This window comes from Streptomyces sp. NPDC004667, assembly GCF_040609475.1.
In the GTDB taxonomy this organism is placed as follows: domain Bacteria; phylum Actinomycetota; class Actinomycetes; order Streptomycetales; family Streptomycetaceae; genus Streptomyces.
In genome coordinates this window covers 1-57,671 of the sequence record NZ_JBEXKC010000049.1, presented here as the reverse complement: position 1 = coordinate 57,671, position 57,671 = coordinate 1, and the positions used below count along the sequence as shown (strand labels likewise).

Here is a 57,671-nt window from a genome sequence, read left to right as displayed (position 1 = left end):
TGATGGAGGGTCGGTCGGACTGACTGCGGGATTCGTGGTTCGTCGTCATGGCTCGACGGTCCCGTGTGCGGACCGATCGCGAAACCCCTGTGGATAACTCGATTGAACCTTCAATATCCACAGGTCGAGGGCGTCATTGGCGCGATGTCAGAACCATCGGGTTGCATGGGGGTATGAACGCAGACCTGAGGTCCTCCGCAGATTCCGTACTCGCCCGCCTCGTGGGCGACCCCACGGGCACCGCACGGCTGCGCGAGGACCAGTGGCGGGCGATCGAGGCCCTCGTCGCGCACAAGCGGCGGGCCCTGGTCGTCCAGCGCACGGGGTGGGGCAAATCCGCCGTGTACTTCGTGGCCACCTCCCTGCTGCGGGCGGGCGGCGCCGGACCGACCGTCATCGTCTCCCCACTGCTCGCGCTGATGCGCAACCAGGTCGAAGCCGCCGCCCGGGCCGGGATCCGCGCCCGCACCATCAACTCCGCCAATCCGGAGGAGTGGGAGGGCATCCAGGCCGAGGTCGCGGCGGGCGAGGTCGACGTCCTGCTCGTCAGCCCCGAACGCCTCAACAACCCCGACTTCCGCGACCAGGTGCTCCCCAAGCTCGCCGCCGCCACCGGCCTTCTGGTGGTCGACGAGGCCCACTGCATCTCCGACTGGGGGCACGACTTCCGCCCCGACTACCGCCGGCTGCGCACCATGCTGGCCGATCTCCCGCCGGGTGTCCCGGTCCTCGCCACGACCGCCACCGCCAACGCCCGGGTGACGGCGGACGTCGCCGAACAGCTCGGCACCGGAGCCGGTACGGACGCCCTCGTACTGCGCGGCCCGCTGGACCGCGAGAGCCTGAGCCTGGCCGTGCTGACCCTCCCCGACGCCGCTCACCGGCTCGCCTGGCTCGCCGACCACCTCACCGACCTGCCGGGCTCCGGAATCATCTACACGCTGACGGTGGCCGCCGCCGAGGAGGTCACCGCCTACCTCCGCCACCGGGGCCACACCGTCTCCTCGTACACCGGAAAGACCGAGAACGCCGACCGCGAGCAGGCGGAGAACGACCTCCAGGCCAACCGCGTCAAGGCCCTCGTGGCCACCTCCGCCCTCGGGATGGGCTTCGACAAGCCCGACCTCGGCTTCGTCGTGCACCTGGGATCCCCCTCCTCCCCCATCGCCTACTACCAGCAGGTCGGCCGTGCGGGCCGCGGCGTGGAGCACGCCGAGGTGCTCCTGCTGCCCGGCCGCGAGGACGAGGCGATCTGGCAGTACTTCGCCTCGGTCGCCTTCCCGCCGGAGGAGCAGGTCCGCCGCACCCTGGACGTCCTGGCCCAGGCGGGCCGCCCCCTCTCCCTGCCCGCCCTGGAACCGCTCGTCGACCTGCGCCGCACCCGCCTGGAGACGATGCTGAAGGTCCTGGACGTCGACGGCGCCGTCCACCGCGTCAAGGGCGGCTGGACCTCCACCGGTGAGCCGTGGGTGTACGACGCCGAGCGCTACGCCTGGGTCGCCCGGCAGAGGTCCGCCGAGCAGCAGGCGATGCGGGACTACGCCGCCTCCACCGACTGCCGCATGGAGTTCCTGCGCCGCCAGCTGGACGACGAGGAGGCCGCACCCTGCGGCCGCTGCGACAACTGCGCGGGCGCCCGCTTCACCCCGGACGTCTCCGGCACCGCCCTGGACACCGCCCGCGGCGAACTGAGCCGCCCGGGAGTGGAACTGGAGCCCCGCAAGATGTGGCCGACCGGACTCGCCGCGGTCGGCGTCGACCTCAAGGGCCGGATCCCGGCCGGGGAACAGGCCTCGACCGGCCGGGCCCTGGGCAGACTGTCCGACATCGGCTGGGGCAACCGACTGCGCCCGATGCTGGCCGCGCAGACGCCCGACCAGCCGGTTCCGGACGATGTCGCCCAGGCTGTGGTCGCCGTACTCGCCGACTGGGCACGGGGCCCGGGGGGTTGGGCCTCCGGTGCGGCGGACGCCCCCGCCCGGCCCGTGGGCGTGGTCGCGCTGCCCTCGCGGAGCCGTCCCCTGCTGGTCGGCTCGCTCGCCGCCCGGATCGCCGAGGTCGGACGGATCCCGCTGCTCGGAGCCCTGGAGTACACCGATCAGGCACCGGAGTTCGGGCTGCCGTCCTCGAACAGCGCCCAGCGGGTCCGGGGACTCCACCAGGCCTTGACCGTCCCACAGGCCCTGACGGCCAGCCTGTCCGAGGCATCGGGTCCGGTGTTCCTCGTCGACGACCGGGCGGAGAGCGGATGGACCCTCGCGGTGGCCGCCCGGCTGCTCCGCCGGGCGGGCGCGAAGGGGGTGTTTCCGCTGGTGCTCGCGCTCCAGCCGTAGCCGAATGAGTCATCTCCGGCGCGGCGGGGCAAGGATATGAACGGCATACCGGCGAATTCCGGTCTGCTGCTTCAAATGCTCATTGCCCCGCCCTCGCGCACCACGCGAGAATCGGAGTGCTCCCGCTCGGCTCGACGGCACTCTCCAGGGCCGCGCCGCGGCGCGCCCACAGCCCAGCCGTGCCCGCTCGCGGGCGTGTACCCGAAGGGAGGACCGTGACCTTCGGATTCGCCCCGCCCTCGACCACGTCCCTGGCAACTGCGACCGGCGGCGCCAGCCGTCACGGCCGACTGCTCGAACCCGCCGAGTGGACGGCGGCCGGGATCCCCCTGCTCAGCAATCCGCGCGAGCTGGTCAGCGGACTGCACTCCCGGCACGGCCCCTCGCCCTCCACCGCCGTCATCGCGGTCCTCGGTCCCGAGGACCGGTTGGTGGCGAGCGCCTCCTTCGTGCAGCGGTCCGGCTCCGCGGACGGCTGGGAGTACCGCAACGCCCTGTTGTCCCGGCTGCGCCGGGTCATCCCGCACGACCTGCGGCGGCGGACCCCGGCAAGGACGGCGGTGCTGATGTACTGCCGCGACGGCGACGAGCGGTGGACCGAGGAGGACGGCGCCTGGATGTGGGGCCTGCGGGACGCCTGCACCCTGCACGGACTGCGCTGTGGCGCCTACATCACGCTGACCCGAGGGGGCTGGCAGGTGCTGGGCGAGGGCCGCGGCGGGCGAAGCCCCGGTTCGGACACCAGACCCGGGTACCTCGGATCGCTGGCGGCCGAGACGGCACCGCTGACCCTCAGCACCGCCGGCGGGGCGGCCGAGCCACTGCGCCGCACCGCCGCCCGCTGACCGCAGGACCGGTCCCGGCAACCCGGCCGGTCCCGGCAGCGCAGGCGGTCCCGGCGACACGCCTGGTCCCGGCGACACGGCCGGTCCCGGCGTAGGAACATCCGGACGCCGGGACCCTCATGACGTCCCGCCACACCGGGCGGGCAGGCCGGACGGCCGTACCCCCGCAAGGGCGTACGGCTGGTCAGGCCCAGGACTTCAGCGGGGCCGGCACCCGGCCCGCCCCGCCCCCGCCCGCATGGGGTGCTGGGCGTCAGACGCCCGCACCCAGCACGGAGTTGATCTGCTGCGCGTCGCCGCACACGATCAGCAGGGCCCCGGCGCGCGTCAGCGCGACCGGCAGCGCGGCGGCGACGGCACCGGCCGGTCCGCCGTTGGCCGCGAAGACCACGACGGGACGGCCCGCGGCGCGCTGCACCTGCGCCGCGTCCGCGTAGAAGATGTCGTCCTTGGCGTCGTGCTGGGCCCAGTAGGAGGCCTCGCCGAAGGACAGCTCGTGCGCGGCCCACGGGTGCGGGTCGCCGGTGGTGATCACCAGGATGTCGCCGGGCGCGCGCCCGGTGTCGAGCAGCAGGTCCACGGCCTCCTCGGCCGCGTCCAGCGCACCCTCGGCGGAGGCCGGGATCAGCTGGACCTGGGGCACGGCCGCCGAGACGGACGGCGCGGTGGGGGCTGCGGGAACGGGTCCGGGGGTGGCCTGTGCCGCGCGCTGCGCGGGCGGGGCGGGCCGGACGGGACCGGGGCGCCCGGGCCGGGGTACGGCTGCGGGACGCGGACCAGGTACGGGGCGGGGGGTCTGCGCGGTGCGGCTCGCGGCCGGCGTGACGCGGGGACCCTGGGCACTCTCGTGAATCTGAGGCTCCTCGATGGCGGGGGTGAGAGGCATGAGTTGATATCTATCAAACACCGGTACGAAACGTACCGGTGGGTGGCACGTGGGTGCGATCAGAAATCGAAGCCGAGTTGGCCTCCGTTTTCCAGCTCCATCGATTCCTCGCTCCGGCGCACCTTCTTCAAGTGGCGCCACTGGGGCAGCGCGTCGAGGTACGACCACGAGAGCCGGTGGTACACGGTGGGCCCCCGCACCTCAAGTGCGGCCCGGTGCACGGGCGAGGGATAGCCGGCGTTGGCGGCGAAGGCGAAGTCCTCTATTCCGTCGCCCCGTTCGCCCAGTTCGGCCATCATCCGGTCGCGCCGGACCTTGGCGATCACCGAGGCCGCGGCAACGGCGACGCAGGACTGATCGCCCTTGATCACCGTACGAACCCGCCAGGGCGGGCCGAGATAGTCGTGCTTGCCGTCGAGGATCACCGCGTCGGGCCGGACCGGCAGGGCCTCCAGCGCGCGCACCGCCGCCAACCGCAGGGCTGCGGTCATCCCCAGTTCGTCGATCTCCTCCGGGGAGGCGTGCCCCAGGGCATGTGCGGTGACCCAGTCCTCCAGGACGTCGAGCAGCGCGTCGCGTCGCTTGGGGGTGAGCAGTTTGGAGTCGGTGAGCCCCGCGGGCGGCCGGCGCAGACCGGTGATCGCCGCGCAGACGGTGACGGGACCGGCCCAGGCCCCTCGTCCGACCTCGTCGACCCCGGCGATGACCTTGGCGCCGGTGGTTGCACGGAGGGAGCGCTCGACGGTGTGGGTGGGTGCTTCGTACGGCATGGCGCCAGCAAGGGTACGCCGCCTCGGGCCGCCTGCACACCCCGGCCTGCGGCAAGCCGCACCGGACCGGACCGGTGGGACCGGACGCGCGCCCCCGGCGAGCCCGCGCGCACGCCCTTCGCGGGCCCGAGCCGGAGCTCAGCCCCGGAGCATCGGCACCATCAGCCCGTCGATCATCTCCGCGATTTCCGCGTCCGGCCATTCGCTCCCGCACAGCTTGGTCCGGTACATCAGCATCGCCGGAATCACATCGGTGATCAGCGGACTCGTGGCATCCGGACGGACGTCTCCCCGCTTGATTCCGCGGTCCACCAGCTCACGGATCAGCCGGTGCGCCGGCTCGTGCAGCCCGTCCCAGATGACCGCACGGAACCGGTCGGCATGGGCGTGGTCGCATTCGTGAAGCATCGCGCGAAGGGCCTCGCCGGCCGGCGAACGCATGACGTCCCGCATCCGCACACACAGCCGGTACAGGTCTTCGCGCACCGATCCGTGGTCCGCGATCCGTCCCAGCTCGGGCAGGCCCTCCCGCAACGCGTCGGCGACGAGGTCCGCCTTGGAGGACCAGCGCCGATAGAGCGCCGCCTTGCCGGTGCGCGCCCCGGCCGCGACGCCCTCCATGGTGAGGGAGGCCCAGCCGGCCGCGCCGAGCTGCTCCAGCGCCGCGTCGAGGATCGCCCGTTCGAGCTCCGGCCCCCGCCTGCGCCCCGGCGCCACGCCCTGCGGCCGACCCGAACCCGTCATGCTCCATACCTCCGACCGACCCGCGCGACTCGCACGGATTTCCCACCCTAGTGAACGCTTGCGTTCCCTACTGTGCGACTCCTACCGTGGACCCGCAGTGAACGAATGCGTTCACTATTTCACTTCGGGGGGATCCACAGTGACAAGCACCCGACTCGACGCTCCGCGGATACCGGGGGCCGCCCGACGGCCCGGGCGTCCGGGCGTGGCACTCGCCGTCATCGCGGCCTGCCAGCTCATGGTCGTCCTCGACGCGACGATCGTGAACATCGCGCTCCCGCACATCCAGACCGCCCTCTCCTTCTCCACCACCGACCTCTCCTGGGTGATCAGCGCCTACACGCTGGCCTTCGGCGGCCTGCTGCTGCTCGGCGGCCGCGCGGGCGACATCCTGGGCCGCCGCCGCGTCTTCATGACCGGGATCCTGCTCTTCACCCTCGCGTCCCTGCTCGGCGGATTCGCCCAGGAGCCCTGGCAGCTGCTGGCCGCCCGCGCCCTCCAGGGCGTGGGCGGCGCCATCGCCTCGCCGACGGCGCTCGCCCTGATCACCACCACCTTCGCCGAGGGCCCCGACCGCAACCGCGCCTTCGGCGTCTTCGCCGCCGTCTCCGCGGGCGGCGGCGCCGTCGGCCTGCTGGCCGGCGGCATGCTCACGGAATGGCTCGACTGGCGGTGGGTCCTCTTCGTCAACGTGCCGATCGGCGTGCTGATCGCCGTGCTCGCGCCGCTCTTCATCAACGAGTCCGAGCGCCACCCCGGCCGCTTCGACGCCGCCGGCGCCCTCACCTCCACCGGAGGCATGACGGCACTCGTCTACGGGTTCATCCGCGCTTCCGAGGAAGGCTGGCGCGACTCCCTGACCATCGGTTCCTTCATCGCCGCCGTCGTGATGCTCGGCGCCTTCGTGGTGATCGAGTCGCGGGCCGCGGAACCGATCATCCCGCTCCGGATGTTCGCCGACCGCAACCGGGCCGGCACCTACGCGATCATGCTCGGGCTGGCCGCCGCCATGTTCGGCATGTTCTTCTTCATCGTCCAGTTCGTACAGAACGTGCTGGACTTCTCACCGATCCGGTCCGGCGTCGGCTTCCTGCCCGTGACCGCCGCCATCATCATCGCCGCCGGCCTCTCCCAGCGCTTCCTGCCGCGCTTCGGACCCAAGCCCTTCATGGTCGCCGGGTCCGCGCTCACCGGAACCGGCCTGGCCTGGCTCAGCTTCATCCGGACCGACAGCTCGTACGTGTCCGGGGTGCTCGGCCCGATGCTGCTCTTCGGCTTCGGCATGGGCCTCAACTTCGTGACCCTCACCCTCACCGCCGTCTCCGGGGTGGCGCCGAAGGAGGCGGGTGCGGCCTCCGGGCTGCTCAATGCAAGCCAGCAGGTGGGCGGTTCGCTCGGCCTGTCCATCCTGGTCACCGTCTTCGGCACGGCCGGCCGCGAGGAGGCCGAGAAGCAGGTGCCGGCCTTCATGGCGCAGGCCGATCCGGCGCAGCTGGCCGCGTTCAAGGAGACCGGGCGGCTGCCCGACCCCTGGGGGGACTTCGTCCTCGCCCAGGGCATCTCCACCGCCTTCGCCGCCGCCGTGGCCATGGCGGGTCTGGCGCTGGCCACCGCGCTGCTGGTGATCCGGGTCCGCAAGAGCGACCTGGAAGCCCTCAACGGGGCCGCCGCCGAAGCCGGTCCGGCCGCCTGAGCGCGAAGGACCGTACGTACGAAGGCCCGGGCCGCCGGATCGGACCGTCGGCCCGGACCGTCGGCTCAGACCGCCGACCCGGGCAGCCACTCCGGGAGGGGCTCGGTGCGGGCCAGCCAGGCCTGCGGCAGCACCGCCTCGCCGCGCGCACCGAGCACCCCGCCGACGATCGCGCAGGTGGTGTCCACGTCCCCGCCCACCTGCGCGGTGGTCCAGAACGCCCTCTCGTAGTCGTCGAGCGACCGCGCCGCCGACCACAGCGCGAACGGCACCGTGTCGTGGGCGCTGGTGCGCCGCCCGCAGCCGAGGACCGCGGCCACGGTGGTCGCGTCGCCGTAGTCCAGCATGTCCCGGGCCCGGCGCACGCCCGCTCCCACGGCGCTGCGCGGCACCAGCGCGATGACCCCGTCCAGCAGCGCCTCGGGGGTCGGCGGGCCGGCCGGCGAGGCCGCCAGCGCGGCCGCGGCGGCCACGGCCATCGCCCCGCACACCGCCTCACGGTGCTGGTGGGTGGTGTAGGCGGAGATCTCCGCCTGGTGGGTGGCCTGCTCGGGGTCGTCCGCGTACCAGGCGCCCAGGGGCGCGATCCGCATGGCGGCGCCATTGCCCCAGGAACCCTGGCCGTTGAACAGCTCGGCCGCCAGCGTGCGCCAGTCCTCACCCTCCCGGACGAGGCGCAGCATCCGGTTGACGGCGGGACCGTAGCCGCGGTCGAAGTCGTGGTGGTCGGCGAACGAGGCCGCCAGCGCGTCCTGGTCGATGCGTCCGTGCGCGGCGAGCACGGCCACCACCGAGCAGGCCATCTCGGTGTCGTCGGTCCACTGCCACGGCTCGCTGCCGGGCGGCAGCTCGCGCCGCTTCAGCAGCGGGTAGTTCACGGGGACGAAGTACTGGGAGCCCAGGGCGTCCCCCAGGGCCAGCCCTCGGAGGCTGGACGTGGCGCGTGCGAAGCGCGTCTCGGGAGTGGAGTCAGCGGTCATCCCTCGCCACTTTAGCCGTCCAGGTCGTAAGGCTCGGGTGTGGTCCACCGCTCAAATGGGCGGTCCATCCGGTACCGGCCGTCCGGCCCCAGCATCAGTACCCGGAATTCGCCGTTCCCAGGGTTGGAGAGGGCTTCGAACTCGGCGACCGACCAGTGGAACCAGCGCATGCAGAAGAGCCGCATCGTCAGCCCGTGCGTCACCAGCAGCACGTTCTCCGGGTGGTCGGCCGCCTCGAAGCTGCGGTAGAGGCTTTCCAGGAAGGAGCCGACGCGGTCGTAGACGTCCGCGCCCGACTCCCCCTGGGCGAACCGGTAGAAGAAGTGCCCGTACGCGTCCCGGTAGGCCTTCTGGAGCCGTACGTCGTCCCGGTCCTGCCAGTTGCCCCAGTCCTGCTCGCGCAGCCGGGGCTCCTCTCGCATGCGTACCCGGGCGGGGTCCAGCCGCAGTTCGCGGAAGGTCTGCAGGGTCCGGCGGTACGGGGAGACGTACGCGCTGATGTGCTCGTCCCCGAAGAGCTCGCGCAGCCGGATCCCTGCCGCGCCGGCCTGCTCGCGGCCGGACGGGGTGAGCCGCAGGGCGTGGTCGGGTTCCCGCTCGTACACCGTGTCGTCGACGTTCCCCTCCGATTCCCCGTGGCGGACAAGGACGATGCGCCGTGGTCGTACCATTCCACGACCCTATTCGGCCGCCGACCGGGGCACGTCACGGGCACGCCGGTCGGGGCGCCACTCGTCGTACGGTCATACCGTCCAGGCGGGTTCGAGGTCGACGACGTCCCCGGTGAGCGCCTCGACGTCGGCTTCGGTCTGGGCGCGCAGCGAGAGCCGCTCCACCCGTTCCTGCCGGTACTTGCCGTGCTCGGCCGCGGCGAGCCACATCGACAGGACGAGGAACTCCCGGCCGGGCGCCTCCCCGAAGAGGCCTCGGATCATTCCGGGGGAGCCCGCCATGGCCGGATTCCACACCTTCTCCTGCATGCGGGCGAAGTGCTCGTCACGGCCCTCCCGCACCCGGGTGTGAGCGACCCGGACCACGTCGGCGTCGCTGAAGCGCGGCTCGAAGCCGGTCTTCACGTCGAAGCGGTGGTCGAAGAGCGTGACCCGCGCGTCGGTGAAGGTGCCGTTCTGGGAGGCCGCGAGCCTGTCGTGCGAGCGGGCCATGAACGAGTCGTAGAAGGATCGGCTCTCCCAGAACGCGAAGACGTGCGCGACCCCCTGCCGGCCCCTGCTCCAGCCGCCGCCCTGCCCCCGGAATCCCGGTTCGCCGGGCAGCCCCGCCCATTTGCGCTGCCCACGCTCGAACCCGCGTCGGTCCGTCACCGTGCAGCGAATCCACTTGACCAGCACCGCGCCATCGTACGGGCCTGGCGGGGCCGGGGTCAGTCCCCGGAGCGGTGGATCCGCACCAGTTCCGCCGCATCCCGCTCGGACAGCCGAATGCCGAACTCCCGCTCCAGCAGTGGGAGCAGCTCCTCCGTGGCCACGGACACGCGCTCGGTCCGGCCGTCGGGGTACAGCCGGGTCAGCTCCCGGCCCACGAGCGCGACACGGACGTCCTCGCCGGGGTACTGGACGATGGTCTGCCCCAGGAAGGCGGAGCGGGGGTGCGATGAGCTGTAGTGGTTGAGCAGGACGTAGTCGACGGGGTGGTAGCGCTGCGGGGAGAAGGCGTACAGGTCGCGCCAGACGTCCCCGCGCAGGGCCCGCAGCACGAGGACGCCCTCCTCCTCGGCGTGGACGGCGTACGTCCACGCCCCCTGGCGCACCTCTGCGCCGGGGCGTGCGAGCGGGACGGGCTCACGCGGGCCCACGTAGCCGAATCCGGCGTCGCAGAGCCACGGTTCGCCCTCGACGGTGACGACCAGGACCGCATGGGTCACGGGCAGCAGGGAGTCACCCCGGGTACGGTTGCGGGCGCCGCGCCCGGAGACCTCGAAGCCGATCCGTTCCAGGGCGGCGGCCAGCAGCGTGTTCTGCTCGTAGCAGTATCCGCCGCGGCGGGCGTGCACGAGCTTGTCCTCGATGGCCTTGACCTCCAGCGCGACGGGGCGGCCGAGCAGGACGTCCAGGCTCTCGAAGGGAATGGCGGCGGTGTGGGCACGGTGTACCGCGTACAACGTCTCCAGGTCCGGCCGGAGTTCCCGGAGCCGCGCCCCGCTCCCGTCCCCGTCGCCGGCTCGGTCTCCGCCGAGGTCTCCGCCTCGATCTCCGCCTCGGTCCGCAGCACCGTCTCCCGCGCCGATCCCGATGCGCGCCAGGTACGCGTCCAGGTCCAGCTCGTCACCGTTCCACATGGCTCTCCCACTCCCCCACCGTGAAGTCCAGGTCCAGGGTCCGGGATCGCCCGGCCCCGCACAATGATCGCGGCGTCCGCCACGCGGACCGGCGGGCTCAGCCCGAGGCCCAGCCCGGGATCGTCGGCAGCACCTGCTCGGCGACCCGCAGCAACGCGGCCTCGTCCGGGACCATGTCGTCCTGGCGCCAGATGACCAACTCGTAGGAGCCACCGCCGTCCTTGGCGTCCCGGGCGACCAGCAGGTGGCGGGCGATCCCGCCGGGCCCCCCGCTGCCGCCGCCGGCGCCGCCGAGGTTGATCCGGAGGGCGATGGTGTGGTCGGAGTACAGGACGGCCGGACGCCCGAGGACCGTCTGTTCCCGCGCGGTGTCCCCCAGCAGCCCGGCCATGCCTGCGACGGGGAGCCGGTCGTACGAGGCGGTGACCTTCACCGAGTGGCTCTTGAGCGTGACGGTCGCCTGGGAGGAGGCGGTCCGGTCGCCGCCGGCACGGGCCGTCCGGTCCCCGCTGCCCGAGGCGGTCTCCGCGCGCTCCCCGGGCGTTCCCAGGAGCACCGGGAGATCAGGCCTGTTCAGCGCCTCGCACAGGCGCGCCCCGGAGACGTACTCCGCCGGCAGGTCCTCCCCCGAGTGCGAGCACGCGGCGGGCCCCCGGTCGGCCGGCTGCCCGCCGCTCTCCCCCAGCACCCATGCCGCGCCGCCGAGGCCGCCGACCAACACCACCGCCGCGACGGCCTGGGCCGCCGCGTTCATGCCCCGGCCCGGTCCGGCCGCTGTGCCGCCCATGTCCCCACCCCTCCCCGTGCGCGTCCGATGCGCGCCGGGGGAGACTAACCGGTGATCGTTTCGACGGGAAACGAAATCCGCACCGGCCCCCACCCACCTGACCTGCGCCTCCAGGCGGCGCGGCCGGAGTCACCCCCTCCGCGGCCAGGCGTACCCGAGCTGCCGGGCGAACTCGACTGATCCGCCGCACACTTCGGCGCTCGGCCTCGGATCACCGGCCGTGAGCCGCAGGGCGAGTCCCTCCGCCTGCGCGGCGGGGTCTTCTCCGGAGAGGGCGAGCACCATCCGGAATTGCAGCCAGGGTCGGTCCTCCCTGATGGCCGAGGTGCTCGGATGGAAGAAGAAGAGGTTGATCCGGTCGGGTTCCCACAGCCAGGCGGACACGCTGCCGAGTTCGCAGTCCCATGTCGAAAGCCAGTCGGTGCGCGCTGCCAGGTGCCGCGTCAACAGGCGGGCGACCGTGCGCGCGGGCCACTCCCAGCTGTGGTCCGCGGCGGCCCGCTCGACCTCCGCCCGGTACTCCCCCGCGTCGAAGCGGAACTCGGGCAGGTCGACCTCGTCGTCATCGGGATTGCGCCACCCGCCCCAGATCACCTCGTCGCCGTCACGCCGAACGGTCACGTAGAGGGCGCCGCAACACCCTTCGGTGCACTGTGCCTCGGCCAGCCGCACCTCGCGCGGCTCGACGGCGTCGGCCGTGAGGGGTCCGTCCGGCGGCAGGAGGTACTTGGGGTCCTGGCCCGGCCCTTCCGTGAACGCCTCCGCCAGGATGTCCACGCCGTCGACCACCGGCCGTACCTCCACCAGGGCACCGGGCTCGGGAGCATCCGGCACGACGATCCGGAGGATGAGGCGGTTCTTCTCGTCGGTCATCGGACGATTCTCGGAGCCGCGGCACGGGAACGCCAAGCATTTCCCAGGACGGCGCCCGTCGGCCCGCCGGCTGCGGGGGCGCCCGTCCCCCGCGCACCCACAACGCCGGAGAGGGTGCCGGCCCATGGCCGGCACCCTCTCTCAAGCGCGGATCAACGCCCTCCGCGACAGCTGCTCACTGTCGCCCCGGACGCGGTTCCGCTCCGTTTCAGCTGCAACCGCTGGTGGACCCGCAGCCCTCGCAGATGTAGCAGGAGCCGGCGCGCTGCATCTTCGTACCGCAGGAGAAGCAGAGCGGGGCGTCGGCGGAGACGCCGAGCTGCATCTCGACCAGTTCGGCGTTGGAGTGCGCCGTCTTCGGGGCCGGGACGGAAACGATCTCGACCGGCTTCGGGGCGGAGGCCGCCGGGACCGCCGCGAGCGGCGCCGACTGGGCGAGGGCCTCGGTGTCGAGCTCCTCGTCCTCCAGCGGCTCGTAGGAGCCGGTGTCGAGGTGGCGCTGGCGCTCCTCTGCGGAGTGGATGCCGAGGGCCGAGCGGGTCTCGAACGGCAGGAAGTCGAGCGCCACGCGACGGAAGATGTAGTCGACGATCGACTGCGCCATCCGCACGTCCGGGTCGTCCGTCATACCGGCCGGCTCGAAGCGCATGTTGGTGAACTTCGCGACGTACGTCTCCAGCGGGACGCCGTACTGCAGACCGACGGACACGGCGATGGAGAAGGCGTCCATCATGCCCGCGAGGGTCGAACCCTGCTTGGACATCTTGAGGAAGACCTCGCCCAGACCGTCGTCCGGGTAGGAGTTCGCCGTCATGTAACCCTCGGCGCCACCGACCGTGAAGGAGGTGGTGATCCCCGGGCGGCCCTTGGGGAGGCGCTTGCGGACCGGGCGGTACTCGATGACCTTCTCGACCGCCGCGCGGATGGTCTCCTCGGCCTTCTCGGTGACCTCGGCCTTCTCCTCCTCCTTCTTCTTGGCGGAGAGGGGCTGGCCGACCTTGCAGTTGTCGCGGTAGATCGCGAGCGCCTTGACGCCCATCTTCCACGCCTCGAAGTAGATCTCCTCGATCTCCTCGACGGTCGCCGTCTCCGGCATGTTGACCGTCTTGGAGATCGCGCCGGAGATCCAGGGCTGGATCGCGGCCATCATGCGGACGTGGCCCATCGCGGAGATGGAACGCTCGCCCATGGCGCAGTCGAAGACCTCGTAGTGCTCGGTCTTCAGGCCCGGGGCGTCGACGACCACGCCGTGCTCGGCGATGTGCGCGACGATCGCCTCGATCTGCTCCTCCTGGTAGCCCAGGCGGCGCAGGGCCTGCGGGACGGTGCCGTTGACGATCTGCATCGAGCCGCCGCCGACGAGCTTCTTGAACTTGACCAGGGCCAGGTCCGGCTCGACACCGGTGGTGTCACAGGACATCGCGAGACCGATGGTGCCGGTCGGCGCGAGGACGGAGGCCTGGGCGTTGCGGAAGCCGTTCTTCTCGCCGAGGCGCAGGACGTCCTGCCAGGCCTCGGTGGCCGCGGCCCAGATCACGTTGTCGAGGTCGTCGGTGCGCGGCGCGACGGCGTTGGCGTCGGCGTGCTGCTTCATGACGCGCTTGTGCGAGTCGGCGTTGCGGGCGTAACCGTCGTACGGGCCGACGATGGCGGCCAGCTCGGCGGAGCGCTTGTACGCGGTGCCGGTCATCAGCGAGGTGATCGAGGCGGCGAGGGTGCGGCCGCCGTCGGAGTCGTACGCGTGGCCGGTCGCCATCAGGAGGGCGCCGAGGTTGGCGTAGCCGATGCCCAGCTGGCGGAAGGCGCGGGTGTTCTCGCCGATCTTCTGCGTCGGGAAGTCCGCGAAGCAGATGGAGATGTCCATCGCGGTGATGACCAGCTCGACGACCTTGGCGAAGCGCTCGGCGTCGAAGGTCTGGTTGCCCTTGCCGTCGTCGTCGAGGAACTTCATCAGGTTGAGCGAGGCGAGGTTGCAGGACGTGTTGTCCAGGTGCATGTACTCGCTGCACGGGTTGGACGCGGTGATGCGGCCGGACTCGGGGCAGGTGTGCCAGTTGTTGATCACACCGTCGTACTGGATGCCCGGGTCGGCGCAGGCCCACGCGGCCTCGGCGAGCTTGCGGAAGAGGGCCTTGGCGTCGACCTTCTCGATGACCTCGCCGGTCATGCGGGCCCGGAGGCCGAACTCGGTGCCGTTCTCGACGGCCGTCATGAACTCGTCGTTCACGCGGACGGAGTTGTTGGCGTTCTGGTACTGGACGGACGTGATGTCGTCGCCGCCCAGGTCCATGTCGAAGCCCGCGTCGCGCAGGGCGCGGATCTTCTCCTCTTCCTTCACCTTGGTCTCGATGAAGGCCTCGACGTCCGGGTGGTCCACGTCCAGGACGACCATCTTGGCCGCGCGGCGGGTGGCGCCACCCGACTTGATCGTTCCGGCGGACGCGTCGGCGCCGCGCATGAAGGAGACCGGACCGGAGGCGTTGCCGCCGGAGGAGAGGAGCTCCTTGGAGGAACGGATGCGGGAGAGGTTCAGGCCGGCGCCGGAGCCGCCCTTGAAGATCATGCCCTCTTCCTTGTACCAGTCGAGGATCGACTCCATGGAGTCGTCGACGGCCAGGATGAAGCAGGCGGACACCTGCTGCGGCTGGGGCGTGCCGACGTTGAACCACACCGGCGAGTTGAAGCTGAAGATCTGGTGCAGGAGGGCGTAGGTCAGCTCGTGCTCGAAGATCTCCACGTCGGCCGGGGACGCGAAGTAGTCGTTGTCCTCGCCGGCCTTCGTGTACGTCTTCACGATCCGGTCGATGAGCTGCTTCAGGCCGGTCTCGCGCTGCGGGGTGCCGACCGCGCCGCGGAAGTACTTGCTGGTGACGATGTTGACCGCGTTCACCGACCAGAAGTCGGGGAACTCGACGCCACGCTGCTCGAAGTTGACCGAGCCGTCGCGCCAGTTGGTCATGACGACGTCACGGCGCTCCCAGCTCACCTCGTCGTACGGGTGCACGCCGGGGGTGGTGTGGATGCGCTCGATCCGAAGGCCGCTCTTGGCAGTCTTGGTCCCCTTGGCGCGGGAACCTCGTGCCGAGCCGCTCGCCGTCTCTGTCATGCCGCTTCCTCCCATATGCGGGCAAAAACGCCCTAAAGTGCCAACGATATTCCGCGGCACGGTGCTGTGTGTCTTGTTCTGCGAATGTCGCCCTGCCGAGGCAGGCCGGACCGCGCCGGGGCGCGGCCCCGCCGGTCAGTCGGCGGCGGAGGCGGGCACGGGGACGACCGGAACGGTCCCTCCGGGCTCGCACTCATGGGGGTGAGGCCGCGGCTCGCGCAGTTCCGCGATGGCGGTCTCGAAGTCTTCAAGGGTGTCGAACGCTTTGTAGACGGACGCGAAGCGCAGGTACGCGACCAGGTCGAGCTCCTGCAACGGGCCGAGTATGGCCAGACCCACGTCGTGGGTGGTCAGCTCGGCACTGCCGGTGGCGCGCACCGCCTCTTCGACCCGCTGGCCGAGCTTGGCGAGGGCGTCCTCGGTGACCGGCCGCCCCTGGCACGCCTTGCGGACGCCAGAGATGACCTTGGTGCGACTGAAGGGTTCGGTCACTCCGCTGCGCTTGATCACCATCAGGGAGGCCGTCTCCACCGTCGTGAAGCGACGGGAGCAGTCGGGGCACTGACGGCGCCGACGGATCGACGTCCCGTCGTCCGTGGTGCGGCTGTCGACGACGCGACTGTCAGGGTGCCTGCAGAAGGGGCAGTGCATGGTTCCCTCACCCTTCGTTTTGGCACGGCTGAATCACCTCACTGCGCCCCTGAACGGCAGGGACCAGGCGCTGCCGGGGGCTCGTGAAGCAGCCACAAGCATATGCGATGTCGGAACCCTCGGCGGACCGAGGACCACAACTTCTGGGCGGCGCCGCTCATCCAACCACTAGATCTTGGGTTGTGGCGGATTTGCGCCGCTCCGCGTGTCGCGGTGTCCGGTGACCGGAGAAGGGGCCTCCCACTGCCACACTGGACGCGGGCCCGAGAGGTGGCGGTCCGACCGGGAAGGGTACCGTAAGCAGCAGGTGCGGAGCCGAACCCGCGTTCGGGAAACCGGCCGGCGGGACACCCTCGCGACCGACCTCCGGGCCGACCGTCCATACACCCACCGATCTAGCCCAGGTGGGGGATCCGCGATTTTTCACTCGAACGTGTGTTTGGCGCAACCTTTCGAAAGCTACTACCGTTGTCCAGCTAGGGAGAACATTTCGAGAGGGGCCGACGTGACCACCACCGCAGACAGTGCCACCATCACTGCCCAGAACCGCTCCCAGAGCCGACTCGAGCCGGTGCATGCCATGAACGACGCAAGCCTGAACCCGGAAGCGGAGCCCGTACGCCCCGCACGCTCGCTGCCAGGGCGACCTCCAGGCATCCGCGCCGACAGCTCCGGGCTCACCGACCGGCAGCGGAGGGTCATCGAGGTCATCCGGGACTCCGTGCAGCGGCGCGGCTACCCGCCGTCGATGCGCGAGATCGGCCAGGCCGTGGGCCTCTCCAGCACCTCCTCCGTGGCACACCAGCTGATGGCCCTGGAGCGGAAGGGCTTCCTGCGCCGCGACCCGCACCGTCCCCGCGCCTACGAGGTGCGCGGCTCGGACCAGCCGAGCTCGCAGCCCACCGACACCACCGGCAAGCCCGCCGCCTCTTACGTTCCCCTGGTCGGCCGGATCGCGGCCGGCGGCCCGATCCTCGCCGAGGAGTCGGTCGAGGACGTCTTCCCGCTGCCCCGCCAGCTCGTCGGAGACGGCGAACTGTTCGTCCTCAAGGTCGTCGGCGACTCGATGATCGAAGCCGCCATCTGTGACGGCGACTGGGTCACCGTCCGCCGCCAGCCGGTCGCGGAGAACGGCGACATCGTCGCGGCGATGCTCGACGGCGAGGCCACCGTCAAGCGCTTCCGGCGCGAAGACGGCCACGTCTGGCTGCTCCCGCACAACGCCGCCTACCAGCCGATCCCCGGCGACGAGGCCACCATCCTCGGCAAGGTCGTCGCGGTACTGCGCCGGGTCTGAGACCCCGCCGCCCCCTCAGCCAGCTCCGGGACCCACTGCGCCGGTCCCGGAGCTGTTCCATGCCCAGGTGCCGGTACGCCCGGCGCCGGATCGGGGACCGGGGCGGGCAGCTCGCCCGCCGACGGCCTCATCGCTTCCGTGGCTGATTCCCTGGCGAGGCTTCCCGGCGTCGGCTACTTCCCGTCTGCCTTCGCGGTCGCGTCGATCGCGGCCAGCGAGCGGCGGACCTGGTTGCGGTCCGTCGTGTACCAGAAGTCCGGCAGGGTGGCCCTCAGGAAGCTCCCGTAGCGGGCGGTGGCCAGCCGCGGGTCAAGCACCGCGACGACCCCCCGGTCCCCGGAGGCCCGTACGAGCCGACCCGCTCCCTGTGCCATGAGCAGGGCGGCATGGGTGGCCGCGACCGCCATGAAGCCATTGCCCCCGTGCTCCTCCACCGATTTCTGGCGGGCGCTCATCAACGGGTCGTCGGGACGCGGGAACGGGATCCGGTCCATGATCACGAGCTGGCAGCTGGGTCCCGGGACGTCCACGCCCTGCCAGAGCGACAGCGTTCCGAACAGGCAGGTCTTCGGGTCGGCGGCGAAGGACTTGATGAGCTCGCCCAGCGTCTCCTCGCCCTGGAGCAGGATCGGGTTCTCCAGCCGGCCGCGCAGTTCCTCGGCGGCCGCCTTGGCACCGCGCATGGAGGAGAAGAGACCGAGGGTGCGACCGCCGGCCGCCTCGATGAGTTCCGCCAGCTCGTCCATCATGTCGCCGCGGGTGCCTTCGCGGCCCGGGGTGGCGAGGTGCTTGGCGACGTAGAGGATGCCCTGCTTGGGGTAGTCGAACGGCGATCCGACGTCCAGGCCCCGCCACACGGGCACGTCGTCCCCCTCGACGCCCTCCGGGGAGAGGCCCAGCGAGGCCGCGACTCCGTTGAAGTCGCCGCCCAGCTTCAGGGTGGCGGAGGTGAGGACCACCGAGCGGTCCTCAAACAGCTTCTCGCGCAGCAGCCCGGACACCGAGAGCGGTGCGACCCGGAGGGTGGCGCCGAAGCGGTCGTGGCGCTCGTACCAGACGACGTCGTACTCGGAGCCGTTCATGATCCGCTCCGCCACGGCGTGGACGTTCTCGACCGCGGCCAGTGCCTGCTTGCGGACGGCGTCCTCGTCGTGGACGGACTTGTCGCGGGTGGCGCCGATCGCGGAGATCACGCTGCGGGCGGAGTCCCGCAGGGACATCAGCGCGTAGCCGAGGTCCTCGGGGATCTCCTCCAGGCGGCCCGGGAGCGCCAGCTCCATGACCCGTTCGAAGGTCTCGGAGGCGGTCTGGAGGGAGTCCGCCGTTTTCTCTTCGACCAGCTTGGCGGCACGCTTCACGGCCCGGTTGACCTGGCCGGGGGTGAGTTCGCCGGTGGCCACCCCCGTCACGCGGGAGACCAGCTCGTGGGCCTCGTCCACGATCAGCACCTCGTGCTGCGGCAGGACGGGGGCACCCTCGATGGCGTCGATCGCGAGCAGCGCGTGGTTGGTGACGACCACGTCGGCCAGCTTGGCCCGCTCCCGGGCCGCCTCCGCGAAGCATTCGGCGCCGTACGCGCACTTCGTGGCGCCCAGGCACTCCCGGGAGGAGACGGAGATCTGGCTCCAGGCCTTGTCCGAGACGCCGGGCGTGAGGTCGTCGCGGTCGCCGGTCTCGGTCTCGTCCGCCCAGTCGCGCAGGCGCAGCAGGTCCTGGCCGAGCTTGCTGCTGGGGGTGGCCGCCTCGAACTGGTCGAAGAGGCCCTCCTCCTCGTCCTGTGGCGCCCCCTCGTGCAGGCGGTGCAGGCACAGGTAGTTCGACCGGCCCTTGAGCATGGCGAACTGCGGTCGCCGGCGCAGCTGCGGGTGGAGGGCCTCCACGGTGCGCGGCAGGTCGCGCTCGACGAGCTGGCGCTGCAGGGCCAGCGTCGCGGTGGCCACGACCACGCGCTCCCCGTGGGCGAGGGCCGGCACCAGGTAGCCGAGGGACTTTCCGGTGCCGGTGCCGGCCTGGATCAGCCGGTGGGAGTTGTCGTCGATCGCTTCGGCGACGGCTTCGGCCATGGCCACCTGGCCGGGCCGCTCCGTGCCGCCGACGGCGGAGACGGCGGCGTGCAGCAGGTCGGGGAGGGAGGGCTTCGTCATAGCAGTGCCAACCCTACGGGGCGCCACCGACAGTGGACGCATCGATCATCACTCACGGGTGGTGCAGGGGGTTGGCGACGGTGCCGTGCGTGACGGCGTGCGGACGGTCGGGGCGGTCGCGGTAGCCGTCTTCGTGCAGTCGGTTCCGGTTGAGGCAGAGCCGGTCGATCCGCTCGGTGAGCAGGTCGAACAGCTCGTAGCGGTCCTTGAGCTCCGGGAAGCGGGCCTGGTGGCGCAGGGTCTCCGCCCGTACGAGGGACCAGAACTCGCTCTCCGGAAGGCCGAGCCGGTCCTCGCAGAGGGCGGAGAGGTAGCGGAAGACCCCGACGAACAGTCCCGAGTGGATGAACTGGGTGAGGTAGCCGGGGGGCTCGGTGAGGAGGGCCGCCCTGACCTCGTCGGGCATGGAGGCGTGCTCCGGCAGCGGCTCGCTGCTGATGTTGATGTCGTCGACGAAGTCCTTGACTGCGAGGCGGACCGGTACGTCCTGCTCGTCGAAGATCACGATGGTGTTCTCGCCGTGCGGGGAGAACACGGTGCCGTAGCGGTAGAGGAAGTGCAGGAGCGGGGGCAGCAGGGCGGCTAAGAGGTGTTGCAGCCAGGCGGTGGGCGTGAGTCCGGACCGGGCGACGAGTTCGGCGGTGAAGGCGCGGCCGCGGGGATCGACGTGGAGGAGCGAGGCGAGGGTACGGGCGCGTTCGCCGGGGGCGAGGTGGCCGGTCAGGGGTTCGCGCCAGATCGCTCCGAGGAGTTCCTTGTACTGGTAGGGCACCTCGGGGAGCCGGTCGTAGACGGGGTGGCGGACGGTGACGGAGGCGACCTCGCCGAGCAGGACGACCCCGCACTCGCGGCTCAGGAAGGGGTCGGCGTCGCGGAGGGAGTGGATCCAGGCGGTGACGGCGGGTGCGGCGAGGGTGAGGTCGCTGGGCAGACCGCGCCAGACCATGGTGTTGAAGACGGACAGCGGCAGTTTCACGCTGTGGCGTTCGGGGCGGGTGAGGTTCAGGAACGTACGGATGGACTGCTGCGGGAGCCGTGTGTCGAGGTCGGCGGGGAGCGGGACCAGTGCGCCCGAGGCGAGGGCGGGGGCGAAGAGCGGGAGCACGATCTCGTCCCACTGCCAGGGGTGGACCGGGAGGTAGAGGTAGCCGCGGGGGTCGAGGCCCCGGTCGCGGAGGGCCTGGTCGAAGGCGGCGCGGGTGACGGGGTCCAGTTCGGCCGAGTACAGGCGTGCGGGGTCTTCGAGGCCGGCGGTGCCGCGGTACTCGGCGAGGGAGGTGTGGGCCGCCAGCCACGGCAGGCGCTGGCGGTTGCGGGCCTCGGGCGCCCAGGCCGCCGCGTCGGCGGCGGACCATCCGACGCGGCCCTTGTTCAGGACGAGCCAGGGGTGGCCGGTCTGGTGGCCTTCGAGGTCGGCGTAGTCCAGATCGGCGAGGACGTCGGCGGTGAGCGCGTGGTGGTCGAGGCGCACGTCGGCGGCGAGGGTGGCGCTGAGCTCGTGGACGAGGTGACCGAGGGTGGGGCCGTCGAGGCGCAGGAGGGTGCGGGCCCGGACGAGGAAGTCGTACGGGTCCCCGTAGGCGACCGGGGGCTGCGTGGAGGGGGGTGCCGGGGCGAGGGTGATGGTGTCCGGGGTGACGTGCCAGCTTCCGTAGGCGCGGCGGCGGGCGCGGAAGCCGAGGGTGCTTCCGTCGTCCAGGGCCAGCGCCCAGGCGTCCCCGGTGGCGGCCTGGGCGGGGGCGGGGCTGGGGACGGGGACGGGGCTGACGATCTCCTCGTACGCGAACTCGCCGATCATCTTGGCGAGCAGGCGGCGGGCGGCGAAGTCCCAGGTCGGGCGGTTGAGCTCCGGCGGCGTGCAGGGATGTTGCGGCGACGGGGGCAGGACGGGCCCGGCGGAGTCGGGGGCTGCGGGGAAATTCGGCACGGGACTCCTCGGGATCGGGAACTTTGCTGCGTGACGCAGAGTTTTCGAAGGGAGAGGCGTTGGACCAACCGGACGCGGCGCGGTGATCGGGGAAGGAGCGGTGGAGAAGGACGGTCGAAGGAAAACGTCGCGGGAGGGCGGTCAGAGGAGATTGCGCAGTGACCGCTCCCGGATCATCAGGGCGGCGCGCTTCTCAGGGAGCTGGATTTCCGCGGAGAAGCGGAAACCGGCGGTCAGGAAGGCTGATACGGAGGGGGTGTTGCGGATGTCCGGTTCGGCGATGACGCGTGCGCAGCGGGGCCGGTGGTCGAAGACGAGGCCCGCCACGGCGCGCAGCAGTGTGGCGCCCAGACCACGGCCTCGGTGGGCACGGTCCCCGATGAGCAGGTGGATACCGGTGTCGTGGGGGCGCGCCCGGTAGTGGTGGGAGAGGGGGTCGAGATCGGCTCGGTAGATCTCCCAGTAGCTCATCGGCGTGCCGTCCAGGAGGCCGAGGCAGGGGATGCTGAGGCCGTCAGCGTCGAGCTGCGCCCGCAAGTGGGCGGATGTGACGGCGGCGGGCCCGTCGAGCTCCCAGTAGGCGGCCACTTCGGGGTCGTTCATCCAGCCGGTCAGGAGCTCCAGGTCGCGGTCCGGCCGGACGGGTTCGAGACGGAAGTCCCCGGCCGGGGTGGCTGCGGTGTCCCAGCCGGCGGGTGAGTCGAGGAGGTCCGCCTCGGCGAGCAGGGGCAGCAGTCGGGCGGTGAGTCGGCGTTCGGTGGGCCGGAGTTCGGTGGGCCGGTACAGGCCGGGGCCGGTGGTGGATGCGGTGCCGGAGTGGGCGGTCGTGTCGGTGGAGGGCATCGGGGCTCTTCTCCGTGTCGGTGGAAGCGCGTCAGTCGTGGAGGGGGTTGGCGATGGTGACGTAGACGGACTGCGTTTCGACGGGGCCCACGAGCTCGTCGAGGCCGCCCAGGCGGGTGAGCAGGTTCGCCTTGCAGCGGAGGGTGGGTGAGTCCAGCAGCTGTGCGGGGAGCGGACCGAGGCCCGCGGCCTTGCCGAGGAAGCGGCGGAAGGCGGCGAGGAGTACGCGCTCGTCGGCCAGCCCCTGGGATCCGAAGGCGCCGATGAGGCCGAAAACGTTGTTGATGCCGAGGTAGTAGGCGAAGCGTTCGTCGGTGACGGCGTCGCGGACGAAGGTGTCACTGGCCCTGCCGATGCCGGGGAGTCGTCGTTCCAGTTCGGCGCGTCGGGAGTCCCGGAAGTAGTAGCCCTGGTTGTCGCGGAAGCGGCCGCCGACGGGCCAGCCGGCCCGGTCGAGGAGGACGAGGGTGTTCTGCTGATGCGCTTCGAGGGCGATGCCGGCGAGCGCGTCGAACGCGAGGACCGGCAGGACGACGTGGTCGAGGTAGCGCAGGAACCACTCGGCGGCCACGGCGGAGGTGGAGCGCCCGGTGGAAAGGGAGAGCCGCGAGACGGTGTCGGCGAGCCGGGAGCGCATCGTGGTCCGGCCGGGCCACGGGCGGAGGGCGGTGAGTGCGGCGACGCAGACGGCGTCGTCGTCGGAGCGGAAGGGGTTGTGGCGCAGCAGGGCGTCGAGTCCGGGGACGGGTGTGCCGTCCGGGGAGTCGACGGCGACCCAGGCGGGGTCGCGGACGATGTCGAAGCCGGGGTGGGCCGCCTGCCACTGCTCGGCGAGGCCGGTGCGTAGCAGTCGGTGCACTTCGACACCGCGGTGGAGTTCCTTGCGGAGGTTCTCGCGGCGGGAGTTGGTGATGCGCAGGCCCAGGGAGAGCTTGAGCATCGCGGGGGCGCCGGGGCGGTGGACCGTGCGGACGGAGGAGGTGGGGTACCAGGGGGCGCCGTGGGGGCCCAGGTCGGTGAGGAGTCCTGCGTCGCGCAGGGCGGTGACGGCGGGGCGCTGGAGGAGGTCGCGGGCCTGCCAGGGGTGCAGGGGGAGGGCGGTGGCGCCGGCGGGCGCCGGGAGTCCCGGGGCGAGCCGGGCGAGGAGCTGGGCGGCGGAGACCGGGCGGCCCCGTTCGGTCCAGGCGGAGTCGGTGGCGAGGACGGTGGGTGCGACCGCGATCCAGTGCAGGGGGAAGGAGCCGTGCAGTTCGGGTGAGTAGTGGCGTGCTTCGGTTTCGGAGAGTCCTTCGCGGCTCTTCGGGTCCGGCTGGAGGGGGTGACCGAGGAGGAGGGACTGTTCCGCGCTGAGGAAGCGGTCCCCTGCGATGGGGGCGGGAGCCTCGGGACGTTGGCGCCGGTCGGCGATGAACTCGGCGGTGCGGCGCACCGAGTCGGCGACCCGGCCGACGAGGTCGGCCCCTCCGCGGCCCGTGCCCTCGCGGGCGATGAGGGCGGCCAGGGTGACGGCGTCGACGGCGGGGGCGTGGGCGGGGGCGCCTTCGAGGCGGGCGGGTGCGAAGCGGTGGCAGCCTGCCGGGGACCAGTGGCGGACGGGGACGAGCAGGGCGGCGCCGGATGCGGGGAGGGGGATGCGGAGCAGGGTTCCGGCGGGCCCGTCGGGGCGGCCGATGCCGCTCTCGCGGACCCAGCACCGCAGCAGGTTCTCCACCGTGGCGGCCTCGGCCGCGACGGCCGGGTCGGGGTGGTCGAGCAGGTCGGGCAGCACGGCCGGTTCCGGGCCTACGGGTCCCGTACCGCCGGGTCGGGGGCGCGGGGTGCCGTCCTTCTGCCGGGGCACCGTGCCCACCGGGGAGATCCCGGCGGGCTGCCGGACCGGGCCCGGCTGTCGGGCAGGGCCGGCCGCCTCCGGTGTGGGCTCCTCCGGCAGGTCCGGGTCGAGGCCCGGACCGGCCGCGAGGACCGGGCGCTGCGCCGGGTCCTCCGGAAGCGCGGGGTCCTCCGGCTCGTGCTGCGCCGGAGCATGACCCGGGGCATCGGCATCCGGGCCCACCCCGAGCACCGGGCCTGCGTGGGCGGCCGGGTCCGGGGTGGCCGTCTGGGGGCGGTGGGGAAGTTCGGAGTCCCTGGTGTGTGCCGGGGTGGAGTCCGGACCGGTCGAAGCGATCGGGGGCCTGGAGACAGGCTGGGCTGACGCGACGCGGCCGGGGAGGGCGGATCCCGGGGCTGATCCAGCCGCCGACCCGATCGGGGGACGGGGGGCCTCCCGATCCGCCGGCTGGTCCGCCGACGGGTCCGCGGAAGCACGGCCGGCTACTGCGGGCTCCGGTCCGGCGGCATCGGGCAGGAAGCGGGGGGCTCCATACTCCCCGCGAGCACCGGCAGTCGGGACGAACGCCGGGGACGAGCAGGGACCCGGACCGACGTCGGCGGGCCCGAGGCCGGGAACTTCGCGGCCCGTCGGCACCCCGGCGGGAGAGGTGGCCGCCGGGGACGGGGCAGGGCCGAGCCCCTGATCCGCGGGAGCGGCTTGGGCCGTCGCCTGCCACTCCGGGGCACGGCCCGGAAGCTCCGGGTCCAAGGGGGACCCGGGTACGGGGCCTACAGGGGCGGTCAGGGCATGGGGGGCCGACCGGTCCACCGGGGTCCGGCCGGGAGGCGCGGGCTCCCCGGCTGGGTGGTGCTGCGGACCGGCGGCTGCGGCCGGGGGAAGGGGTGCCGTCTGGTCTGTGAGGGCGTCGACGGGAGGTACGGGCTCCGGCGGTGAACAGCGCTGCGGACCGGCAAGAGCGGCCGGGGGAAGGAGTGCCGTCTGATCCATCGGGGCGTGGACGGGAGGTGCGGGCTCCAGGGGGGCGTGGCGGTCCGGACCGATGGCAGTAGGCAGGGGGCGGGGAGCCGTCTGCGTTGAGGCAGGGCCGTGAGGTGTGGGGTCCAGGGCCGGCGTGGGCTTCGAGGTGCGGACCCGGATCGTGGGCTCCGGGGGTGGACCGGCCACCGGATCGGCGGGGGTGGTGACGGGTTGGAAGGACGCCCGGCCCGTCGGAGCGGGGGCCGGCGGGGAGGAGGGCGCGGCTGTCCGCTCCGTCATGGCGGGGGCCGACGGAGAGGACGACGTGGCCGTCCGGTCCGAGGGGGCGAGGGTCGAGGCGGAGGCCTCGGTGGGCATCCGGTCCGACAGGGCCGCGGCCGACAGGGAGACCTCGGGGGACGTCCCGACCGACAAAGCGGCGGCCGACAGGGAGGACGACGTGGCCGTCCGGTCCGACGGGGAGGCGGCCGACAGAGAGGCCTCGGGGGGCGTCCGGTCCGACGGGGCCGCGGCTGACGGGGAGACCTCGGGGGACGTCCGGTCCGACAGGGCGGCGGCCGAACAGGAGGCCTCAATGGCCCTCCGGTCTGACGGGGAGGGGGCAGAAGGGGAGACCTCGGGGGGCATCCGGTCCGACAGGGCCGCGGCCGACAGGGAAACCTCGGTGGGCATCCGGTCCGACAGGGCCGCGGCCGACAGGGAGGCCTCGGGGGACGTCCCGACCGGCAAGGCGGGGGCCGACGGGGAGGGTGGCGGGGCCGTCCGGTCCGTCGGGGCGGGGGGTGAGGGGGAGGCCTCGGGGGTTGGCCGGTTGGTTGGGGGGTGGGGGGTGGGGTCGGGCATCGGGGGTCCTTGGGGTGCGGGTCAGAGGGGTCGGCGGGCCGCGGCGGGGAGGGCGTCGGCCAGTCGGTCCAGGACCGCGGTGGCCTGCTCGTCGGTCAGGGTCAGCGGGGGCAACAGGCGTACGACGCTGGAATCCCGGCCTCCGAGTTCGACGATCAGTCCGCGGTCCAGGCACTCCTGGCGGACGGCGGCGGCGAGGGCGGGGGCCGTGGCTCCGGTGTCGGGGTCGACGAGTTCGAGGCCGATCATCAGGCCGCGACCGCGGACGTCCCCGACACAGGGCAGGTCGGCGGCCAGCCCGCGCAGGGCCGTGAGCATCCGCCCGCCGAGGACGGCGGCGCGCTCGGCGAGTCCGTTGTGGCGGACGTAGGCGAGCGTGGCGGTGCCCGCCGCCATGGCGAGCTGGTTCCCGCGGAATGTTCCGGCGTGGGCTCCGGGCGTCCAGACGTCCAGTTCCGCGCGGTAGACGATCACGGCGAGCGGCAGGCTGCCCCCGATCGCCTTGGAGAGCACCATCACGTCGGGCACCACGCCCGCGTGGTCGACGCCCCAGAAGGCGCCGGTGCGGCCGACGCCGGTCTGCACCTCGTCGGCGATCAGCGGGATGCCCCGGACGGAGGTGATCTCCCGCATCCTGCGCAGCCATGCGTCCGGGGCCGGGTGGACGCCGCCTTCGCCCTGGACGGGCTCCACGATCATGCCGGCGGGCAGGGGCACCCCGCTCTTGGGGTCGTCCAGCAGGCTCTCCGTCCAACGGGCGCCGATCCGGGCGCCCTCGGGGCCGCCGACCCCGAACGGGCAGCGGTGGTCCTGCGGGTACGGGAGCCGGGTCACCCGTACGTCGGTGGCGCCGCCCGAGGCGTCCATGGCCCCGGAGGTCATGCCGTGGTAGGCCCCGGTGAAGGCCAGCAGCCCGGTGCGGCCGGTGGCGGCGCGGACCAGCTTCAGCGCGGCCTCGACGGCGTCCGTGCCGGCCGGGCCGCAGAACTGGACGCGGGCGTCGGCGGCCAGTTCCGCGGGGAGGTTCGCGAACAGCTCGGTGGTGAAGGCGTCCTTGACCGGGGTCGCCACGTCGAGCACGTGCAGCGGGGCCCCGGAGTCGAGGACCCCGCGGATGGCTTCGAGGACGACGGGGTGGTTGTGCCCGAGGGCGAGGGTCCCCGCGCCGGAGAGGCAGTCGAGGTAGCGCCGCCCGTCGGCCCCCTCGATCGTCAGCCCCCGGGCTCGTACGGGGACGATGGGCAGCGAACGGGCGTAGGTCCGGGCGGCGGACTCCCGCAGCGCCTGCCTGCGCAGGATGCCCTCGGCAGCGGCGGGCCAGCGGCCCCCCTGTGCCGGAACCAGCGGCGGTTCCGGCGGCGGGACAGGGGTCTCCGGCGGGGTCTGCGCCGCGGCTGCGGTCGGCTCGGTCAAGGCCACGACTGTCGGTCCTCCCGCACGGGTTGCTCTTCCGGATTGCGTCTCGAACATGAACGCTGCTGTCCCATCCCCCGTACGTACCAACGACGGTGACGGCGGCGGATCACGGGTCGGCGGAAGATCCTTGGCCGTCGGCACGACGGAAGAGGACGACGGGAGAGGACGACGGAAAGGGGTACGCGGGGACGTACGGGGCATCCGGGCGTGATGTCCGGACGGGGCCCGGAGACAGGAACCACCGACCCGGGAGGCGCCGTCCTCCCTCACGGCGGCATAGTGGGGTGCTGCGATCCACCCGGACGACACCGCCTCAACACCTCGAAACACCAGGGGGACTTACGACATGCGACCGAACCGACCGGTCACCGCGATCCTGTGCGTGGCAGCGCTGGCGCTGACCACCGCGGCGTGCGGGTCCGGCGACGGCGGGGCTGGCGGCGACGCCAAGCCGACCGTGGCCGCGCCCCTGCCCTCCGGCGCCACCGACGGGATCAAGATTCCGCAGGAACTCAAGGACAGGCTCAAGCAGCACGGGTTCGACATGGAGAAGTGGAAGGGGGGCGCGTGGAAGAACTGGAAGAAGGAGGACTGGCTCCGCGAGGCGGGCGACTACGTCAACCCGATCATCGACGGCCTGTGGGACCCCGACCGCATGCGTGACGCCGAGCAGCCGCAGACCCCGGCAGTCGACCCGGACGCGGGCAAGGACCAGGGCGTCACCGACCCGACGCCGGCCGCCGTGGCGGCGAAGCCGGCCTCGGCGCCGTACCACGCGAGCGTTCCCGCGTCCGGCAAGGTCTTCTTCGACGGCCCCGAGGGCTCGATGGTCTGCTCGGCGACCGTGGTGAAGGACCCGGCCCACCCGGGCAAGTCCAACATGGTCTGGACTGCGGGCCATTGCGTCCACGCGGGCAAGGCCGGCGGCTGGTACCGCAACATCGCCTTCGTCCCCTCGTACAACAACGCGGGTCAGCCCGCGGCGGCGCTCAAGGGCGCGCCGCGCGAGAAGGTGGCCCCGTACGGCGTGTGGTGGAGCGACTGGGCGCAGACGTCGGACCAGTGGATCGCGACCGGCGGTCCGACGGGGGGCGCGGGTGCCCCGTACGACTTCGCGGTGCTGCACGTGACCCCGGAGAAGGGCGGCGGCAAGTCGCTGGAGGAGACGGTCGGCTCGGCGCTCCCGGTGGAGTTCAACGCCCCGGCCGTGCCGAAGGTCGCGAGCATCACGGCTACGGGCTATCCGGCGGCGGCGCCCTTCGACGGGCAGAAGGCGTTCCAGTGCGCGGACAAGCCGGGCCGGCTGGCGCTGACGCAGGCGGACCCGGTGATGTACCGGATCGGCTGCACGATGACCGGTGGTTCCTCCGGTGGCGGCTGGGTCGCGGCGGGCGCCGACGGCAAGCCGGCGCTGGTGTCGAACACCTCGATCGGCCCCGCCAAGGCGGGCTGGCTGGCCGGGCCCAGGCTGGGCCCCGAGGCCAAGGGGATCTACGAGGCGGTCAGCGGCAAGTTCAAGTGAGCCGCGGGACATGACACGACCGAGGGCCCCTCGCCTGTGCGAGGGGCCCTCGGTCATGTGGTGCGGTGGGTGCCGCGTCCGCTGTGCGGTTACTGCTTGGCGGGCACGTACGGTGCCAGGTCCGCCGCGAGTTCCTGGTGGACCCGGGCCTTGAGCAGGGTGCCCTCCGGGGTGTGCTCCTCGGAGATGACCTCGCCCTCGGCGTGCGCCCGGGCGATCAGCGCGCCGCGGGTGTAGGGCACCAGCGCCTCCACCTCGACCTCGGGCCGGGGCAGCTCGGCGTCGATGAGCGCGAGGAGTTCCTCGATGCCCATACCGGTGCGCGCCGAGACGGCGATGGAGTGCCGTTCGATGCGCAGCAGGCGCTGCAGGACCAGCGGGTCCGCGGCGTCCGCCTTGTTGATGACCACGATCTCGGGCACGTTGACCGCGCCGACCTCGCGGATCACCTCGCGCACGGCCGCCAGCTGCTCCTCCGGTGCCGGGTGCGAGCCGTCCACGATGTGCAGGATGAGGTCGGAGTCGCCGACCTCCTCCATCGTGGAGCGGAACGCCTCGACGAGGTGGTGGGGCAGGTGCCGGACGAAGCCCACCGTGTCGGCCAGGGTGTAGACCCGGCCGGAGGGGGTTTCCGCGCGGCGCACGGTCGGGTCGAGGGTGGCGAACAGTGCGTTCTCCACCAGGACGCCCGCGCCGGTGAGGCGGTTGAGCAGGGAGGACTTGCCGGCGTTGGTGTAACCGGCGATGGCGACCGAGGGCACCTTGTTGCGGCGCCGTTCCTGCCGCTTGATGTCGCGGCCGGTCTTCATCTCCGCGATCTCCCGGCGCATCTTCGCCATCTTCTCGCGGATGCGGCGCCGGTCGGTCTCGATCTTGGTTTCACCGGGGCCTCGGGTGGCCATGCCGCCACCGCCGCCGCCACCCATCTGCCGGGACAGCGACTGGCCCCAGCCGCGCAGGCGCGGCAGCATGTACTGCATCTGCGCGAGCGCGACCTGCGCCTTGCCCTCTCGGGACTTGGCGTGCTGGGCGAAGATGTCGAGGATGAGCGCGGTCCGGTCGACGACCTTGACCTTGACGACGTCTTCGAGCGCGATGAGCTGGCCGGGGCTGAGCTCACCGTCGCAGACGACGGTGTCGGCGCCGCTCTCCAGCACGATGTCGCGCAGTTCGCGGGCCTTGCCGGAGCCGATGAAGGTGGCCGGGTCGGGCTTGTCGCGACGCTGCATCACACCGTCGAGGACGAGGGCGCCCGCGGTCTCGGCGAGGGCGGCGAGCTCCGCGAGGGAGTTCTCGGCGTCCTGCACGGTCCCGGAGGTCCAGACACCTACGAGGACCACGCGCTCCAGGCGGAGCTGTCGGTACTCGACCTCGGTGACGTCTTCGAGTTCGGTGGAGAGACCGGCGACGCGGCGCAGGGCCGCGCGCTCGGAGCGGTCGAGCTGGTCGCCGTCCCGCTCTCCGTCGATTTCGTGGCTCCAGGCGACGTCCTCTTCCATCAGGGCATCGGCCCGAAGGCTCTCGGTGAAGCTCTGCGAGTCCCGCACGTTCTGCGCGTCCCGCGGGTCCTGGGAAGGGGAAGAAGAGGAGGTCATTGGATCCTTACGTCGATTCGATTGCGTCCGCGCCGACCGCGGTCACGACCAGGTCAGGGCCAAAGGTACCGCTGCGCGTGACCAAACGCTGTCACGTCCAACGTGTGACCGCGTCCGGTGATTCCCCGGTCGGCCTCGTCGATGGTGACATGCCCGTTCCTGGCCCGTCATACCGTTTTTCCGGCGGCCGGATGCGCCGGGGCCGTCTTCGGGTCAGCCTTCGGGCTCGGCTTCGGGGCCGCGGGGCCGCTCCACTCCGGGTGGCCCGGCATCGGCGGCGTCGTCTGCCCGTAGAGCCACGGCTCCAGGAAGGGCCCCAGGTCGCGTCCCGCCTCACGGGAGGCCAGGCGTACGAAGTCGTCCGTGCCGGCGGTCCCGTCCTTGTGCTCCGCCACCCAGTTCCGTTCGACCCGGTCGAAGGCCTCGGTGCCGATCTCCTGCCGCAGGGCGTAGAGGATCAGCGCGGCCCCGTCGTAGACCACCGGCCGGAACAGCCCGATCTTCTCCCCCGGGGCCGCCGCCTTCGGGGCCGCCGGGGGGCCGCCCGCGGCCCGCCACTGGTCGGAGCGCTGGTAGGCCTCGCGCATGCGCCGTTCCAGGGAGTACTTGCCGAGGCCGTCCGCGTAGAGGGCCTCGTACCAGGTCGCGTGTCCCTCGTTGAGCCACAGGTCGGACCAGGTCCGCGGGGTCACGCTGTCGCCGAACCACTGGTGGGCGAGCTCGTGGACCATGACGGACTCCACGTACCACTCGGGGTAGCCCTCCCCCGCGAAGAGGCCGTGTTCGAAGAGGGAGAGGGTCTGCGTCTCCAGCTCGAAGCCGGTCTTGGCCCGCGCGATGAGCACGCCGTAGTTCTCGAAGGGGTAGCGGCCGACCCGCTCCTCCATCCACTCGATCTGCCCCGGGGTCTTGCCCAGCCAGGGCTCCAGCCGTTCCCGGTCGGCGGCGGGCACGACGTCGCGCAGCGGGAGTCCGTGCGGCCCCGTGCGGTGGACCACGGCGGACCGGCCGACCGAGACCTGGGCCAGCTCGGTGGCCATGGGGTGCAGGGTCTTGTACGTCCACACCGCCGCGCCCCCCGCGCGGGCGGAGGGGAGGCTGCTCGGGACCCCGTTGGCGACGACCGTCGTCCCGGCGGGGGCGGTGATCCGGAAGGTGAAGTACGCCTTGTCCGCGGGGTGGTCGTTGCAGGGGAAGACGCGGTGGGCGGCGTCGGCCTGGTTGGCCATGGCCAGGCCGTCTTCGGTGGGCACCCAGCCGCCGTCGGCGCGGCCGCGCGGGTCGCTGGTGTGCCGGACGACGAGGTGCAGCGGCGTCCCGGCGGCCACGGCGTGCGCGGGGGTCAGCACGAGGTCCTCCCCGACGCTGTCGATGCCCGCCGGTTCCCCGTTGACCTCGGCGGAAGCCACCGTTCCGTTGGTGAAGTCCAGGTTGATCCGCTCCAGCGGCTCCAGGGCGCGGGCCTCGATGACGGTGACCGCGTCGAGGGGGGTCAGGTTGTCCTTGTACGTGAGGGAGAGGTCGTACGAGAGGACGTCGTACCCCGGGTTGCCGAGCTCCGGGAACAGCCGGTCGCCGATGCCCAGGGGCTTCGGCGGGGGCAGCACGGCGGCGACGAGGGTCAGGGAGGCCGCCGCGAGGAGGGCGGCGCGCAGGCGCGGGGAGGTGAGCTGCATCCACCACCGCTTACCAGCGCCCGTCGCGCGTCCGCGAGCGACGCGCGACGGGGGCACCCGAACGTGTGGCGCCCGCCGTTGGCCGACCCGCTCGCTCCCCCGGCGTACGCCCCCTCACGCCGCACCGCACCGGATCCGAGGATCCGGGCCCCGCCCTTCCCCCCGGAAGTCTCAGGCCCGGCTGACGTCGTAGACGCCGGGCACGTCCCGCATGGCGCGCATCAGGGCGGGCAGACCCGTCGCGTCGGGCAGTTGCAGCGTGTAGGAGTGGTGGACCCGCTGCTCGACCGGCGGCTCGACGGTGGCCGAGATCACCTCGACCCCCTGACGGGCGATGGCCTCGGTCAGATCGGCCAGCAGGTGCGGGCGGCCGAACGATTCAGCGAGCAGGGTGACGCGGCAGTCGGCGGTGGCCCGCCAGTGCACGGCGACCGAGGTGCGGCCCACGGAACGCATCTGCTCCACGGCCGGACAGTGGATCCGGTGCACGGTGACGGCCCCGCCCCGGACGACGAACCCGGCGACCGCGTCGGGCGGCACCGGAGTGCAGCAGCCGGCGAGCCGTACGTGGGCGTCGGGGAGGTCGGCGACGGCGTTGCCCCCTCCGCCCCGCAGCCCGGTCACGGACAGCGGCGCCCGGGGGGCCGCGGCGGCGGGTCCGGCGCCGTCGGGATGGGCCGCGAGCCAGCTGCTGATGGCGATGCGGGCGGCGGGGGTCCGGGCGTGCTCCAGCCAGTCGGCGGCCGGCCCGGAGGAGGCGTCGTGGGCGAGGAGCAGCTGCACGGTGTCCCCGTCGGAGAGCGGGGAGGACAGGGAGGTGAGGCGCCCGTTGACCCGGGCGCCGATACAGCCGTGGGCCGCCTCGCCGTACTGGGCGTAGGCGGCGTCGATACAGCTGGCCCCTGCGGGCAGGCTGATCGCGGCGGTGGCGTCCCCGTCCTCGCGGAACACGGTGATCTCGCGGTCCTGGGCCAGCTCCGCGCGCAGCACGCTCCAGAAGGTGTCCGGGTCGGGCGCGGACTGCTGCCAGTCGAGGAGCCGGGAGAGCCAGCCGGGGCGGGTGGGGTCGACGCGCTCCTCGTCGCTGTCGGCGGCTTCCGCCCGGGTGCCGGTGGTGTACGGGTTGCCGAGGGCGACGACGCCCGCCTCCGCGACCCGGTGCATCTGGCGGGTGCGGACGATGACCTCGGCGACGTACCCCTCGGGGACGGCGACTGCGGTGTGCAGGGACTGGTAGAGGTTGAACTTCGGGGCGGCGATGAAGTCCTTGAACTCGGAGACGACCGGGGTGAAGCAGGTGTGCAGTTCGCCGAGGACCCCGTAGCAGTCGGCGTTCTCGGCGACGAGGACGAGGATGCGGCCGAAGTCGGAGCCGCGCAGTTCGCCCCGGGTGCGGGAGATGCGGTGGACGGAGACGAAGTGCCGTGGCCGTACCTGTACCTCGGCGGCGATGCCGGCGTCGCGCAGGACGGCGCGCACGGAGTCGGCGATGGCGGGGAGCGGGTCGGCGTCACCGGCGTGGGCGGCGATGAGCGCGCGGGTGTGCTCGTACTCCTCGGGGTGGAGGATGGCGAAGACGAGGTCTTCCAGCTCGGTCTTGAGGGCCTGGACGCCGAGCCGTTCGGCGAGGGGGATCAGGACGTCGCGGGTGACCTTGGCGATGCGGGCCTGCTTCTCGGGGCGCATCACTCCGAGGGTGCGCATGTTGTGCAGCCGGTCGGCGAGTTTGATGGACATCACGCGGACGTCGTTGCCGGTGGCGACGAGCATCTTGCGGAAGGTCTCGGGTTCGGCGGCGGCGCCGTAGTCGATCTTCTCGACCTTGGTGACCCCGTCGACGATGAAGCAGACCTCGTCGCCGAACTCCGCGCGGACCTGATCGAGGGTCACGTCCGTGTCCTCGACGGTGTCGTGGAGCAGAGAGGCCGTCAGGGTGGTGGTCTCGGCGCCGAGTTCGGCGAGGATGAGCGTGACGGCGAGCGGATGTGTGATGTACGGCTCACCGCTTTTGCGCATCTGGCCGCGGTGCGAGGTCTCCGCGAGGAGGTAGGCCCGCCGCAGAATGGACAGATCGGCGTCCGGATGGTGGGCGCGGTGCGCTTCTGCTACGTGTCCGATGGCGTCCGGGAGCCGGTCCCGGGACGCGGGCCCGAGCAGGGCGGCTCGTCCCAGGCGGCGCAGATCCAGCCGGGTCCGGCCACGTCTGCGCAGCTCAGGACGCATTTCGGCATGTGCTTCGGGGTTCGTGGCCTCTGCACTCATGGGCACCTCCGACGGCTTCGACCGGCGGTGGCGGGCATGGGGTGAGCCCTCAGGGCCGGTGCCTGATGTTACCGACCCCACCACGTGGCGCAGTCCACCTCTCGCTCAGCGTGAAACGGATCACCCATGAGAGGGAATCTTCAGGCGAAAGCCGTTTCGCTGAGCCAGGCCGCCTCGAACTCCCCCGAGGCCACGATGACGGCCGGTCCGGTCATGTCGATCCGCCCGTCGGGATGTTCGGTGATGGCGAGCGTGCCACCGGGCAGGTCGACGGTGTACGTGACCGGTTCGCCGGTGACGGCGGGGTCGACGCCGTCGCGGCGGATGGCGGCCACGGCGACGGCGCAGGCGCCGGTGCCGCAGGAGCGGGTCTCGCCGGAGCCGCGCTCGTGGACCCGCATGGCGACGTGCCGGGGGCCGCGGTCGACGACGAACTCGACGTTGACCCCGGTGGGGTAGGCGGAGGCGGGGCTGAACGGCGGCGGGCTGTACAGGTTTCCGGCCTGGTCGAGGCTTTCAACGAACGCCACCGCGTGCGGGTTCCCCATGTTCACGTTCCGCGCGGGCCAGGTGTGCTCGCCGACGGAGACGGTGACCTCCCCCTCGGGGAGTTCGGCGCGGCCCATGGAGACGGTGACGTCGCCGGTCTTGTCGAGGTGGACCTGCTTGACGCCGCCCCGGGTGGCCACGGCGAGGTCGCCGGGCTCGACGTGGCCGGCGTGGTGGAGGTAGCGGGCGAAGACGCGCACGCCGTTGCCGCACATCTCGGCGACGGAGCCGTCGCTGTTGCGGTAGTCCATGAACCACTCGGCCCGGTCGGCCAGGTGGGCCGCGTCGGGGTGGGCGGCGGAGCGCACCACGTGGAGCACACCGTCGGCCCCGATGCCGGCGCGCCGGTCGCACAGGGCGGCGACGGCGCCGGCGGGCAGCTCGATGGCGTTGTCCGGGTCCGGGACGATCACGAAGTCGTTCTCGGTCCCGTGGCCCTTGAGGAAGGAGAGGGTGGTGTGCGTCACCCGCCCATGGTACCGAGCGCCCCCGGGCCCTGCCGGAGCAGGTCAGCGGGGTGTCAGCGACGCGGTGACACCCACGCCGGCGCCACGGCGCTAGCGGAGCCGCGCCACCCGGTACACCGCGAGCGCCACGACGGCCAGCGCGACCAGCGCGTAGAGCGCGGCCATCCGCCAGTCGGGGCGGCGGCCGCTGCCGCGCGGCGGGAGCCCCGGCCAGGTGTAGCCGACGCGGCGCGCGGCCATCATCCCCCAGCCGCCGGCGCAGGAGCTGATGAGGAAGCCGAGCATGGCGACGACGGCGCCGCCGTCCCCGAACTCGAAGGCGAGGGGGAAGGCGAACATCAGCGAGCCCGCGGCGGCCAGCATCACGATCGGGGCGATCTGCCAGATCCGCAGCCGGCGCTGTGGGCGCAGCTCGACCTCGACGGCGGGGCCGGAGGCGTCCTCGCTGCCCGGTTCGGGCGCGTCGGGGCCGTCCGGGGTCAGCCGCGCGGGATCCGCGGGCAGACCCAGGCCGTCGGGAGCGTCCACGGACTCCGGGGCTCCGGAGCCGACGGAAAGGCCGGTTCCGCCCGGCCCCGCGGGGCCGCCGGGGGCTCCGTGAAGCATCGGGTCCGCTTCCTGTCTGGTGTCGTCCCGCCCGGTGTCACGAGGGCCGGCCTCCATAGCCACGCGCCCTCCCCACTTCGGACTTCGTACGCCGCTGTTCAGAAGTTTGATGATGGCACGGTCCCGGGCCCCGGACGGGCGCACGGGGCTTCCCGATGCCATCACGTGATCAGGCTGTAACCGCTCGTTCGACCAACGACTGCGCGAGTCCGACGAGTTCCCCCCGGTCCGCGGCGGCACCGCTGAGCCAGTGCACGCGGGGATCGCGGCGGAACCACGAGTCCTGGCGGCGCGCGAAGCGCTTGGTGGCCCGGACGGTCTCGGTCCTTGCCTCCTCCTCGGTGCACTCCCCCGCGAGGGCGGCCAGGACCTGCTGGTAGCCGAGGGCGCGCGAGGCGGTGATCCCGTCGCGCAGGCCCCGGGCCTCCAAGGCCCGGACCTCGTCGACCAGTCCGGCCTCCCACATCCGGTCCACGCGCAGCGCGATCCGCTCGTCGAGCTCCGGCCTGGCCACGTCGACGCCGATCTGGACGGTGTCGTAGACGGACTCGTGGCCGGGCAGGTTGGCGGTGAAGGGCTTGCCCGTGATCTCGATCACCTCCAGGGCCCGGACGATCCTGCGGGTGTTGCCGGGCAGGATCGCGGCGGCCGCCGCCGGGTCGACGGCGGCGAGGCGCGCGTGCAGGGCGCCGGGGCCGCGCAGCGTGGCCTCCTCCTCCAGCCGGGCCCGTACCCCGGGGTCGGTGCCGGGGAACTCCATGGCGTCGAGCGCGCCGCGGACGTAGAGGCCGGACCCGCCGACGAGGACCGGGGTGCGGCCCTCGGCGAGCAGTTTGTCGATCTCGGCGCGGGCGAGGCGCTGGTACTCGGCGACGCTGGCGGTCTCGGTGACGTCCCAGACGTCGAGGAGGTGGTGCGGGACCCCTCCGCGCTCCTCGATCGTCAGCTTGGCGGTGCCGATGTCCATCCCGCGGTACAGCTGCATGGAGTCGGCGTTGACGACCTCGCCGTCGAAGTGTCGGGCCAGGGCGACGCCCAGATCGGACTTTCCGGCCGCGGTGGGACCGACGACGGCGATGACCCGCGGGGCGGGGGCTGCATTCCTCACCGGGACAGTCTCGCAAACCGAACGGCATGTACCCGATCGGGTTACGTGACGGGGCGTGGCGGGGGTCGTTGCCCTGAAGAGGTTCGGGCCGGGCGTACGCCCGGCGGAGGCCGGGCCGGACCACGCGGAACTTCACCCGCACGAGTAGCGTTATGGGAGTAGACATGGGCGTTTTCAGTCGGTTTCGTCGACGCAAGGACGAGACTTCGGCCGATTCCGCAGCGGCCGAGGCCGTGACGGAACCAGCGGAACCCGAGGCCGAGGTGGCCGAGGAGGCCAAGGCCGAACCTTCCGCGACGGAGGCTCCGGCGGCGGAAGCCGTGGAGATTCCGAAGCAGCAGTCGGTGGAGGCTGCCGCGGACAGCGAGGCCGGCGAGGGCGCCCGCACGTAGCCACGCCACTGGAAGGTGACCCATGGGCCTGCTGGACAATCTGAAGGCCAAGCTCGCTCCGGCCAAGGACAAGGTCGGCGATCTCGCGCAGCAGCACGGGGGGAAGATCGGCGAGGGGCTGGACAAGGTCGCGAAGACCGTGGACTCCAAGACCCACGGCAAGTACAGCGACCGGATCACGACCGGCACGGAGAAGGCGAAGGACGCCCTGGGCAAGATCGCGCACAAGGACGCCCCCGGCGGGCCGACGCCGCCGGCCGCTTCCTGACGCACGGTACGGAAAGGGGCGCGGGACCGGGAGAGCACCGGTCCCGCGCCCCTTCGTCGTGCCGGGTCGATCGTGCCGGGGCCCGCCTCAGGACCAGGTGGCCACGAAGTAGCCGACGCCGTAGGGGGCGTCCTCGTACAGCAGCCGGCCGTCGAGACCGGCGTCCTCGGCCGCGCCCGCGAGGACCTGCCAGGGGGCGCGTCCGGCGGCCTGCAGTTCGGCGGCGAGGGTGGGGTCGAGGGCGGCCAGGGCCGCGGTGTCGGCGGCGCCGAGGGCGCGGCCGGCGGCGGCGTCGAAGGCGGCGGCGCGTTCGTCGAGGTATCCGGGGGCCTTCAGGGTCCGGCAGGCGCTGCCGTCGCCCATGACGAGCAGCGCCACGCGTGCGTCGCGCGCGGCGAGTTCCCGGCCGGTGCGCAGGCACTCCTCGGGCGCGGCGGGGGCGGCCACGCCGAGGCCCTCCACCGGGGCGTCGCCCCAGCCTGCACGGCCCAGCAGCCACGCGCCGACGGCCAGCGAAGCGGGCAGCGACCGCGGCCCCTCCTCGCCCGCGCCGAGGCGGACGTCGGCGTCGACCCCGAAGCCGTGGAAGCCGCCGCGGGAGCCCTGGGGGTAGGGCCCGGCGTGGTCGGCGTCGGCGGTGCCGACCACGACCAGCAGGTCGGGCCGGGAGGCGGCGAGCACGGCGAGCGCGTCGGAGCAGGCGGTACGGGCGTCGCGCAGTTCGGCGGCGGCGCCCGCGGCGACCTCCGGCACGAGGAGCGGCGGTGCGGGGCAGACGGCGGCGGCTACGAGCATGATCCGCAGCCTAGGGGTTCCCCCGCCGATCGGGCCAGACCGGCCCGGGGCCGGACCGAACCGGGGACCGGACCGAACCGGGGACCGGACCGAACCGGGGACCGGACCGGACCGGGCGCCAGACCGGACCGGGCGCCAGACCGGACCGGGCGCCAGACCGGACCGGGCGCCGGACCGGACCGAGCCGGTCGGAGCCCGGCCGTCGGAGGCCCGGCCCGGACGGCCCCGGCGGGACTCAGTCGATCGCGCAGCCCGACGTGGCGACCGGCAGCGGCGCCGGGACGCCGAGGGTCGGGATGCCGAGCATGACCCCGGCGGGCTGCGCCGGGGCGGCGTTGCGCTTCTCCCAGGCGTCGCCGGCGCGGGTGCGGCGCACCTCGCGGGTCGGGCCCTCGGCGAGGAGGTGGTGCGGGGCGGCGTAGGTGATCTCGACGGTCACCACGTCGCCGGGGCGCACGTCCTCCTCCGGCTTGGTGAAGTGCACCAGGCGGTTGTCGGGGGCGCGGCCGGAGAGGCGGGCGGTGGCGCCGTCCTTGCGGCCCTCGCCCTCGGCGACCATGACCTCCAGGGTGCGGCCGACCTGCTTCTTGTTCTCGTCCCAGGAGATCTCCTCCTGGAGGGCGACCAGGCGCATGTAGCGGTCCTGGACGACCTCCTTGGGGATCTGGCCCTCCATGTCGGCGGCCGGGGTGCCGGGGCGCTTGGAGTACTGGAAGGTGAAGGCGTTCGCGAAGCGGGCCTCGCGCACGGCGTGCATGGTCTGCTGGAAGTCCTCCTCCGTCTCGCCGGGGAAGCCCACGATGATGTCGGTGGAGATCGCGGCGTGCGGGATCGCGGCGCGGACCTTCTCGATGATCCCTAGGAAACGCTCCTGCCGGTAGGACCGACGCATCGCCTTGAGGATCGGGTCGGAGCCGGACTGCATCGGCATGTGGAGCTGCGGCATCACGTTCGGGGTCTCCGCCATGGCGGCGATCACGTCGTCGGTGAAGTCGCGCGGGTGCGGGGAGGTGAAGCGGACCCGCTCCAGGCCCTCGATCTGCCCGCAGGCGCGCAGCAGCTTGCTGAAGGCCTCGCGGTCGCCGAGGTCGCTGCCGTACGCGTTGACGTTCTGGCCGAGCAGGGTGATCTCGGAGACGCCCTCGGCGACCAGCGCCTCGACCTCGGCGAGGATGTCGCCGGGACGGCGGTCCTCCTCCTTGCCGCGCAGCGCCGGGACGATGCAGAAGGTGCAGGTGTTGTTGCAGCCGACGGAGATCGAGACCCAGGCGGCGTACGCGGACTCGCGGCGGGTCGGGAGCGTGGAGGGGAAGGCCTCCAGCGACTCGGCGATCTCGACCTGGGCCTCCTCCTGGACGCGGGCGCGCTCCAGCAGGACGGGCAGCTTGCCGATGTTGTGCGTTCCGAAGACCACGTCGACCCAGGGGGCGCGCTTGGTGATCGTTTCGCGGTCCTTCTGGGCGAGGCAGCCGCCGACGGCGATCTGCATGCCGGGGCGCTTCGTCTTCATCGGGGCGAGGCGGCCGAGGTTGCCGTAGAGCTTGTTGTCGGCGTTCTCGCGGACGGCGCAGGTGTTGAAGACGACGACGTCGGCGTCGCCGTCGCAGCCCTCGGGCGCGCGGACGTAACCCGCGTCCTCCAGCAGACCGGAGAGTCGCTCGGAGTCGTGCACGTTCATCTGGCACCCGTAGGTGCGCACCTCGTAAGTTCCCTTGGGGTCCACTGCCGGGCTCCGGTCGCTGCTGCTGGTCATGCAACAAGGGTAGGCGGTACCCGGCAGCCCTCCGGCCCCCCGCTCAGCCTGCCCGCCGGGAGGCGGCGGCCGAAGAGTACGAGCAGCAGGTCCTGGGCCCGGCCGTGGACGGGGTCGCCGCTGCCGTGGGACCAGTCGAGGTCGTCGGCGCACAGCCGGATGCCGGTCAGGTCAGCGCCGAAGAAGCGCAGGCCGCGGGGGGTGACGGCGTCCAGCAGGAGGCGCAGCCGGTCCTCGGGGACACGGCGCGGGTGGCCGAGGGCGACGGTGATGTCGAGGCCGTGGACGACGTCGTGCGCGAGGCCCCCGGTGGGACCGCCGGCCGGGGGCTTCCAGGGGTGGTGGGCGTGCTCGCGGAGCAGGGCGGCGAGTTCGCCCGTCGTGAAGGCGGACGCGTCGCGGCGGGCGGTGCGGCCGGTCATCCGGTGGAGGCTGCCGCGCGCCTTGAGGAGTTCGACGGCGAAGCCGGGCAGGGAGGTGCGGAAGCCGAGCGACATGTGGGCGGCGACCTCGCGGACGCTCCAGCCCGCGCACAGGGACGGGGCGTCCCACTGCGCGGGGGTGAGGGTGTCCAGTACGTCGGCCAGTTCGAGGCGTTCGGCGGCGGTGGCGCGGGCGACGACGGCGGCGGCCGGGGCGGTGGCGGGGCTCATGGGTCCAGGGTCGGCGGGAGGGCCGCCATAAGTCCAAGAGCGGGTCCTTCTGCGATCTAGAGTCTGTCGTTATGGAACTTTCTCAGCTGCGGTACTTCGTCGCGGTGGTGGAGGAGGGCGGGTTCACCCGGGCGGGGGCGCGGCTGCACGTGTCCCAGCCGGGGGTGAGCGCGCAGGTCGCGCAGCTGGAGCGGGAGCTCGGCCAGCGGCTGCTCGACCGGTCCGGCCGGCGGGTCACGCCGACGGAGGCGGGCGAGGCGGTACTCGGCTACGCGCGGGCCGCGCTGGCGGCGGTGGAGGGGATCCGGCGGACGGCCGATGCCTTCTCCGGGCTGCTGCGGGGGCGGGTGGCGCTCGGGCTGATCCCGGGGGCGGCGGGCGTATCGGTGGGGGCGTTCGACGTGGTCGCCCTGCTCGGGGACTTCCACGACGCGCACCCCCAGGTGGAGATCTCCCTGGCCGAGGACACCTCCGAGCGGATGCTGGCGGCTCTGCGGGGCGGGACGCTGGACCTGGCGGTGGTCGGGCTGGGCGGGGAGCCGCCGCCCGGGATCTCCTGGCAGCTGCTGCTCGACGAACCCCTGGTGGCGGCGGTACGGGCCGACGATCCCCTGGTCCGCTCGGCGGTGGACGGCGGGATCCCGCTGGGGGCGCTGCGCGGGCGCGCGCTGATCGGCCTGCCGCGCGGCACGGGGCTGCGGGCGGTGCTGGAGCGGGCCTGCGCGGCGGCCGGGTTCGCGCCCCGGGTCGACTTCGAGGCGGCCGCTCCGGCGGTGCTGGCCCGGCTCGCCGCGCGGGGCCTGGGGGTGGCGGTGATCCCGGCCGGCGCGGAGTCGGGCGCCGGTCCGGGGCTGTGCGCGCTGCGGATCACCGACCCGGAACTGAGCGGGCGGGTGGCCCTGGCCTGGCGCACCGACGGCCCGTCGGGCCCGGCGGCCCGCAGGCTCCTGACGCTCCTGCGGGGTGCCCTGCCGGCCGCCGACCGTCCGGGCACGGACCGTCCGGGGCCCGTGCGCCACGCGGGTCCCCGCTGATCCCGAGCGCTGCCGGTGCCGGGCGGCGGGGTCGGGGGGCGGACCGTGGTGGGGAGGCGGAGCCGGGCGGGTCTCGGGCGGACGGGGGCTCGGGAGGGGGCGGAGCGGGCGCCCCGTGACAGGACGCCGGGCGGGTGGCAGGATCGCCCGCATGTTCCGCGTACCTCCCCGTATCTCCCGGCGCCGCGCCCTCCAGGGCCTGGTCGCCGTGGTCGGTGTGCTCGCGGCGCTGCTCTGGTGGCTGAACCCCTTCGGGCAGCCGGAGCTGAAGGGGGACCTGACCTTCAGCACGGGCGTCCGTACGGGCGTCTACCACCGCTACGGCCAGTTGCTGGAGCAGGCGCTCGCGAGCGACCTGCCCGGCGTCAAGGTCCGGCTGGAGACCAGTGAGGGATCGCAGCAGAACCTCCAGCGGGTGGCCGACGGGAAGGCCGACTTCACGGTGGCGACGGCGGACGCGGTGTCCAAGTACCGGCTGGACGGCAAGCCGGGCGCGTCGCGGCTGCGCGGGGTCGCCCGGCTCTACGACGACTACGTGCAGCTGGTGGTGCCCGCCGGCTCCCCCGTGCAGTCGGCCCGCGACCTGCGCGGCAAGCGGGTCGCGGTGGGCCAGGACGGTTCGGGGGTCCGGCTGATATCGGAGCGCCTGCTGACGGCGGCGAAGCTGGATCCGGCGAAGGACATCACGCCGGTCTCGATCGGCATCGACACCATGCCGGCGGAGTTGGAAGCGGGCCGGATCGACGCCTTCTTCTGGTCGGGGGGCTTGCCGACGAACGCGGTGCGCGAGCTGTCGGAGCGTTTCGACATCCGGCTCGTGCAGCTGGGCGACCTGGTGGAGCGGCTCCAGGCCAGCGGGAGCCCCGCACGGTACTACCGTCCCGCCGTGATGCCGCAGGACGCGTACGCGCGGGCGCGCAACACCTCGTCGGTGGCCACCCTGGCGGTGCCGAACCTGCTGGTGACCCGCGAGGACACCAGTGAGGCGCTGACGGAGCAGTTCACCCGCACGGTGATCCTCAGCCGCGACCGGATCGGGCACGAGGTGCACGCGGCGCAGCTGGTGGACCTGCGGACGGCGATCTACACGGACCCGCTGGACCTGCACGAGGGGGCCCGGCGGTACTACCGCTCGGTCAAGCCGTAGCGGCACCGCCGCCGGGCAGCAGCATCATCGCGGCGGCGGCCGCCCCGATCAGCCCGGCGTGGGTGCCCAGTGCGGCCGGGACGACCCGCAGGTCCCGGACGAAGGACAGGGTCGCGTACGAGGCCAGGTGGCGCCGGACCGGTGCGAAGAGGGTGTCCCCGCTGGTGGCGACCCCGCCCCCGATGACGGCGATGTCGGTCTCGACCAGGGTCGCGGTGGCGGCGATCGCGGCCGCCAGGGCGCGGCCGGCCCGGTCGAAGGCGGCCAGGGCCACCGGGTCGCCGGCTTCGGCGGACGCGGCCACGCCGGCCGCCGTCGGGTCGGGGCCGGTCCAGCCCTGCTCCCGGGCCCAGCGGGCGATGGCCGTGCCCGAGGCCAGGGATTCGACGCAGCCGCGGCCTCCGCAGACGCACGGCTCCCCGTCGAAGGCCACGCTGATGTGGCCGATGTGACCGGCGTTGCCGGTGGGGCCAGTGTGGAGCTGGTTGTTCAGGATCAGGCCGCCGCCGACACCGGTGGAGACCACCATGCACAGGGCGTTGGCGTGGCCCCGGGCCGCGCCGAGCCAGTGTTCCGCGGCCGTCATCGCCACGCCGTCGCCCGCCAGGACGACCGGGATCCGGGCGCCGCGCGCCCGCAGTTCGGCGGCGACCCGGTCCTGTACGGGGAACCCGCGCCAGGCACCGATGTTGACCGGGCTCACCGTGCCCCGGGAGGTGTCCACCGGGCCCGCGCTGCCGATGCCGCAGCGTACGGCCTGCCCCCACATCGGGGCTCCGGACAGGTCCGCGACGACCTCGCCGACGGCCGCCATGACCGCTTCGGCGTCGCCGGCGCGCGGGGTCGGACGGCGGGTGGCGGCGGTCATGGTGCCGTCGGGGTGGACCAGGGCCCCGGCGATCTTCGTGCCGCCGATGTCGATCGCCACGGTCGGTCCGGTGGCCGCGGCGAGGGTGCGGGGCGCGGGGACGGCTGAGGTGGGGCTGGTCACGGTGGGCGCTCCTGAGAAGGGTCGGATTTCAGTATGCGGCCGGGGGCGGGGACGTACTCTCGCGGGGTTCGAGCCGGGGCAGCTCGCTCTCCCGGGCCCGGGGCGGACCACCGGCCAGGACGGCCAGGAGTTCCTCGGCTGCGAGCCGGCCGAATCCGGCGGTGTCGCGGACCAGGGCGGTCAGCCGGGGGTGGGTGACCCGGCACAGGGCGGAGTCGTCCCAGGCCACGATCGAGAGCCGGCCGGGGACGGGGATGCCGAGCTCGGCGGCGACTGCGCTGCCCGCCACCGCCATCACGTCGTTGTCGTAGACGAGTGCGGTGGGCGGCTCCGGCTCGGCGAGGACCCGGCGGGTGGCGGCGGCGCCCTCGGTGTCGGAGTAGTCGGTGGGCACGGAACGCACCTGCCCCGCCGGGAGTCCGAGACGTTCGGCCTCGGCGCGCAGCGCGGCGATGCGGCGGGCGGTGTGGGCCAGGCCGGGCAGGCCCGCGATGTGGACGATGCGGCGGTGGCCGAGCCCGTGGAGGTGGTGCAGGACCTCGGTCATGGCGCGGGTGTCGTCGGCCCAGACGCGGGACACGGACGACCCTTCCCCTCTCCCGCCGTCACCTTCACCGCCGTCGCCGCCGATCAGGACCGCGGGCAGGCCGAGTCCGGCGAGGAGTTCCGGGCGCGGGTCGCTCGTACGCGGGTCCACGACGAGGACCCCGTCCACGCGGCGTTCGGCCCACCAGCGGCGGTGGACGGCGCATTCGGCGTCGATGTCCTCGACCACCTGGAAGAGCAGCGCGATCCGTTCGGCGGAGAGCACCTCCTGGATGCCGGAGACCAGTTGGAGGAAGAAGGACTCGACGCCGAGGGTGTGGGCGGGACGGGCCAGGACCAGGCCGACGGCTCCGGAGCGCTCGCCGGACAGGGCGCGGGCCGCGCTGTTGGGCTGCCAGCCGAGCTCCTCCGCGACCCGGCGGACCCGGGCGCGGGTCTGCTCGGACACCCCGGGGCGGCCGTTGAGCGCGAAGGAGACGGCGCTCTCGGACACACCGGCCCGGCGGGCGATGTCCTTGATGGTGGGTCTGCGGGCCATGCCTGCCTCATCCCTCGGTGACGTGGACTGCGATGGGCGGACCGTACGCGATCCTGCCCTGACAGGCCGCTTTCACCGCCAGCCAGTACCTCCCGGGGGCGGTGGTGAGGGGCGGGGCGATCTCGAACGAGGGCTCGGCGGGACGGTCCGGCCGCACGCGCACGGGCTGCGCGGCGGGCCCGGCGAGCCGCCAGGTGCCGTACGGGGAGGCGAGGTACGCGGTGCCGGTGAGGACGCTGCGGATCCCGGTGCTGCCGACCCGGACCCGTACGCGGACCCGCGCGCCCGGGGCCACGGTGACCGCGGGCCCGATGCCCCGGACCCAGAGCCGGGCGGGAACCGGGCCGCCGGGGACGGTGACGGTGAGGGCGTCCTCGAACTCCCCCTCCGGGGTGGTGGCGAGGACCCGGACCAGGTGCTCCCCCGGTGCCGCGCCGGGGTCGGGCCGCACGGTGAGGGGGATCCGGGCGTGGCCGCCCGGCGGGAGCTCCAGGGCGCGGCGGGTCCAGGCGGGCCGCCAGCCTTCGGGGGCTCGGACCTCCAGGGTGACGGAGCCGGCGGCGGCCGCGTGCGCGGCCACGGTGACGGCGGCGTCGGCGGGGGTTCCCCGGCAGGTCACCGTCCAGGGGGCGTCGCCGAGCGGGGCCGTTCCGGTGTTGTGGAGCCAGTAGCGGCTGAACACGGGCTGGATCGGCTCGCGTTCGCCCGAGCGCACGGGCATGCCGGAGCGGGTGGGGAGCAGCAGGGTGGTCGTGGCGGCGCCGTCGACGCGGCCTCCGAAGGGGCCCGTCGGCCGGTCCAGGAGGTCGGCCTCGACGGCCTCGACGGCGCCGCCCGCCGGCTCCGCCGACCGGGCCGTGACCGGGTAGGCCGGTCGGCCGTGGGTCTCGCGCAGCCTGACGGCGAGGTCCGCGCCGCCCTCGGCCCTCTTCACCGCCTCGACGAGGATCCGGTCGGCCGGTTCCACGGCGAGGAGGGACCGGGCGGGCGGACGCGGGCCGGGGCCGGGGGCGCCCGTCACGGCGGTCAGCGGCTTGTTGAACTCCCGCCCGCGGCGCGGCAGATCGGTCTCCCGCCAGTCTCCGCGGCCGGCGACCAGGGCGTGTTCGAAGACGTGGGTCCAGTGCTGGAGCTGGAAGGAGCTGCCGTCGGGGGCGGTGCGGCGGGGCGGGTCCATCCACTCCCCGCTGGGGCGGCCGGTGCAGGAGCGCAGCAGGGTGCTGTGGAGGCGGCCCCCGGTGTCGATCGCGAAGCTGGGCGTCCCCCGGACGAGGACCCCGACCGTCCGTCCCGCGTACGGCACTTCGCGCGCCCCGGCCACCGGGGCCCGGCCGGCCTCCGCAGACCGTGCAACGGCTCCGGGGCGGTCTTCGGGCCCGTCTCGGGGCCCGTCTCGGGGCCCGTCTCGGAGCCCGTCTCGGAGCCCGTCTCGGAGCCCGTCTCCGGGCCCGTCCCCGGGCCCGTCTCCGGGCCCGTCCCCGGGCCCGTCCCCGAGGTGGTCTTCGGGCCCGTCCCCGAGGTGGTCTTCGGGCCGGTTCCCGGGGTGGTCTTCGGGCCGGTTCCCGGGGTGGTCTTCGGGCCGGTTCCCGGGGTGGGCCGGCGGCGGTGGAACCAGGCGGCCCGTCGTGGTCAGGTCCGCGGCCAGCCGCCCCGGCGGCCCGGTGTGCACGAGCACCGGCAGGTCGCGCGGGCCGGTCAGGTCGCAGCCGGGCACCCACAGCTCCCGCAGCGGGGCCCGGGCGGGGATCCAGGCCCGCGCGTGTTCCCGTAGCGCACGCCCGTACGCGGGACCGGCCGAGGCCAGCACCGTCGCCGTGAAGGGGTTCCGCCCGGGGCCCCCGAGCGCGATGCGGAAGTCCGGCAGGCTGCTGTCCACCGCCAGGTCGCCCCAGCGCGGGCCGCCGGGCCGGGTCGGGGTGGCGGTGACGCCGAGGCGCCCCAGGGCGGTGACGAGCTCGCGCAGGCCGGGCGGAGCCGCACCCTCCGGCAGCACGATCTCGCAGGCCCCCAACGCCCGGCCGACACCGTCGGCGCAGTCACCACCGGCACGGTCGCCGTCGGCCCGGTCACCGGGCCCGGTCATGGGCGCCGACAGGGCGAACCAGTTCAGGCAGGCGCTGTCCAGGGTCCACGGCGCCCGGGTGTGGTCGGCCCCGGCGTCCGCCTCCGGGAAGGCGAAGCCGCGTCCGACGGCCGCGGCGGCGGTCTCCGCGACCGGCAGCGCCCCGGGCACGTCGGCGGGTATCCGCAGCCGCAGCAGCGTGTCGCTGCCCTCGAAGTCGACGCGGGTGGTCAGCTCGACGCGGTCCAGTCCGTCCCACAGGGTGGTCACGCGGGTCCAGCGGACGGGACCGGTCCGCCCCTCGGAGACGATCCGCGAGCCCAGCGGCCCCCGCTGCGCCCGGCAGGAGCGCGCGGGCGCGCCGCCCGATCCGGTGCCGGGTCCCTTGGGCAGCAGGTGCCAGGGCCCCTCGCCGAAGTACGGGTGCTGCGCGTGCTCCTCCTGGACGACCAGCTCGTCCACCTCGCCGGGGGTGAGGACCTCCTGCCCGGTGGGCCGGTGGAGCAGCCGGGCGAGGCCGCCGCCGCGCTCCGGGTCCGCCTCGGCCCGGAAGAGGCCGTTCTCGACCGCGGTCCCGGCCACGGGATCCCACCCGCCGGAGAGCGGCTCCGGGGAGGCCGCCAGCCACCAGGTGCGGTGGCCGAGCGGGGGCACGTCCGCGGCGAGGAAGACCACGTGCGCCTCCCCGCCCCGCACGGCCTCCAGGTGGACGGCGGCGGCGCGCCCCTCGGCGTCGAGCACCGCCAGGCGGGCGGCGCCCTCGCCGCTCAGCCCCACCGCGGCCAGGTCCACCCGGGTCCGCACGAGATCGGTCCGGGTCCACGACAGCGGGTTGTGCACGGTCACGGCGAGCGGGCCGGGGCCGCGGGTGTCGGCGGCGGCGGTGAGCGCGGCCAGCGCCTCCTCCCGTACGGCGCCCGCCAGTTCGTGGGCCTCCCGCCAGGTGGGCAGGAGGTCGAGGTAGACCTGGTCGGAGAAGGTCCCGGTGACGGCGTCGTGGTGGGCGGCGTGCAGCAGGTGCCGCCACGCCTTGGCGAGGGTGTGGCCGGGGTGGGTCAGCAGCCCCTCGGCGCAGGCGAGCGCGGCGAAGGCCTCGGCCTGCTCCAGGAGGTTCTCGGCGGCGCGGTGGGCCTGTTTCACATCGGCGTAGCTGACGTCCTTGCCGGTGTAGACGGGGCCCATCTCCCGGGTCACGGGCAGCGGCCGCTCCCCGCGTGCGGCGAATTCGGCCCGGACGGCGTCGAAGTGGGCGCGCGGACCGGAGTGTTCCATGCGCGGCCAGCGGTAGCGGCGGTTCCAGGCGTGCTGGACCTCCAGGCCCCAGCGGTGCGGCCAGGAGAAGTCGGTGCCCATCGGGATCAGGACGTTCTTCGTGGCGGCGGCGGGGCGCAGCAGTTCGTAGAGCTCCAGCAGCCGTTCGGCGGCGGCTTCGGCGTCCGGCGCCCGGTGGGAGGGCCAGCCGGCGGAGTAGTGCGCGGGCAGGTAGTGCAGCAGCAGGCCCTCGCCGCCGGGCGCGATCCACTCGTACTCGGCGGGCAGTTGCATGGCGGCGGGCGGCCGCGGGGCCTCGCCCCAGGAGTCCGTCATCGGGCCCCACTGGTGGTGGGGGCCGCGGGCGAGGACGGCGGAGTCGAGTCCGCAGCCGGCCATCAGGGCGGGGAAGGAGGGGTCGTGGCCGAACACGTCGAGCTGCCAGGCGGTGCGCGGATCGGCGCCGAGGGTGGTGCGGTGCAGGGCCAGTCCGTGGACGGCGCTGCGGACGGTGCTCTCGGCGGAGGTGAGGGTGGTGGAGGGCTCGTTGTAGGTGCCCCCGACGATCTCCAGGCGGCCCTCGGCGATCAGGGCGCGCAGTTCGGCGCGGTCCTCGGGGTGGGCGTCCCAGTACGGCTTGAGGTAGTCGGTCTCGGAGAGGACGAAGTGGTACGCGGGGTCGTCACGGGCCTGTTGGAGGTGGAGCGGGACCAGGGTGAAGGCGGGGACCCCGACGTACTCCCAGGCGGGCCGGGGCGCGCCGGGTGCGGGCGGGGCGTCCCACAGGGCGGTGTAGGCGGCCTGGGTGTTCCACCACAGGGGGTCGTAGTGGAAGTGCGGGACGAGCCGTACGGTCCAGCCGGGTTCGGCGACGGTGAGGGTGAACGGCAGCTCGGCCAGGGTCCGTCCGTCGGGGGTGGCGACGCGGGCGGTGGCCGGGATCCGGGTGCCGGGGGGTGCGCCGGCGGTGTGGACGCCTACCTCGACGCCTGCCTCGACGCCTGCCTCGACGCCGCCCTCGGCGGTGGACCCGGCGGCCTCGCCCGCGCACTCCTCGGCGGTGTCGGCACGCAACAGGCGCGGGTGCGGGGTGCGCAGGCCGGGGCCGTGCACGGTGACGTGCAACGGGCCGACGGGGCGGCATCTGCGGACGCGGATCCGTACCGCCTGCACGGGGGATGCGGACGGGCCGACGAAAAGGGCCGGGGTGGTCACGGACGTGACCGAAATACCGCTGTCCATGCGTTCACCCTTCCTCGTGCAAAGCGAAGACGAATCGACTAAACCGCATTAGCGCACTCAGGCTCCTCAGCCACAGCCCTTCTGTCAACGGGACTGAAGCGCTTAAGCAACACCGCATGCACGGTGATCGGAATGATGGCCGCAAAGGCCCTGTTGACTTCCCCGACGGGGCGCGGCAGCTTATGCGCATCCGGTGAATTCCCCTGAACTCCAGGACCTTTCATGCACCAGGCGGCCCCCCGAACCCTGCGTTTCGGCGCGAATTACACCCCGACCCGCAACTGGTTCCACCATTGGCTGGACTTCGACCTCGACGAGGTCCGGGCCGACCTCGACTCCATCGCCGCACTCGGTCTGGACCATGTGCGGGTGTTCCCCCTGTGGCCGGTGTTCCAGCCGAACCGCACCCTGATCCGGCCGCGTGCCGTCGAACAGCTCGTGGCGCTCGCCGACGCGGCCGCCGAGCGCGGTCTCGACGTCAACGTGGACGGTCTGCAGGGGCACTTGTCCAGCTTCGACTTCCTGCCCGCCTGGACCGGGACCTGGCACCGGCGCGGCATCTTCACCGACCCGGAGGTCGTGGCCGGGCAGGAGGAGTACCTGCGCACCCTGGCCGCCGCCCTCGCCGACCGGCCCAACTTCCTGGGCATGACCGTCGGCAACGAGATCAACCAGTTCTCCGACGCCCCCCACCCCGACCCCGACCGGATCACCCCGGCGCAGGCCGCCCGCTGGCTGGAGCGGATGCTCGCCGCCTGCGAGCGGGGCGCACCGGGGCGGCTGCACCTGCACGCCGAGTACGACGCCGCCTGGTACCGGGAGGGCCACCCCTTCACCCCCGCCCAGGCGGCCCGGCTCGGCGGGGCCACCGCCGTGCACTCGTGGGTGTTCAACGGCACCGCGCAGCGCCACGGCCGTACCGGGACGGCCACCGAGCAGCACGCCGCGTACCTGATCGAGCTGTCCAAGGCCTGGGCCGCGGACCCGCGCCGTCCGGTGTGGCTCCAGGAGGTCGGGGCCCCCGCGCCGCTGGTCCCGCCCGAGCACGCGGAGCGGTTCGCCGAGGCCACCGTGGCCGCCGCACTGGACTGCCCGGACCTGTGGGGCGTCACCTGGTGGTGCTCGCACGACGTGTCCAGGGAGCTCGCGGACTTCCCGGAGCTGGAGTACGGCCTCGGGCTGCTCACCAACGACCGCCGCGCCAAGCCCGTCGGCAACGCCGTCGCCCGGATCGCCGGAGCCTGGCGGGGCCGGGAGCACCGCCCCGCCGTGCGATCCACCGCGCTCGCCCTGGACTCGGGCGGGACCGGGACGGACGAGGCGGCGCCCGGGCGGGCGGCCTGCGCCCCCGGCGGCGCGTTCTTCGAGGCCTGGGCGGTGCTGGCGGAGCGGGGGGTGCGCCCCGCGGTGGTCCTGGAGGAGCACGCCGGGGACCCGGCCCGGCTGGCCGAACGCGGCATCACCGAAGTACTGCGCGTGCACGACGTCATCCGACCCCCTTCCCCCTCGTGAGGAGCCCGCATGTCCGAGACCGGCACCGGCGCCGATCCTCGTACCGCCGCCACCGCACCCCCCGCTCCCACCCCCACCACCACTCCCTCCCCCACCTCCGCGGCGGCGCCCGCCGCCCGGCCCACCCGCCGCGCGGTCCTGGCCGCGGGTGCCGCCGGGGCGGGGGCGGCCGCCCTGCCCCGGCCCGCCTCCGCGGCGCCGGCTCCCGCCCCGGCCCCCGGCGCCGTCCCTGCCCCACCTGCGGCCTCCCTGGCCCCGTACGCCTCGTACTGGTTCCCCGATTCGCTCCCCGTCGGCACCCCGGGCCCCGGCATCGTGTGGCGCTCCCTCGCCGACTGGTCCCCGGAGTCCGACCCGGACCTGGCCCACAACACCGCGTCGGTGCCGCTCGCCCCGCGGTTCGCCCCGGTGCCGGCGAACCGCACCGCCCGCGCCGGAGGGGCGCGGATCTCCGCGCTGGTCTCCTTCGGTCCCACAGCGGGCAATCCCTCGCAGGGTTCGGCGACCGCCGACCACTACGCCCTGAGCCACTGGGCGTACCTCGACGAGCTGGTCTTCTGGGGCGGCTCCGCCGGCGAGGGCATCGTCCTGGCCCCGAACGCGCCCGTGGTCGACGCCGCCCACCGCAACGGCGTCCCGGTCCTCGGGAACGTCTTCCTGCCGCCCGTCGCCTACGGCGGGGACCTCCAGTGGACCCGCGACCTGGTCCGGAGGGACCCCACCGGCCGCTTCCCGCTGGCGGAGCGGCTCGTCGAGGTGGCCCGCGCGTACGGCTTCGACGGCTGGTTCGTCAACGCCGAGACGGACGGCGGGGACGGCGCGCTCGCCACCCGGACCCGGGAGTTCCTGCACGCCCTGCGGGCGGCCGGTTCCCCGCACGGGCTGCGGATCACCTGGTACGACGCCATGAACAGCACCGGCCGGGTCGGCTGGCAGGGCGCCCTGAACGCGCTCAACCAGGAGTTCTTCGAGGACCGGTCGGGGAAGGTCGCCGACTCGCTGTTCGTCGACTTCCGCTGGACCGCGCGGAGCCTGGCGGAGTCGGCCGCCCTCGCCGAGCGCCTCGGCCGCTCCCGCCACGAGCTGTGGGCGGCCGTGGACACCGAGTCCCGCGGCTGGGACACCCGCGTCGACTGGGACGCGATCCTGCCGCGCGACCGCGAGCACGTCGTCAGCCTCGGCCTCTACCGGCCCGAGTGGACCCGCAACCACCTCACCGACCGCTCGCCCGGCGCCTTCCACCGGGCCGACGACCGGTTCTGGACGGGCGAGTCCCTCGATCCGGCCCGTCCCTCGCCCGAGCCCCCGTCCGGCTGGCGGGCCCCGGCCACGGCGGTCGCCGACCGGTCCACGGTCGCCGCCCTGCCCTTCGGCTGCTCGTTCAACACCGGACACGGACTGCGCTGGTACGAGGGGGGCGCCGTCGCCTCCGACACGCCCTGGAACCACCTCGGCCTCCAGGACCGGCTCCCGGGCCGCCGCTGGGTGGTGGACACCGCCGGGGAGCGCCCCTCGGTGACCCTGGACTTCGCGGACGCCTGGCGCGGCGGCTCCAGCCTGCTCGTCGCCGGGAACCTCACCGCGCCCGCGGCGATCGGCCTGCACGCCACCCGGCTGGCGCTGACCCCCGGGGCGGTCGCGGAGCTGGTCCACTCCGGCGGGGCGTCGGTGGAGCTCGGTGTCGCGACCCGGGAGGCGGCCGGCCCCGGCGAGCCCGTCCCGTACACCTGGCTGGCGGCGGCGACGCCGGGCGGCGGCCCGGGGTGGCGGACCTCCCGCGTGGCCCTCGCACAGCTGGCCGGGAGGACCGCGTACGCCCTCGCCGTACGGATCACCGTGCCCGGGAAGAGGGCGGTGTCCTGGCGGCTCGGCACCCTGACGCTGCGCGACACCACCCGCGATCGGCCCCCGGCCGCTCCCGCGCACCTGAAGGTCGACGCCTCGGCCCGGCGGGGCGCGGAAGCCGAGCTCCGCCTCTCCTGGGACCGGGCACCGGGCCCGGTCCGGCACTACGAGCTGCACCGCCTGCTGCCGGACGGCACCCGCCGCTTCCTGGCCGGCACCTGCGGGACCGCCCTCCACCTCCCCTCCGTCACCCGCGCGGGCGGGGAGCGGGCGGCGGCCTTCGAGCTGAGGTCCGTCGACGAGACGTACGCCGTCTCCGCGCCGGCCCGCACCACCCTGCCCTGGCGGGCCGGCTAGCCGGTGTGGGGCTCGGTGCGCGGGACGGCGACGGTGACGCGCAGCCCGTGCGGCGGGTTCTTCGCGTAGGAGATCGTCCCGCCGCCCGAGGCGAGCAGGGCGCGGGAGATGGAGAGACCGAGGCCAGACCCCTTCACGTTCTGGTGGCGGCCGCTGCGCCAGAAGCGGTCGCCGACGCGCAGCAGCTCCTCCTCGGTGAGGCCGGGACCCCGGTCGGCGACGACGACGAGCGCGCTGCGTCCCTCGACGGAGACCGACACCTGCACCTCCTCGCCGTCCGGCGTGAACTTCAGGGCGTTGTCGATGACGGCGTCGAGGGCGCTGGAGAGCGCGATGGGGTCGGCCCAGCCGGTGACGGCGGTCCGGCCCGTCTCGGTGAGCCGTACGCCCTTCTCCTCGGCGTACGGCCGCCAGGCGGCGACCCGTTCGCCCGTGAGCGCCCCGATGTCGGTGAGGCTGATCTCGGCGGAGGCGTGCTCGGCCAGCGCCAGGTCCAGCAGGTCGTCCAGGACCTGGGCGAGGCGCTTGCCCTCGGTGCGCACGGAGGCGATCTCCTCGTTCCCCTCGGGCAGTTCGAGGGCGAGGAGCTCGATGCGCAGGAGCAGCGCGGCGAGCGGGTTGCGCAGCTGGTGGGAGGCGTCCGCGACGAACGCCCGCTGCTGCTCCAGTACCTCTTCGACGTTGTCGGCCATCTCGTTGAACGAACGGGCCAGGCGACGGAGTTCCGGAGGGCCGCCGGAGGCCGCGACGCGGGAGTTCATCCGGCCGGTGGCGATGCCGTGCGCGGCCGCGTCCAGGGTCCGTACGGGCTTGAGGACCCAGCCGGTGAGGCGCAGGGCCGCGCCGAACGCGAGCAGCATGGCGGCGGCGAGGCCGGCGGCGATGATCAGCCAGCCGCGCAGGATGCTGCCGCGCATCTGTTCGGTGGGTGATTCGGTGGCGACGACGGCGACGACGTCCCCGTCGAGCACGACCGGCGAGGCCACGAGGAGTTTCCCGTCGGTCTGCCAGGGCCACACCTGTCCGGGGTCGTGGCTGCGGCGCCCGGCGAGCGCCTCCTCGAAGGCACGGCGGCCCTCCCCGGACTCGGGGAGCTGCCACCAGCCGGGGGCGCGGACCATGGCGTTGTCGTCGCGGTAGAAGATCCCGACGCGGATCCCGTACAGCTCGTGGTAGCGGGCGAGTTCCAGCTGGAGGGTGTCGCGGCGCTCGTCGGCGCCGGTGGCACCGGAGCCCTCGGCGTCGATGACGAACTGCGCGAGGGCCGCGAAGCGGGCGCTGTCGTCGATCCGGTCGACGACCACCTTCTGCTGCTGGGCGGCGGCGAGGCTGACGGCGAGGGGGAAGCCGAGCGCGAGCAGCACCCCCGCCATGAGGATGACGAGGAGCGGGAGCAGCCGGGCACGCACGGCGGAACCCTAGGGCGCGGCCGGGGTGACGAGCCGGTAGCCCACCCCGCGGACGGTCTCGATGAGCGCGGGCAGCCCGAGCTTGGAGCGCAGGGAGGCGACGTGCACCTCGAGGGTGCGGCCGGTCCCTTCCCAACTGGTGCGCCACACCTCACTGATGATCTGTTCGCGGCGGAAGACCACGCCGGGCCGCTGCGCGAGCAGGGCCAGCAGGTCGAACTCCTTGCGGGTGAGCGGCACGTCGGCGCCGTTCACGCTGACCCGGCGGGTCGGGAGCTCGATGGCGACCGGGCCGAGACGCACCAGCGCCGGGGTGCCGGTACCGGCCGTGGTGGCGGCGGACTCCTCGGAGCCCCCGGTGCGGCGGGCGACGGCGTGGATGCGGGCCAGCAGCTCGCCGGTGTCGTAGGGCTTGACCACGTAGTCGTCGGCGCCCATGTTCAGGCCGTGGATGCGCGAGCGCACGTCGGCCCGCGCGGTGACCATGATGACCGGCGTTGCGGTGCGCTTGCGGATCTTGCCGCAGACCTCGTAGCCGTCCTGGTCGGGCAGGCCGAGGTCGAGCAGGATCACCCCGTAGGGGGAGGCGCCGGACGGGGCACCGGCGGGCAGCAGCGCCTGCAGGGCCTCCTCGCCGTTGCGGGCGTGGGTCACCTGGAAGCCGTGCCGGGCGAGGATCGCGGACAGGGCGGCGGCGACGTGGTCATCGTCCTCGACGAGCAGCAGTCTCATGGCGTCCCCCTTTCCTCGATTCCTGGATGTGTACACGGGCACCCTGCATCCACGCCCATGAAGAGTCCCACGTCAAGGGGGTTCCGGTCCGGCGGGTCTTCTGTTATCCACCCGGTACGGGCGGAGCGTGCCGGGGCGAGCGTCACGTACGGAGCGTATCGGCGCGAGGCCGGATCGTTATGCTCAATTCTCCCTCAGATGTGATGACGCTGTGCTCGACCCGTCACTACTGTCCTCCCAACCGACGGAGGACGGAGCAAGAAGCCGATGAGCGGAGTATCAGTGACCGAGGACGTTCAGGACGCGGCGGGTGCCGCGGACGGCCTGGTCGTACTGAGCAACGTCAACAAGCACTTCGGCGCGCTGCACGTGCTTCAGGACATCGATCTGAGCATTGCCCGCGGTGAGGTCGTCGTGGTGATCGGTCCTTCGGGATCGGGCAAGTCCACGCTGTGCCGGACGATCAACCGGCTGGAGACGATCGACTCGGGGAGCATCACGCTCGACGGGAAGCCGCTGCCGGCCGAGGGCAAGGAACTCGCCCGGCTGCGCGCCGACGTGGGCATGGTCTTCCAGTCGTTCAACCTGTTCGCGCACAAGACGGTGCTGCAGAACGTGATGCTGGGTCAGCTCAAGGTCCGCAAGACGGACCAGGCGACCGCGCTGGAGCGGGCGAAGTCGCTGCTCGACCGGGTGGGCGTCGGCTCTCAGGCCGACAAGTACCCGGCCCAGCTGTCCGGAGGCCAGCAGCAGCGCGTCGCGATCGCCAGGGCGCTCGCGATGGAGCCGAAGGTGATGCTCTTCGACGAGCCCACCTCGGCGCTCGACCCGGAGATGATCAACGAGGTGCTGGAGGTCATGCAGCAGCTCGCGGCCGAGGGCATGACGATGGTCGTCGTCACGCACGAGATGGGCTTCGCCCGCTCCGCCGCCAACCGGGTCGTCTTCATGGCCGACGGAAAGATCGTCGAACAGGCCACGCCCGAACAGTTCTTCAGCAACCCGCGCAGCGACCGCGCCAAGGACTTCCTGTCGAAGATCCTGCACCACTGACGCCCGCGTCTGGTAGTGATCCGGTCGACGGCGCACGCCGTCGCCACGACGTGCCCCGCTCGTCGTCCAACAACGTCTCATCCGAGGGAAGTTCACCATGAAGGTTCTCAAGGTCGGCGCGGCAGTCGCCACGGCCGTCGTTCTCGCCCTGACCGCGACCGCGTGCGGTGGCGGCGACAAGAAGGACGCGGGCTCCGGCGACGCGGGTGCCACCGGCGGCGGCAAGTCGGACAAGATCGTCATCGGCATCAAGTTCGACCAGCCGGGCCTGGGCCTGAAGACCCCCGACGGCAAGTACGAGGGCTTCGACGTGGACGTCGCCACGTACGTGGCCAAGGAGCTGGGCTACCAGCCGGACCAGATCGAGTGGAAGCAGGCCGTCAGCGCCGAGCGCGAGAACCTGATCTCCAACGGCGACGTGAAGTTCATCGCCGCGACCTACTCGATCAACGACAAGCGCAAGGCGAAGGTCGACTTCGCGGGCCCGTACTTCCTGGCCCACCAGGACCTGCTGGTCCGCGCGGACGACAGCAGCATCACCAAGGTCGAGGACCTCAACAAGAAGAAGCTCTGCTCCGTCACCGGCTCCACCTCGGCGCAGAACGTCAAGAAGGACCTGGCCCCCGAGGCCGACCTGCAGCAGCTCCCGGGCTACTCCGAGTGCCTGACCGGCCTGGAGAACAAGGCCGTTGACGCGCTGACCACGGACGACTCGATCCTGGCCGGCTACGCCTCGCAGGAGAAGAACAAGGGCAAGTTCAAGCTCGTCGGTCTGAAGATGAGCAACGAGAACTACGGCATCGGTCTGAAGAAGGGCGACAAGGAGCTCCAGACCAAGATCAATGCCGCGCTCACGAAGATGGTCTCGGACGGCTCCTGGGAGGCGGCCGTGAAGAAGAACCTCGGCCCGGCCAACTACAAGAACGAGCCTGCCCCGAAGATCACCGAAGGCAGCTGATTCCCCGGTGGGGCGGGGGGGCGGCCGCCCCCCCGCGGGGGGGGGGGGGGCCCCCCCCGCCCCCAGCGGGGTGGTGGGGGGGCCCGGGGTGGAAAATAATAG

At 73.2% G+C, this 57,671-nt stretch carries 44 protein-coding genes (1 of these 44 running past the window's edge); 13 read left to right on the top strand and 31 right to left on the bottom strand.

The window, feature by feature from the left end; genetic code table 11:
- Positions 1-49: the 5' end (the start) of a DUF4192 domain-containing protein gene (locus tag ABZW32_RS25150; protein WP_356219562.1), read on the bottom strand. Its footprint begins 1,214 nt before the window's first position; 49 of the gene's 1,263 nt are visible here — the first part of the coding sequence; the start codon lies at positions 47-49; its stop codon lies beyond the left edge, outside the window.
- A 124-nt stretch (positions 50-173) separates the two neighbouring features.
- Here ABZW32_RS25150 and ABZW32_RS25145 point away from each other — a divergent pair, with 124 nt between their 5' ends.
- Positions 174-2,333, top strand: coding sequence for a RecQ family ATP-dependent DNA helicase (locus ABZW32_RS25145; RefSeq protein ID WP_356219559.1), 2,160 nt, complete (start codon positions 174-176; stop codon positions 2,331-2,333).
- Between the two features lie 215 nt (positions 2,334-2,548).
- Positions 2,549-3,178, top strand: coding sequence for a hypothetical protein (locus ABZW32_RS25140; RefSeq protein WP_356219557.1), 630 nt, complete (start codon positions 2,549-2,551; stop codon positions 3,176-3,178).
- Positions 3,179-3,431: 253 nt separating this feature from the next.
- On the opposite strand, the gene ABZW32_RS25135 is transcribed toward ABZW32_RS25140, so the two are convergent.
- From ABZW32_RS25135 to ABZW32_RS25125, 3 genes are all read right to left on the bottom strand, one after another.
- The gene (locus tag ABZW32_RS25135) at positions 3,432-4,064 is read right to left on the bottom strand and encodes a hypothetical protein (RefSeq protein WP_356219554.1); all 633 of its coding nucleotides are present in this window, start codon (positions 4,062-4,064) and stop codon (positions 3,432-3,434) included.
- Between the two features lie 59 nt (positions 4,065-4,123).
- The gene (locus ABZW32_RS25130; RefSeq protein ID WP_356219552.1) at positions 4,124-4,834 is read right to left on the bottom strand and encodes a ribonuclease HII; all 711 of its coding nucleotides are present in this window, start codon (positions 4,832-4,834) and stop codon (positions 4,124-4,126) included.
- 138 nt (positions 4,835-4,972) lie between these two features.
- On the bottom strand, positions 4,973-5,578 hold the full coding sequence (locus tag ABZW32_RS25125; RefSeq protein WP_356219550.1) for a TetR/AcrR family transcriptional regulator: 606 nt from the start codon (positions 5,576-5,578) through the stop codon (positions 4,973-4,975).
- Between the two features lie 139 nt (positions 5,579-5,717).
- Here ABZW32_RS25125 and ABZW32_RS25120 point away from each other — a divergent pair, with 139 nt between their 5' ends.
- The gene (locus ABZW32_RS25120) at positions 5,718-7,271 is read left to right on the top strand and encodes an MFS transporter (protein ID WP_356219547.1); all 1,554 of its coding nucleotides are present in this window, start codon (positions 5,718-5,720) and stop codon (positions 7,269-7,271) included.
- 65 nt (positions 7,272-7,336) lie between these two features.
- On the opposite strand, the gene ABZW32_RS25115 is transcribed toward ABZW32_RS25120, so the two are convergent.
- The 8 genes from ABZW32_RS25115 to nrdR form a co-directional block, all read right to left on the bottom strand.
- Positions 7,337-8,251 carry an ADP-ribosylglycohydrolase family protein gene (locus ABZW32_RS25115; RefSeq protein WP_356219545.1) on the bottom strand — a complete coding sequence of 305 codons (915 nt, stop codon included), beginning with the start codon at positions 8,249-8,251 and terminating at the stop codon, positions 7,337-7,339.
- 11 nt (positions 8,252-8,262) lie between these two features.
- Entirely contained in the window at positions 8,263-8,922 is a 660-nt protein-coding gene (locus ABZW32_RS25110) for a histidine phosphatase family protein (protein ID WP_356219543.1), read from the bottom strand.
- Between the two features lie 72 nt (positions 8,923-8,994).
- Positions 8,995-9,600, bottom strand: coding sequence for a YdbC family protein (locus tag ABZW32_RS25105; protein ID WP_030239584.1), 606 nt, complete (start codon positions 9,598-9,600; stop codon positions 8,995-8,997).
- Positions 9,601-9,632: 32 nt separating this feature from the next.
- Positions 9,633-10,547 carry an arylamine N-acetyltransferase gene (locus tag ABZW32_RS25100; protein WP_356219540.1) on the bottom strand — a complete coding sequence of 305 codons (915 nt, stop codon included), beginning with the start codon at positions 10,545-10,547 and terminating at the stop codon, positions 9,633-9,635.
- A gap of 97 nt (positions 10,548-10,644) precedes the next feature.
- Complete coding sequence (locus ABZW32_RS25095) at positions 10,645-11,334, bottom strand: DUF6215 domain-containing protein (RefSeq protein WP_356219538.1); 690 nt, start codon at positions 11,332-11,334, stop codon at positions 10,645-10,647.
- A 129-nt stretch (positions 11,335-11,463) separates the two neighbouring features.
- Complete coding sequence (locus ABZW32_RS25090) at positions 11,464-12,207, bottom strand: hypothetical protein (RefSeq protein WP_356219536.1); 744 nt, start codon at positions 12,205-12,207, stop codon at positions 11,464-11,466.
- Positions 12,208-12,415: 208 nt separating this feature from the next.
- Positions 12,416-15,313 carry a vitamin B12-dependent ribonucleotide reductase gene (locus ABZW32_RS25085; RefSeq protein WP_356219534.1) on the bottom strand — a complete coding sequence of 966 codons (2,898 nt, stop codon included), beginning with the start codon at positions 15,311-15,313 and terminating at the stop codon, positions 12,416-12,418.
- A 135-nt stretch (positions 15,314-15,448) separates the two neighbouring features.
- Complete coding sequence (gene nrdR / locus ABZW32_RS25080) at positions 15,449-15,964, bottom strand: transcriptional regulator NrdR (protein ID WP_356219531.1); 516 nt, start codon at positions 15,962-15,964, stop codon at positions 15,449-15,451.
- A gap of 505 nt (positions 15,965-16,469) precedes the next feature.
- On the opposite strand from nrdR, the gene lexA reads away from it, so the two are divergent.
- Entirely contained in the window at positions 16,470-17,261 is a 792-nt protein-coding gene (gene lexA, locus ABZW32_RS25075) for a transcriptional repressor LexA (protein WP_030239576.1), read from the top strand.
- Between the two features lie 173 nt (positions 17,262-17,434).
- On the opposite strand, the gene ABZW32_RS25070 is transcribed toward lexA, so the two are convergent.
- From ABZW32_RS25070 to ABZW32_RS25050, 5 genes are all read right to left on the bottom strand, one after another.
- Positions 17,435-19,405 (bottom strand): ATP-dependent DNA helicase, encoded by a 1,971-nt coding sequence (locus tag ABZW32_RS25070; RefSeq protein ID WP_356219529.1) that lies wholly within the window; start codon positions 19,403-19,405, stop codon positions 17,435-17,437.
- Between the two features lie 52 nt (positions 19,406-19,457).
- Positions 19,458-21,290 (bottom strand): IucA/IucC family protein, encoded by a 1,833-nt coding sequence (locus ABZW32_RS25065; RefSeq protein ID WP_356219570.1) that lies wholly within the window; start codon positions 21,288-21,290, stop codon positions 19,458-19,460.
- 183 nt (positions 21,291-21,473) lie between these two features.
- Positions 21,474-22,175 (bottom strand): GNAT family N-acetyltransferase, encoded by a 702-nt coding sequence (locus tag ABZW32_RS25060; protein WP_356219527.1) that lies wholly within the window; start codon positions 22,173-22,175, stop codon positions 21,474-21,476.
- A 31-nt stretch (positions 22,176-22,206) separates the two neighbouring features.
- On the bottom strand, positions 22,207-24,237 hold the full coding sequence (locus tag ABZW32_RS25055; RefSeq protein ID WP_356219524.1) for an IucA/IucC family protein: 2,031 nt from the start codon (positions 24,235-24,237) through the stop codon (positions 22,207-22,209).
- A 1,614-nt stretch (positions 24,238-25,851) separates the two neighbouring features.
- Positions 25,852-27,300 (bottom strand): diaminobutyrate--2-oxoglutarate transaminase family protein, encoded by a 1,449-nt coding sequence (locus ABZW32_RS25050; RefSeq protein WP_356219522.1) that lies wholly within the window; start codon positions 27,298-27,300, stop codon positions 25,852-25,854.
- Between the two features lie 292 nt (positions 27,301-27,592).
- Here ABZW32_RS25050 and ABZW32_RS25045 point away from each other — a divergent pair, with 292 nt between their 5' ends.
- Entirely contained in the window at positions 27,593-28,768 is a 1,176-nt protein-coding gene (locus ABZW32_RS25045) for a hypothetical protein (protein ID WP_356219520.1), read from the top strand.
- Between the two features lie 89 nt (positions 28,769-28,857).
- Here ABZW32_RS25045 and hflX read toward each other — a convergent pair whose 3' ends face one another.
- From hflX to miaA, 6 genes are all read right to left on the bottom strand, one after another.
- Entirely contained in the window at positions 28,858-30,363 is a 1,506-nt protein-coding gene (hflX, locus tag ABZW32_RS25040) for a GTPase HflX (protein WP_030240085.1), read from the bottom strand.
- Positions 30,364-30,530: 167 nt separating this feature from the next.
- Positions 30,531-32,039, bottom strand: coding sequence for a M1 family metallopeptidase (locus ABZW32_RS25035; protein ID WP_356219517.1), 1,509 nt, complete (start codon positions 32,037-32,039; stop codon positions 30,531-30,533).
- A gap of 171 nt (positions 32,040-32,210) precedes the next feature.
- On the bottom strand, positions 32,211-34,301 hold the full coding sequence (locus ABZW32_RS25030; protein WP_356219514.1) for an HD domain-containing protein: 2,091 nt from the start codon (positions 34,299-34,301) through the stop codon (positions 32,211-32,213).
- A gap of 140 nt (positions 34,302-34,441) precedes the next feature.
- Positions 34,442-35,317, bottom strand: a complete 876-nt coding sequence (gene dapF, locus ABZW32_RS25025; protein WP_356219512.1) for a diaminopimelate epimerase — start codon at positions 35,315-35,317, stop codon at positions 34,442-34,444.
- A gap of 90 nt (positions 35,318-35,407) precedes the next feature.
- On the bottom strand, positions 35,408-35,980 hold the full coding sequence (locus ABZW32_RS25020; RefSeq protein ID WP_356219568.1) for a hypothetical protein: 573 nt from the start codon (positions 35,978-35,980) through the stop codon (positions 35,408-35,410).
- Positions 35,981-36,092: 112 nt separating this feature from the next.
- The gene (gene miaA / locus ABZW32_RS25015) at positions 36,093-37,031 is read right to left on the bottom strand and encodes a tRNA (adenosine(37)-N6)-dimethylallyltransferase MiaA (RefSeq protein WP_356219510.1); all 939 of its coding nucleotides are present in this window, start codon (positions 37,029-37,031) and stop codon (positions 36,093-36,095) included.
- A 164-nt stretch (positions 37,032-37,195) separates the two neighbouring features.
- Between miaA and ABZW32_RS25010 the strand changes: the two genes are divergently transcribed.
- Together ABZW32_RS25010 and ABZW32_RS25005 are read left to right on the top strand one after the other, a co-directional pair.
- Complete coding sequence (locus ABZW32_RS25010; RefSeq protein WP_356219508.1) at positions 37,196-37,423, top strand: hypothetical protein; 228 nt, start codon at positions 37,196-37,198, stop codon at positions 37,421-37,423.
- Between the two features lie 22 nt (positions 37,424-37,445).
- A complete protein-coding gene (locus ABZW32_RS25005) occupies positions 37,446-37,691 on the top strand; it encodes an antitoxin (RefSeq protein WP_356219505.1) in 246 nt (81 codons plus the stop codon).
- A gap of 87 nt (positions 37,692-37,778) precedes the next feature.
- On the opposite strand, the gene ABZW32_RS25000 is transcribed toward ABZW32_RS25005, so the two are convergent.
- The 3 genes from ABZW32_RS25000 to ABZW32_RS24990 all read right to left on the bottom strand — a co-directional run bounded on the left by ABZW32_RS25000 (position 37,779) and on the right by ABZW32_RS24990 (position 40,892).
- Positions 37,779-38,486 (bottom strand): class III extradiol dioxygenase subunit B-like domain-containing protein, encoded by a 708-nt coding sequence (locus tag ABZW32_RS25000; RefSeq protein WP_356219502.1) that lies wholly within the window; start codon positions 38,484-38,486, stop codon positions 37,779-37,781.
- Between the two features lie 235 nt (positions 38,487-38,721).
- The gene (miaB, locus tag ABZW32_RS24995) at positions 38,722-40,239 is read right to left on the bottom strand and encodes a tRNA (N6-isopentenyl adenosine(37)-C2)-methylthiotransferase MiaB (RefSeq protein ID WP_356219500.1); all 1,518 of its coding nucleotides are present in this window, start codon (positions 40,237-40,239) and stop codon (positions 38,722-38,724) included.
- Complete coding sequence (locus ABZW32_RS24990) at positions 40,236-40,892, bottom strand: maleylpyruvate isomerase family mycothiol-dependent enzyme (protein WP_356219498.1); 657 nt, start codon at positions 40,890-40,892, stop codon at positions 40,236-40,238. Before ABZW32_RS24990 ends, miaB begins: the two co-directional genes overlap by 4 nt.
- Before the next feature lie 71 nt (positions 40,893-40,963).
- Between ABZW32_RS24990 and ABZW32_RS24985 the strand changes: the two genes are divergently transcribed.
- Entirely contained in the window at positions 40,964-41,926 is a 963-nt protein-coding gene (locus ABZW32_RS24985) for a LysR family transcriptional regulator (protein ID WP_356219495.1), read from the top strand.
- Positions 41,927-42,077: 151 nt separating this feature from the next.
- Entirely contained in the window at positions 42,078-43,073 is a 996-nt protein-coding gene (locus tag ABZW32_RS24980) for a TAXI family TRAP transporter solute-binding subunit (RefSeq protein WP_356219493.1), read from the top strand.
- Here the strand turns inward: ABZW32_RS24980 and ABZW32_RS24975 are convergent.
- The 3 genes from ABZW32_RS24975 to ABZW32_RS24965 form a co-directional block, all read right to left on the bottom strand.
- Positions 43,063-44,001 carry an ROK family protein gene (locus ABZW32_RS24975; RefSeq protein WP_356219565.1) on the bottom strand — a complete coding sequence of 313 codons (939 nt, stop codon included), beginning with the start codon at positions 43,999-44,001 and terminating at the stop codon, positions 43,063-43,065. The two genes, ABZW32_RS24980 and ABZW32_RS24975, sit on opposite strands and share 11 nt — an antisense overlap.
- A 91-nt stretch (positions 44,002-44,092) precedes the next feature.
- Positions 44,093-45,148 carry a LacI family DNA-binding transcriptional regulator gene (locus ABZW32_RS24970; RefSeq protein WP_356219490.1) on the bottom strand — a complete coding sequence of 352 codons (1,056 nt, stop codon included), beginning with the start codon at positions 45,146-45,148 and terminating at the stop codon, positions 44,093-44,095.
- A 7-nt stretch (positions 45,149-45,155) separates the two neighbouring features.
- Positions 45,156-49,703: an NEW3 domain-containing protein gene (locus tag ABZW32_RS24965; protein WP_356219488.1), complete on the bottom strand. Its 4,548-nt coding sequence runs from the start codon at positions 49,701-49,703 to the stop codon at positions 45,156-45,158.
- A 222-nt stretch (positions 49,704-49,925) separates the two neighbouring features.
- Here ABZW32_RS24965 and ABZW32_RS24960 point away from each other — a divergent pair, with 222 nt between their 5' ends.
- Positions 49,926-51,215: a glycosyl hydrolase gene (locus ABZW32_RS24960; RefSeq protein ID WP_356219485.1), complete on the top strand. Its 1,290-nt coding sequence runs from the start codon at positions 49,926-49,928 to the stop codon at positions 51,213-51,215.
- A gap of 9 nt (positions 51,216-51,224) precedes the next feature.
- On the top strand, positions 51,225-53,417 hold the full coding sequence (locus tag ABZW32_RS24955) for an endo-beta-N-acetylglucosaminidase (RefSeq protein ID WP_356219483.1): 2,193 nt from the start codon (positions 51,225-51,227) through the stop codon (positions 53,415-53,417).
- Here ABZW32_RS24955 and ABZW32_RS24950 read toward each other — a convergent pair.
- Together ABZW32_RS24950 and ABZW32_RS24945 are read right to left on the bottom strand one after the other, a co-directional pair.
- Entirely contained in the window at positions 53,414-54,826 is a 1,413-nt protein-coding gene (locus tag ABZW32_RS24950) for a HAMP domain-containing sensor histidine kinase (RefSeq protein ID WP_356219481.1), read from the bottom strand. The two genes, ABZW32_RS24955 and ABZW32_RS24950, sit on opposite strands and share 4 nt — an antisense overlap.
- Before the next feature lie 9 nt (positions 54,827-54,835).
- A complete protein-coding gene (locus tag ABZW32_RS24945; RefSeq protein WP_356219478.1) occupies positions 54,836-55,558 on the bottom strand; it encodes a response regulator transcription factor in 723 nt (240 codons plus the stop codon).
- A gap of 267 nt (positions 55,559-55,825) precedes the next feature.
- On the opposite strand from ABZW32_RS24945, the gene ABZW32_RS24940 reads away from it, so the two are divergent.
- Together ABZW32_RS24940 and ABZW32_RS24935 are read left to right on the top strand one after the other, a co-directional pair.
- Positions 55,826-56,611, top strand: a complete 786-nt coding sequence (locus tag ABZW32_RS24940; protein WP_356219476.1) for an amino acid ABC transporter ATP-binding protein — start codon at positions 55,826-55,828, stop codon at positions 56,609-56,611.
- 97 nt (positions 56,612-56,708) lie between these two features.
- Positions 56,709-57,569, top strand: coding sequence for a glutamate ABC transporter substrate-binding protein (locus ABZW32_RS24935; protein WP_356219473.1), 861 nt, complete (start codon positions 56,709-56,711; stop codon positions 57,567-57,569).
- The last annotated feature ends 102 nt before the right edge of the window (positions 57,570-57,671 follow it).

Bases quoted from the DNA above. Each gene is read 5' to 3' on its own strand.
- ABZW32_RS25145 (WP_356219559.1), top strand. From the start codon at position 174: ATGAACGCAGACCTGAGGTCCTCCGCAGATTCCGTACTCGCCCGCCTC.
- ABZW32_RS25135 (WP_356219554.1), bottom strand. From the start codon at position 4,064: ATGCCTCTCACCCCCGCCATCGAGGAGCCTCAGATTCACGAGAGTGCC.
- ABZW32_RS25130 (WP_356219552.1), bottom strand. From the start codon at position 4,834: ATGCCGTACGAAGCACCCACCCACACCGTCGAGCGCTCCCTCCGTGCA.
- ABZW32_RS25125 (WP_356219550.1), bottom strand. From the start codon at position 5,578: ATGACGGGTTCGGGTCGGCCGCAGGGCGTGGCGCCGGGGCGCAGGCGG.
- ABZW32_RS25115 (WP_356219545.1), bottom strand. From the start codon at position 8,251: ATGACCGCTGACTCCACTCCCGAGACGCGCTTCGCACGCGCCACGTCC.
- ABZW32_RS25110 (WP_356219543.1), bottom strand. From the start codon at position 8,922: ATGGTACGACCACGGCGCATCGTCCTTGTCCGCCACGGGGAATCGGAG.
- ABZW32_RS25100 (WP_356219540.1), bottom strand. From the start codon at position 10,547: ATGTGGAACGGTGACGAGCTGGACCTGGACGCGTACCTGGCGCGCATC.
- ABZW32_RS25095 (WP_356219538.1), bottom strand. From the start codon at position 11,334: ATGGGCGGCACAGCGGCCGGACCGGGCCGGGGCATGAACGCGGCGGCC.
- ABZW32_RS25090 (WP_356219536.1), bottom strand. From the start codon at position 12,207: ATGACCGACGAGAAGAACCGCCTCATCCTCCGGATCGTCGTGCCGGAT.
- ABZW32_RS25085 (WP_356219534.1), bottom strand. From the start codon at position 15,313: ATGACAGAGACGGCGAGCGGCTCGGCACGAGGTTCCCGCGCCAAGGGG.
- nrdR (WP_356219531.1), bottom strand. From the start codon at position 15,964: ATGCACTGCCCCTTCTGCAGGCACCCTGACAGTCGCGTCGTCGACAGC.
- ABZW32_RS25070 (WP_356219529.1), bottom strand. From the start codon at position 19,405: ATGACGAAGCCCTCCCTCCCCGACCTGCTGCACGCCGCCGTCTCCGCC.
- ABZW32_RS25060 (WP_356219527.1), bottom strand. From the start codon at position 22,175: ATGCCCTCCACCGACACGACCGCCCACTCCGGCACCGCATCCACCACC.
- ABZW32_RS25050 (WP_356219522.1), bottom strand. From the start codon at position 27,300: ATGTTCGAGACGCAATCCGGAAGAGCAACCCGTGCGGGAGGACCGACA.
- ABZW32_RS25045 (WP_356219520.1), top strand. From the start codon at position 27,593: ATGCGACCGAACCGACCGGTCACCGCGATCCTGTGCGTGGCAGCGCTG.
- hflX (WP_030240085.1), bottom strand. From the start codon at position 30,363: ATGACCTCCTCTTCTTCCCCTTCCCAGGACCCGCGGGACGCGCAGAAC.
- ABZW32_RS25035 (WP_356219517.1), bottom strand. From the start codon at position 32,039: ATGCAGCTCACCTCCCCGCGCCTGCGCGCCGCCCTCCTCGCGGCGGCC.
- ABZW32_RS25030 (WP_356219514.1), bottom strand. From the start codon at position 34,301: ATGAGTGCAGAGGCCACGAACCCCGAAGCACATGCCGAAATGCGTCCT.
- ABZW32_RS25020 (WP_356219568.1), bottom strand. From the start codon at position 35,980: ATGGAGGCCGGCCCTCGTGACACCGGGCGGGACGACACCAGACAGGAA.
- ABZW32_RS25010 (WP_356219508.1), top strand. From the start codon at position 37,196: ATGGGCGTTTTCAGTCGGTTTCGTCGACGCAAGGACGAGACTTCGGCC.
- ABZW32_RS25005 (WP_356219505.1), top strand. From the start codon at position 37,446: ATGGGCCTGCTGGACAATCTGAAGGCCAAGCTCGCTCCGGCCAAGGAC.
- ABZW32_RS25000 (WP_356219502.1), bottom strand. From the start codon at position 38,486: ATGCTCGTAGCCGCCGCCGTCTGCCCCGCACCGCCGCTCCTCGTGCCG.
- miaB (WP_356219500.1), bottom strand. From the start codon at position 40,239: ATGACCAGCAGCAGCGACCGGAGCCCGGCAGTGGACCCCAAGGGAACT.
- ABZW32_RS24990 (WP_356219498.1), bottom strand. From the start codon at position 40,892: ATGAGCCCCGCCACCGCCCCGGCCGCCGCCGTCGTCGCCCGCGCCACC.
- ABZW32_RS24985 (WP_356219495.1), top strand. From the start codon at position 40,964: ATGGAACTTTCTCAGCTGCGGTACTTCGTCGCGGTGGTGGAGGAGGGC.
- ABZW32_RS24980 (WP_356219493.1), top strand. From the start codon at position 42,078: ATGTTCCGCGTACCTCCCCGTATCTCCCGGCGCCGCGCCCTCCAGGGC.
- ABZW32_RS24970 (WP_356219490.1), bottom strand. From the start codon at position 45,148: ATGGCCCGCAGACCCACCATCAAGGACATCGCCCGCCGGGCCGGTGTG.
- ABZW32_RS24965 (WP_356219488.1), bottom strand. From the start codon at position 49,703: ATGGACAGCGGTATTTCGGTCACGTCCGTGACCACCCCGGCCCTTTTC.
- ABZW32_RS24960 (WP_356219485.1), top strand. From the start codon at position 49,926: ATGCACCAGGCGGCCCCCCGAACCCTGCGTTTCGGCGCGAATTACACC.
- ABZW32_RS24955 (WP_356219483.1), top strand. From the start codon at position 51,225: ATGTCCGAGACCGGCACCGGCGCCGATCCTCGTACCGCCGCCACCGCA.
- ABZW32_RS24945 (WP_356219478.1), bottom strand. From the start codon at position 55,558: ATGAGACTGCTGCTCGTCGAGGACGATGACCACGTCGCCGCCGCCCTG.
- ABZW32_RS24940 (WP_356219476.1), top strand. From the start codon at position 55,826: ATGAGCGGAGTATCAGTGACCGAGGACGTTCAGGACGCGGCGGGTGCC.
- ABZW32_RS24935 (WP_356219473.1), top strand. From the start codon at position 56,709: ATGAAGGTTCTCAAGGTCGGCGCGGCAGTCGCCACGGCCGTCGTTCTC.